Raw genomic sequence first — 53,736 nt, 5'->3', positions numbered from 1 at the left:
ACGATCTCGACTACCTGAGCTCCGCTTGTCGACTCGCAGCCGGGCAACGAAGCTTGCGAAAAGGGAAGGACGGCGTTATCTGGAGCAACGCACCTGCCATGTCGATGACTGCCATTGCAGATCGGATCGCGCCTTTGGCAGCGGATTTCCTGATATCGCGGCAGCAGCGCCGCGCGGTACGGATATGTCAGGGAAGAAATTGCGGTTGGCTATTTCTAGATCAGTCTCGCAGCGGTCATCGGCGGTGGTGTTCGGACAAGACTTGTGGCTCGGCTGCCCGAGTGCGGAAATTCCGGCAGAGCGCGTCGATTAACGAGCCACGCCATTAACTGGCAGCTGAAGCTGTTGGCCGTTGACCGATTATATTCGTTCGACCACGACGGAATCTGCGCTGCGCAAACTTGGGGCATCACAGACGGCTTCAATGTTGTTCCCATCTGGATCGAGCACGAAAGCTGCATAGTATCTGTCGTGGTATGGCCGCAGACCCGGCCTTCCATTGGAACGCCCGCCGGCTTCGAGCGCCAGCCGGTGAAACGCTTCGACGTCTTCTCGCGAGCGAGCCTGAAACGCCAGGTGGATTCGCGACACGTAATCGTCGGCAGCATCCACATAGATTTCATCGATCACAAAGTGGTCTGCCCCCTCCCCGAAAACGCCCTCAAGATGAAGCGCATCACAGACCGAGCGATAGAACCTCCGGCTGGCCTGGAGATCTGAGACCCGAAGATGAATATGATCGATTACCCGACCCAAATGATACATCGCAATTCTCCCGCGACCGCAAATCAAATACCAAGTGGTAAGCCTTAAATCCTTTGACGGTTCCCCAGAGTTGGCGGATGCCTTGGCGGCTGAGTGGCTTTGGTAAGGCATGGCGATGCTGCCACCTGGCTGCATCGCCCCCATCATAGGTGTCGCGCTAGAGCACCCAGCCGCCATCTATCGTCAAACTGGAACCGGTCATGTAGGAGGAGCCAGGGCCGGCGAGATAGGCTACGAGCTCCGCAATTTCGGACGGATGAGCAACGCGCTTCATGGGGCTACGCTCGGACAGGTACTCCAAAGCGCCAGCATTCATGTCAGTGTCGGTCGGGCCGGGCTGCACGTTGTTCACGGTGATGCGTCGCGGTGCGAGATCAAGCGCCAATCCTTTGACCATTGCCGCGACGGCCGCCTTTGTGAACTGGTACACGCTTGTTCCCTGCATACCGGTCCGCTCGGCGGTATTGGAGCCGATCGTAATAATCCGGCCACCATCCTTCATTCTCGCCGCCGCAGCCTGGATCGCGAGAAACACGCCGCGGATATTGACATCGATCATGAGATCAAGCTCCTCAAGCGAAACTTTGTGGACCGTGTTAGTGCGAAGAATGCCAGCGTTCACAACGACGGCGTCAATTGCGCCCAGCCTTTCCACGGTCGTACGTACCGCTGCTTCAATGGCCTGTGGGTTCGCACTGTCCGCCTGGATCGCGATGGCACGCTGTCCGTCGGCTTCGATCTCCGAAACGAGTTCTGAGGCGGTGTCTGGCCGCGACACATAGGTAAAGGCAACGTCAAAGCCATCCTTGGCAAGTTTGCGGGCCGAAGCAGCACCTATTCCGCGCGCGCCTCCGAAGACGAGAGCGGTTCTGGGTTCGTTGACCGTCATAAGGTTCTCCATTTTTGATACATCAGTCCATAATTATTCGAAAAGTACCCGCTCCGATCACGAAGCGGGTCTTACGGCATCAGGCGATAGGTTGCGAACCGCGCCATCGCTTTTAACTCCTTTGCAGATGCACCGCCACGCGCGGCAATCTGCAATCCCGTCATTGTCATAACAACGAAGGCGGACGTCTCGGCGGGATCGAGCTTGCGAGCAAGCTCCCCGCGCTCTTGGCCTTCGACAATCCTCTGCGCGACATGTCTCATGAGCATTTCGCCCGACGCCTTGCGACGAAGGTTGAGGTCTGGATCCGTTGTTCCGAATTCACCGACAGATCCTACGCCCATGCAGCCCAGCGCCCGTTCACGATCGTCTTCTGGCGCAAGACCTGCCAAGAGATTTTCTATTCCTTCAATCGGACTGCCGTAAGAAAGCCTGCTCAAATGAGCCGTCCCTATCCGCTGCAGGTAGGAACCGAACGCTTCAAGGTAGAGGGTCCGCTTATCACCAAACGCGCCATATAGGCTCTGCCTGCCAATGCCCATCGCTCCACATAGATCGTCGGTGGACGTTGAAGCGAACCCCTTCGCCCAAAACACCTGCATTGCTTTTTCTAATGCCGCGTCGCGGTCAAATTCTCTAGGTCTCGCCATGGCATGATAGTTAGCTATTATGGACTGATCTGTCAATAACACTCTAGAGGCTGCCGCTTGTCTTCGGTCTCCAGCGATGCCGTCCCATCAGGGGTGCAAACGGCTGGCCTGTCAGCGCACACAAGTGTTGCCCGCTTGCCATAAGGCGAAACCGCCCAAATCCATCTCACTGGAAGGCGAATTGGGAAAGCCGGCGTCGGCCGAGCAGTGAATGCCATTCGCGCTCATCATGACGTCAAAAGCTTTGAACACTGCACAACCGTAACACGATATAGCCCATTAGCGTCGGCTGATGAGCCGGGCAGCTTTATTGGTCATGCCGCCAGCCTATGCCCCTCCTGCGGCGGGACCCGTCCTCAGAAAACCATGCGGCGAAGGGCGGTTACGTCCTGCTTGAGGCTGAAGGTAGACAGCGGCAGCTGACAATTTTCGCAACAGGGTCCGAGCTTCATTTGGCGGTCGAGGCAAGGGATGTCCTGCAAAAAGACGGGATAAGGACAGCTGTCGTTTCGATGCCCTGCCGTCTCGTGTTCGAGCGACAAGATCCGAGTTATCAGCATCAAGTCCTTGGCGTGACGCGAGCGCGTGTCGCGGTCGAAGCGGCTGTCCGCGATTCCTGGGACCGCTATCTTGGCCTCGATGGCGAATTTGTCGGCATGCATCAGTTCGGCGCATCGGGCAAAATCGGCGACGTCTACAAGAAGTTCGATATCACAACAGATGCCGTCATACGCGCAGCCAGGAAAACATTGGCCCGCGTCTGACTGTCCAGGCCACAACGCCGAGGTTGAATGGCAGGCAAGACCTACTGGGACCTGCCTGCCGCCGGCCAATCGTTCGAGGGCTCGTCGATCTGACGATCGGACCTGTCGTCCACAGGATCACGAAGCTGGGTGGATTCCTTTTCGATCATGTAGATCACCGCGGATCGCTCGGCGCCCTTGGCGACGAGCTCCTCGACCAGAGCAAGAAGCTTTGGCTTGACCTCTTTTAAAATGTTTTGATTTTGGCTCATTGTTTCCTCCCACGTGCTATCGGCATTTAGCAGATACTTCTCAGCATCTTAGCCAAAGCTCTTTCCGGCATTCGCATCCTCCGCCAGGACCAGGCTCGCTGGCGGTGCACCGCTGTCGTCCCCTTGGATGATTGCCGAGACATAGACCAGCGCATTCTTCATGCCGTTCATCGTGTAAGGCTTTTCGATTGCTCCAAGGGCACCGGCAAAGTCTGGTGGGATTCGCTTGATGTTGCCGCTGACGAAGACATAGGGGATGCCGGCCGCCGCCAGCTCGCGCCCAACATCAATCCCGGTTGGCCCATCCATCAGGTGAATGTCGACGAAAGCGAAATCTGGCTTCGTCTTGCCGAGCTGGTCTCGGGCCTGGGCGCTGCTCATGGCGAGCCCCGTGACCTGGTGACCCGCCATCTCCACTTCGCTTTCGAGCTCCATGGCGAGCAACATCTCATCTTCCACGATCATGACTTTCAATGCGCACTCTCCTGTTGGTCGCCGACAAGCAGCACCACATCGACGACCGTTTTGCGGCCGTCCTGTTTCCGTTGGATCTCAGCGCCCAGCTGCAAGGCTGATGCTTCCAGCAACAGTTTTCCGAGCTGAGCGCTCTCACGATCCGGCTCGACCGGTTCCGACGTGTCTTCGACGCGGATCAGGAAATGACCGTTGAGGCGCCGGACGACAACATGAATATCTCCGCCACCGTCGCTCAAACCACGGCGAACGGCGTCCCCGACCAGCTCGTTGACGATCAGGGACAGCGGCGTCGCCTTCACAGCCGGCACGAGGAGCGGGGAGAGATCCAGAGATAGACGAATGTCGTTTCGGCCGGTTGCATCGACCAGATCGGTCACCAGCTCACGGGTGAACTCCGACATGTCGAATTTCGAGACGTCGTCGAGCGTGAATAGCTTGCGTTGGACCGTGCTTAGAGCCTCGATGCGGTTAAGGACCGACATAAGCGTTTTCCTCTGCCGATCGTCCGTCGCTATACGCGCCTGCATCTTGACGATCGAGGCCATGGTCAAGAGGTTGTTCTTCACTCGGTGGTCGACCTCGTGAACGAGCAGGGTGCGGGCCTCCAAGGCTGCGCGAAGATTGGCCGTGTGTTTTGCAACCTCCGCCTCGGCCTCGTGACGAGCCGCCGCCAAGTCCGCCTCGCGGCTCTTGACCGTTGTGAAATCCAGCTGGGAGGCGAAGAAATAGATGATTGTTCCAGCCTCATCCCGCACAGGGCTGATGAAGACGGCGTTCCAGAACGTGCTGCCATCCTTTCGATAGTTCAGAATGTCGACAGCCACATCCCGACCCGCCACGATGCTGTCGCGGATTTTGGCGACTGTCTCCCGGTCCGTTTCCGACCCTTGCAGAAAGCGACAATTCCGGCCGATGATTTCGTCGTCGCTGTAACCGGTCAGCTTCCTGAATGCATCGTTGCAGAAGATGATCGGATTATCAGGCTGGCTGGGATCCGTGACGATCATTGGCATGCGCGTAGCCTTGAACGCCGCCGCAAACGGGTCTTCGCTGACGTGCCCGGCGACCAGGCGGTCTCCGGCGCTGCGCGCATCCCGCCGATTTTGATCCTTTTCCTGCATTGTGATCCTGATTGTGTTAACCGACAACAGAAGTCGCGGCGGATGAATTCGTTCCTGCCAGTCATTTTATAGGGTGCGGTAGCAACACCGCCCCGATCTCACACACGACGCCGGCAGCGTCATAAATGATTGCCGACGTTCCGTTGAGCTCCGCCGCCAGCAAGCGCTCGACCAGGCGAGATCCAAAGCCCTTCTTGTTCGGTTGAGCGACCGTCGGCCCGCCCTTTTCCTGCCAGCGGAGGCTGAGAGCCGAGGTTTCGGGGTCATAGCTCCAGATGATCGACACCCGTCCGGTTGGAGTAGATAGGGCTCCATATTTGGCGGCATTCGTTCCGAGCTCGTGCAAGGCGAGCGACAATGTCGCAACTGCCTTTTGAGGCAGGAGAACGGATGGACCGGAAATGGTGAATCGCTCCGGCGGGTAAGGCGCAGTGGCCTGCTCGACCACCGCGACGAGGTCCGCGCTCTGCCAGTCACGTTCGGCAAGCAGATCATGAGCGTGGCCATTGCCGAGAGGCGCGCTTCGAACGCAGCGATCGCAGCTTGTATGTCAGTCGCCTGCGCGACGGTCTGACGCGCAATGGCAATCACCGTTGCAAAAACATTCTTCACGCGGTGATGCAACTCACCGATCAGAACCGCCTGAAGCCGGGCGGCTTCTATTTTTGCGGAGATATCATGGGCAATTTTCGAGGCACCAATGATCTTGCCAGCCGGGTCATAGACCGGTGAGACACTGAGCAAAATGTCAACCAGATGGCCGTCCTTGCGGCGACGCTGTGTTTCGTAGGCCTCTATCACGAAACCGGCTTTGATCTGCCGGAGCAAGCCCGGCTCTTCGTCACGCCTGTCTCTTGGTACAAGCACCAGGACAGACTGACCCACAATCTCCTCAGCAGTGTAGCCATAAAGCTGCTCGGCACCACGGTTCCAGGCCGTAATCGTCATGTCCAAGTCGATCGCAAGGATCGCGTCGTTGGAGGATGCAATGATAGAGGCCAGGCGCCGCTCGGCATCCTGAGCCTGCTTGCGTTCAGTGATATCAACCGAGACAACGGCAACCTGATGGATCTTCCCCTCGTCATCCCGCAAAGCGGAAACCGTATTGTTCACCCAGACGAGGCTACCGTCCTTACGAACATAGCGCTTCTCCATGTCGAAGCTTTGGCCGGTCTCGGCAAGCCGGTTGAACAAACGGGTTTGCTCGGGCATGTCAGCGGCAAAGGTGATGTCGACGATGTCCTTCCCGACAGGATCCTCCTCTTCATATCCGACGATCTCACAGAACCGGCGGTTGACGTGCAGGATCTTGCCTTCCAGGCTGCCCTGACCAATACCAGCTGCAGATTGGGAGACAACCGGCCGGAGCCGTTCCTCGCTTGCCTGCAACGCCTGGTCAGCGCGGACGCGATCAGTTGTTTCGTTGACGATGCAGAAGACCCCGCGAACTGTGCCGTGTTCATCGCGAATGGCCGAATAGGAGATGTCGAAATAGACCGTTTCCGGGTAGCCGTGCCGCTCGATGTAGAAGGGACGATCCTTTGCAGCCACCGTTTCTCCGGTCTCCAACACCCGGCGCAAAAGTGGCTCAAGATCATCCCAAAGTTCGGCCCAGTTCTCTCGTGCGGGCCGGCCAAACGCCTTGGGGTGCCGTTGGCCAATCGTCGGAGCGTAGGGTTCGTTGTAAAGCGCGACAAGGTCGGGTCCCCAGAACATCACGATCTGGGCCATCGCTGGCAGCATGATGTCGACGGCGGATTTGAGGCAGACAGACCATTTTGACGGCGGCCCCAGGATGGAACCGTCCCAGTTTCCGCTCTCGATAAGGCGAGAGATCTCGTCGGTCCCTTCGAAAATATTCCCCGCTTCGCTCCTCATTGGTATCCGCTCTACATTCCCATTGCGCCACCGCACCTTGTTCCCGAACTGTCAGTTGGCAGATTTATGGCGCAACCAACTCCCTGCAAGGCCTTTCCTCAATGAAATCAGCGTGAGATGCAAACTCAGGCGTAGGGTTTCTCGTCCGTTTATCAACTCTTATTGGTCTTGACCCCGCACGCCGCATTTCCCATATGGGCGCCGCAAAGAAGGGGGAAGGCTATGCGCGCGTTTCTGGAAACGGCATTCGGACCGATGGAGCTCAAGACAATTGATGAGGCTTTCCAAAATTGGCTGGACGCGCACCGAGTCCTAAAAGGCAGCCCGGAAGCCGAGCTCGCCGCAGCGATCATAATCACCCTTTATCGGGAGGGCCACGATACCCGGTCGGCTCTGGAGATGGCCATGTCTAAGCATCGCGGGCTGAGTGATCTTGCCGGCTAGCGCCAATTCTATTGAGCAACTTCAAGTTTAAGAACATTGAATGTTTCAAACGGCTTAGTGACGGCGCGACTTTCGTCATCGCTGTTTCAGGTCCATTGTTCAGCAAGACAACGGAAGCCTGCATTTTGCGAAAAAAATTCAACTGCTTGCCGCATTTGTGCTATGCGAAGCTCAAGTGCAGTCCTATCGATCGATGGGGGCAGCTTGGCAAGATCATCGGCAATTATGTCGATCTCTTGCAGGAAGAATGATGGGTCAAAGCGCCGCCGCATTTGACTGCACAAGTCAGCGACATTGCGTGAAGCGTTCAGTGTTGAAGCATAGTCCACTTACATGATCTCGCAGATGTAGCATGGTATATTAAACGAGAAGCGTCCGGCTGCGGACGCAGCCACATAAAGTTTGAAAGGCATAGTCACTCCCTCTTCATTGAGATGAAAAACGGCTCTAATTGCTCCAGGTTCCGAGGTCGGACTTCAGTCCGACATTGCTCAGACCTTAGTCTGACATAGCGTCGAACACGACTCCGAGAGCTAGCCCCCATCGGTGTTGTACCCGTTATTGTCACTTAGAACGAATGGGCGGACGCACTTCGATTCCAGCACATATTGGACCAAGGTCCGGGGTATCCTTCCAGGAACCTTCCGGGCTAATCCAATGCAGTACTTAGAAGAGGTAAATCGTGTTGGATCCGTCGCTAATCGAGCCAGAACAGCACTACTGGGCAATTAAGACAACCCCTGATGCCATTATCGAAGTCGTTTACGTCTCCACAGTATTCGGCAAGGAGCGGGAATATTGGACCGTCGCTCGTTTCGGCAACGAAGCACATTCCATGCTTGAAGAATTCGACTTTCTGGAGATGGTCTCGCGACCAACAGCGAGTGGATAATTCGTCCTGGACCCAAAAAGTCACTCGCCAAGCGGTTGCCGGAACACCAGACCTGCTGGCGAATATCGCGTTCCTCGCGCTTTTGACCTCATCGAGTAGAATGGACCGCAATAGCCTGCGGAATTTGGTCCCGCACTCCCGCAAAAGTGGGCGCACTTGGCGGAATGTGCGCCCTGAGCCAAAAGGAATAAAATTCACGATGGTCAGGCGTGACGTCAAAATCGAGTGTTTTATTCGAACGCCGATTAATACGAGGCCGTAACGAGGACATCGCGCGACGGTGCTTCACACTGCCTGCGTGGTCCTTCGAAAGGCTGATAGCTGTTGTCTTGCGCACGGTAGGACTGGTAGTGTTCGACACACCAACCTGATGCGGCTTGATTTCCTCCTGCACGACCAGCACCGGCCATTGCATTTTGTGTGACAACCTCTTCGCGGCTGCTGCCAGCCTGCTCTGCAAAGGGTGAGGTGCAACTGCGCATCTCGCCGCTGAAGGCGCGGTAGTTATTGGTGGAGGGATTGTAGGAGCGGTAGCGATGCGAGCACCAAGTGAGGTGCTCTGCCGGAATGGCCGGTTCTGCCGCAGAATCCGCGACAGGTTCTGGATCCTGCGTGCGCGCGGCCACGATGACCTTAGGCGCACCGGTCACGTAACTCGAATAAGCTGGCGCGATTCGCTGATAATTCTGTTTACCCGGATCGACGCGAACCGGACCTGTCGTCCAAAGATCGGGCGCGGAAAGATCGGCGAGCTGACGCGTTTCCGATTTCGCCATGACGATGGAGGCCAAAGATGCCGCCACGACACAAACGGCGACGGACGTCACGATACCGAATGTCAGTGATGCGACCGCGTTCATTTGCCAGGCTCCCGCTGCTCGATTGGAACGAATACCCTGCCCTGCTTTTCGTCACCGCGATCGACATTTGAAAGCAGAATGAGGATGCAGCCGGCCATTGCCATCAGTATGGCGACGATCGGAAGAACGACGCTTGCCGATTTCGTTTCCCCGTAGTTCATCTGTCTCTCCATAAGAAAAAAACGGTGGAGCGAACGCCACCAGCTTAGGTTACGGCACCGGCTTCAGGCTGCGCCCCTTGGGCGCCACTCGCGTGCGGCTGTTGCTGCGCAGAACCACCGGACTGATCGGTCTGGGCTGCACCCTTCTTTTTGATGATCGGGGCATCCTTGGCAGTGGCGGACATGAGGCCGATAGACGAAACACCGATCGACAGCGCCGTCACCAGCATGGCAAGGGACTTCTTTTTCATGACCATCTCTCTGGGTTCAGGCCGCACGCGGCCATGCCCCACAAGTGCGGCTGGATTTCGTTTCGTATTGACCAAGGAAGGACGCGGCATCAGCCGCGTCCGGGATCAGGTCAGTTGATGACCTGGATCACCTTGCGGGACGTCGGCTCTACGATGACGCGCTCATCATTCACGACCGCATAGGCATATTTCGGATTTTCGGGGACTGGGGTTACAACGACGGTCTCGGGAAGCGGCTGGCCCACTACCACCCTTTCCTTGACGACGACTGTAGCTGAAGGTGCCGGTGCTTCACGCACATAGGTTACGACCTTCTGCGGCGGCGGATCGATAACCGTTCCAACGACGGCACCGGCCACACCACCGACTGCAGCGCCGACAGGTCCGCCGACAATCGCGCCGGTTACGGCTCCGCCTGCAGCGCCATTGACGGTGGACGACTGAGCGAGTGCGACGCCCGACATGAGGGTCGCGGCCGTAGCCACGCCTACCATAACCTTAGAGAGCATTCTTATTTCTCCTTGTCGCTGAGCGGCCCTTATGACCGCGGCCCCACAATCCGCCAAAGGTATCGCTTGTTCCCGATATCGGACCTCAGTCCGGGGCACCACGGACCATAGTCGGGGGTCGGGAACCGCGGCCATTTTGCCTCGTTGCTACAGCGATGAAGGAGTGCAATTATGAGCATCATCCATAGACCCTCCGCCGGCCCGGTCGCGATCAATGCGTCCGTCATCGCCTTTGTCGCATTCCTGTGCGGCGCACTCTATTTCTTCGGCGCGGCCATGTCGGGCGATACGCAGATCACCAGGAGTGTTGCCGGCGCGGACATCCTCGATACACGCGATGTTCCGAACTAAAGGCACCCGAGATGTCACGCAGCTATCTGGAATTCTTCTAGGGTAGTACCATGTCTGTCGGACACGCAGTCGACAGGTCGCAGATGCATTGGCTCAGCCGTTGGAATGCCCGCTCGTTAGCCTCCCAGTTTTTCATCACTGGGGGCGTTGTCTCGATCATGGCGATGCTGCTGATTGGCATTCTGCTGACACGGCTGATCGAGGATGCGGTGATCCACAATTCCGGTGCAGCGACCGCGCTTTATGTCGATAGCGTCGTTGCTCCACTGCTTCCAGACATGCAAACGGAAACACTTCTCGACGAAGGAAGCGCCCAGGCACTAAACGAGACACTGTCGCAAGGCGCGCTCGGCAAGCGCCTCGTCTCATTCAAGCTCTGGAGCAGCGACGGCACTATCCTCTATTCCAACGAACCGGAGCTGATCGGCCACAAATTCCCGGTCAGCGACAAGCTTCGCCAGGCATTTTCAGGTTTGCTCGTCGCCCGATACGAGGTCGCGAGCGATCCGGAGAGCCAAAAGGAGCGGCAGCTCGGCAAGCCGCTGATGGAAATCTACAATCCGGTGCTGCAGCCATGGTCCGGTCAGCCCGTCGCAGTCGTCGAGTTCTATGAAACGGCTCAGGGACTTGCGGACAGCATCGCTCGCGCAAGACGATGGAGCTGGGCATCGGTCGCTGGGCTGACGGCAATCTTCTTTTTAACGCTTTCGGCGCTCGTTTTCCGTGGTAGCCGGCTGATTGAGGCACAGCGGACCGATCTCCGGAACAAGGTAAAGGAGCTCTCCGCGTTGCTCTCCGAGAAGCTCGCGCTACAGCGTCGCTTGCAGCGATCTTCCTTGCGGGCGGCAACCCTCAACGAAACCTACCTCCGAAGCGTCGGCGCCGACCTTCATGATGGACCCGCTCAGCATATAGCCTATGCCTCCTTGCGGCTCGACAGCGAAATGCTGGTCGACGCCACAACAGACCCTGCTATGCGAGAAAAGGAACTGGCCTGGATCCGTTCGAGCCTCGCCGAGGCCATGAGGGAGATCCGCACGATCTGTCGCGGTCTCGTCCTGCCGGAGATCGAAGGTGTCTCGTTCGAAGAAATCATCGAGCGGGTTGTCTCTGCCCACGAAACAAGAACAGCCAGCGCGGTTGCGCGCAACGTCGAGGATGATCATTCAGACTTATCGGCCGCCGTGAAGATCTGTGTCTATCGCTTCGTACAAGAAGCCCTCAACAATGCCCATCGTCACGGCGGCGGCATCGAACAATCGGTAACCGCACAAGCGCGTGGCAGCGAGGTCCGGATCGAAGTCCGCGATCAAGGGGATGGCTTCGATCCGAATGAGGTGCGGCCGACAAGTCTCGGGCTTGCGGGACTTCGCGAACGCGTCGACAGTCTGGGGGGCGATTTCGATATCAAGACGGGCAGCGCAGGCACTGTCGTGTCGATGACGCTTCGGTTGATGGAATTGGAGGCGGTAAGATGACGGCTATCACAATCGGGATCGTGGACGATCACCCACTGTTCCGCGAGGGCGTCAGCCGTAGCCTTTCGGAGGTCGCTGATTTTGTGGTGATCGGCGAAGGCGCGAGCAGCGATGACGCGATCAGGCTGGCGGCCTCGGATCGCCCCTGCGTGCTCCTACTCGACGTTTCGATGCCCGGTGGTGGCCTGCAGACAATCAGTTCGGTTTTGTCACGAAGTCCGGAAACGCGGGTGCTGATGCTAACAGCATCCGAGGAAGTCGAGACGCTTTCTGCAGCCTTGCAGCGCGGCGCGGCCGGATATGTACTGAAGGGAATTGGATCGCGCGGACTTGCCGAAGCGATACGGGTGGTGATGCGCGGGTCGAAGTTCGTCTCACCCGCAATGTCTGCCAAGGTGATAGAGCGCTCCCTTGGAGCGCATTCCTCGCCCAAGGCCTCGCTGACGCCGCGTGAGCGCGAAGTAATGGGACTCGTCGCTGAAGGTCTTTCCAACAAGCATATTGGATTGCGGCTCGATCTGCAGGAAAAAACCGTTAAGCATCACATGACGCAAATCCTGCTGAAACTCGGTGTCACAAATCGAACAGAGGCCGCCATTAAATGGCGGGATCTAGTCTAGTGAAGAAAACGCGAGAGGCGCGTAACATCTGCCTGCGTCGCGATCCTGTTGCTGATCGTCCGACCCTTCGGATCTTTCATGACATAACGGTTCGACACAATGGTCTCGATAATTCCGTTTCGGTGTCGAATCCGGATTGAGCCATCCGCGCTGCGTGTTGCCTGCACACCATTAGCCGCACTGGTCATCCCCCCGTCAGCGGGCTCAGCTGAAGTTGCCGGACCGCCATTACCCTTGCCATTCCCGCTATTGCCATTGCCATTCCCGCTGCCCGCGCTGGAATTTCCATTTCCGCCGCTGTTCCCACCGCCCTTGCCGTTACCGCCGCCATTTCCATTGTTGCCGCTCTTTGCGAAGGCATCGAGCGTGAGTAACGGCGCGCCTTCAAGCGGAAATAAAGCGCTGGCCAATCCCGCACCAGCAACGATTTTCAACATGTTTCGTCTCGAGCAACTCATAATTTGCGCCTCCTTTTCAGGATACTACGCGGGACAGGACTTATGAGATTTCTGCCTCCTCCGAAAAAAATCCAAGCCGGCCAGACAATTTCGGCGCCAAACACGGACCAGGATTGCGACGGACATCGAAAGGTCTCGACGCCGTTGACCCATCTTCGGTTTCCTCAAGCGCTAATGTTAGCCCCGGCTGACGCGTAACGAACCGGTCATGACACACTATGATCGCCGAGACACATGCACGCTCTCTTCATTCAATTGATCGCGTGAGGCTCTTGATCACGCATTGAGCAACGCGCCATTGGAATTGATGGCCCTCCGATCTTGGATCTCGCCCCAAGTGAGAAAAGAAGATCGCACGCGACGCATGACGACGACGCTGCTGTTCCCGGGTCGACCGGCAGATGATCCAGGATCGACACTAACAGGGCACCACCAACAACCGCCACTGCTTTAAGCGCCAAACTTATACCGAGCGTTTCGTACGAGACCTCGCAGCCAACCGCAACGCCTCAGCAATACCCTCGGCACCGTCCTTCTTATCGACGATATTAATATCAGGGAGCCCATCGACCAGCTCCGGGTTGCCAGTGAGAAACACGACTGCAACGTCGAACCCTGTCGCAAGGGAACGGGCAATTTTTGGGCCTGATAGACCATCCGCAAGTCGGACATCAACGATTGCCAAATCCGCCTCACGGGCCAGCTCCATAGCCTCGGTCGCTCTTGTCGCGATACCGACGACTTCAAATCCTTCAGCCAGAGCAATGTCTTCGATGACAAGAGCCACATCCGGCTCATCCTCGACAATAAGTACGCGCATACGAGACTCCAGACTGTGACCAGACTTTGGATCCTAACACCAGCCAGCAGCGTCGCACCACGGCACAAGGTCTTATGACTGAAGGATTTTCATTGCGATGCAACGAATATTGATGCCTCATTCCCTGCAAGGCTTGCCAGCATTTCGGCACCGTGCTGTGGTCTACCGAATAGATATCCCTGTCCCGTCTCGCACTGTAGTTTGCGAAGGAGTACGTGTTCGGCAGGACCCTCGACCCCCTCTGCGACAATCTCAAGATTTAGGCCATGGGCAAGCAAGACGATCGCTTTGACGATCTCAAAAACGTTCTGATCCTCGGTCATCCTTCGAACGAAGGATTGATCAATTTTGAGTTTGTCGAGCGGCAGGTCGGCCAGGTAGCTCATCGAGGAATAGCCAGTGCCGAAATCGTCTAGCGCAAGTGATACGCCGGTCGCGCTAACGGCAGCCATCTTCGATATCGACCGGCCACCATCGCTTAGGAATACAGATTCCGTAAGCTCGACGCAGAGGCGGGACGGGGGCAACCCGCTTGCAAAAAGCGCTCGACGTACGTCCGCCTCGACATCCGCTCTTTCGAACTGAATCGGCGACACATTGACCGACACGATCCCTTCCGGCCACAGCATGGCCTCCGCGCAGGCCTCCATCATAACCCATCGTCCGATATCGCAGATCATTCCCGAAGATTCTGCAATGGGAATAAATTCCGTTGGTGCGATGAGCCCAAGCTCCGAATGGCGCCAGCGCAGCAGCGCTTCTGCACCCACGAAGCGGCCAGTCACGAGATCGACCTGCGGCTGGTAAAGAAGAAAAAACTGTCCGTCTCGCAGCGCATTGCTCATGTCGGCTTCGAGTCGTCTGGAGCGCACCTGCTGCAGTGCCATCGCCGGATCGTACATCGACCATCGCTCCGACGTTTTTTTCGCACCGTCGAGCGCGGACTCGGCAGCCCGTAATGAACTCTCGGCACTTTCCAGACCAACCCTTGCGACACCGACGCGAACAGCCACCGACGCTGATATCTCGTCTAATACAACAGGCGATTCGAAGGCGGCGAGGAGCAAGCCCGCGTGAAGAGCCGGGTTGGCATCTTCCCCGGCACTGAGGACAGCGAACAGGTCACCATCTATGCGCGCAAGCAATTCACAGGGAAAAGTGGCGGAGAGCCGTGTAGCGACAGCCTTTAGAAAGGTGTCGCCGACATCGCGACCCAGTGTCGCGCAGATGTCCGAGAAGCGCTCAATGTTGAGAACGGCCACTACGCCGTTGCGCCCTTCGAGACGTGCAAGGAATTCACGCCGGTTCAGAAGCCCCGTAAGTTCATCGCGCTCTGCCATCCGCTTGAGCTTTGCCTCGTACGCCCTGCGAGACGTAACGTCGCGGATAATCATGCAGCCACCGAATGAGCCTCTACCTAGCCTCCCCTGTTCCTCGACTGGTGAAAGGGTGATGGCCACTTCGTAGGTTGTCGAATTGCAGTCATCTTTATGCCTGACGAACTCGATGACGGTGCTGTGGATCCTGCCCGGCTCGCAATTGTATAGAGCTGTAAGACCACGAACTGCGGCAGCAACGGAATGCTCTGAACTTGCCAGCAGATGTGCTCCGGCGCCCACGCGCAGAATCGATTTGGCAGATTCACTGATTTCAGCGATGACCATGTCGCTGGTGAAGGCAACAATCCCATCCGAGCTGTCGGCGATGATCCGCCGCATCAGGCGGCGGGTATTGCGTGCTTCAATATTGGCAAGGGCGGCCAGCATCTGGCCGAGATCGATCCGCTCGGTCAGCGCCAGACCGCCTGCCAGAATAAGCTGCAGCCACGGCACTACCGTCCCGGTGATGATTGCAAAATCCTTCTGGAGAATGAAAGCAGCGACTTCGCCGGCCATTCCCGCGGCAACGGCGAGAAGGCAAAGATTCGCCAGGCCTACCGAACGCGATAACAAGATGGCGACGATAAGCGCGGCCGCAAGGAGTAGCTCCAGCGGCGTCTGATTAAATTCTGTCAGAAGGCGGTCTTGGATCAGTGTCTCCGCTGCAAGCACATGAATGAGCGGACCAGCCAGTGCTGCATTCACCGGTACCGGGAAGATATCTTTAAGCTCGGTCGCAGACGCACCGACCACGACCGAACGCCCTGAAAGTTGGCCGGCCGCAACCTTCCCGGAAAATACATCCGCCATAGAATAGGTGGGCACGCTGGTGGGTTTGATGGAAAAATCAATCAGCCCTCGTCCTGAAGTCTCGGCGCTTCTGGCAAGGGCGGAAGCGGCAGACGGCGTTGCTTCGCCGTTGAATTCGCTGCCGAAGTCGAACTTGCGCACAACGCCATCGGCATCCGTGGTGACGTTGGCAAAGACTGGCCAGGCATTGGAGAGCAGACTGGGAATCGGCTTGGTGACGCTGGTGTTAACCGATGCCGCAGCGATTTGCTGGCGAAAGACCGGCAGCAACACCCCGCTGCCGGCTTGTTCGAGGGCAGATGAAAGCGCGCCATCTTCGGCCGCGTTTGATGGCGTTGAGAAATCGATATCCAAAAAGATATCTGCTGCATCCGCCGCGGTAAGCTTTGCTAGAAGCTTTGCATAGATGCCGCGTGGCCAAGGCCAGACGCCTACCTCGTCAAGCGTTTTCTTGTCGATGGCAATGAAGACGATTTCTCCGGAGGCTTCTCGTGGCGCCCACTCGAAGCGTTGGGCAATCAGGCTGTCATTAAGAGCGGTGATTGCGTTGAGCGTCGGCGCGACGACCGGAAGCGCGAGCATCGCGGCTATGAGCCCCCCACGCAAGGCGATCGGCCCGGCAATTGCGGAGCACATTCTCCGCAGGGAAGAGCCAAAGCTCGTCACTTGTTGTTGCCCTTGCCGCTATTGCCCTTGCCGCCGCCATTGCCACCCCCGTTACCATTGTTGCCTTTGCCGTTGCCCCCAGCGTTTCCGCTGTTCCCATTGCCGTTATTGCCGCTGCTTCCGGCACCGGAACTGCCTCCATTCCCGTTGCTTCCAGAGTTGCCGTTGCTGCTGCCGTTGCCACCCCCATTACCGTTGTTGCCGCCGCCGCTCTTTCCACTGTCGTTGCTTCCGGAGCTGCCCTCGCCGGACCTCCCGTTGCTTTGCGCGGCGTTCTTCGCGCTTGCATCATTGCTCGCCTTGGACGACTTGCCCTTGTCATCTGTCGTGACTTCAGCCTGACCTGCGAGCGCTGTCGTCCCCACTGCAGGCACAACTGCAACAGACGGCGCAACCGGGCTAATTGTCGGCCGCGAGTTCGCGCCAGATACCTTCATTCCCGACTTCCGGTCGACGGTGGCACTCTGGCGGGGGCCGACATTGGCCTGCTGGCCGCTCGCGAATGAGGTTACCTGTACCAGCCCACGATCAACGGACACTGAAGCGTTTGTCTTGCCGACGCTGACATGGAAAATTGTGCCCTTCACAACAGCAGCCAGATAAGGTGTCTGCACGGTTGTATGAGGCTGGCTGCGCTTTTCGATCTCAAGATCGAGTTCGCCGATCTGCTGGAGGATGTTGGTCTTGCGCGCGCTGAACAGTCCGCCCGACTTCGTTGTTATTGCAGCCAGGGTGCCTGGCTGGAAGCCGACACTTTCAACACCGCGCACAAGCTGTACCCTTCCGCGAGGGCCCGTTGCGATCCAGGCGCTGTTTGGAACGACGTCGCCTGTCTGCAAGTCCTTCCACGTTGACTGGTCTGTCGTATAGCGTACCTGGCTGCTCGCCTTGGCAACATGCCAATCATCGTCATCAGAGGCATAGGCGGTCAAAGGAAGAAGAAGAGTGACGAGAGCGAAAAGATGAAGAAGAACGCGCATTGATGCCCCATTTGGTTTGGGGTGATTAACGCATTTCTCACTTAAGAATGGTTTTAAAAAACCGGCTAGATTCTCGCGATGATCAATTATCGAAGAATTCGTCAATGCCATGTTGGCATGCTCTTGCCAATTCGGTCCAACATTGCGTTACGCCGATAGAGTTGACAGCTCTCCAAATACAACGACGTCGTCCTATTGAGGCTTTGGCCTGGCGAATAGGGTTTCAAAGCTGCGGGCACCCCGGACCAAGATCTGATCCCGGAACTCACGATGGATGAAGCGATTGGATTGTGGCTTGTCCACGGCAGTATCGTACGCTTCCCGGACGCTGCCGCGCTGTGGGGACAGCGCATTCAGTTCTTTCATGAACTTGCCAGGTCGGCCGGATCGACGTGGATGTTGCCCCGTTATGATCAACATAGGATATTCCCGAATCAGCGCTTCAACCGCCTGTTCGCGGCGCCATGAGCCTTGACTGGTCACGTGGTGATCAGGCGACGTCCAGCACGATCTTGCCCTGGATGCTCCCTTCGGAAGCCCGACGATGAGCGGCCGATGCCTCGGCAAGCGGATAGGTACTGTCGATCACGACCCGAACGGAGCCATTATCGAGCAGACGGCCAGCCTCCGCCAGTTGCGCTCCGTTCGAACGCACCTGCGTCGTCGAGACAGTGATCTTTCGCCGGGCAGCTTCATCATGGCCGGAAAAGCCCAGCGGGTTTACGAGAAACAAGGCGCCATGCTGCCCGATGCAAGAAAGAAAGCGTTCCATGTTCTCGCCGCCGACGGCATCGAGCACCAGATCAACATCCTTCGCCACGGTTTCGGCAGCCGCCTTCGTGTAGTCGAGGAAAATATCGGCACCGAGATCATTGAGAAGCGCCTCATGCTTGCTGGAAGCAACGGCAATCACCTTTGCGCCTTGCCATTTCGCGATCTGGACTGCGAGATGGCCAACGCCGCCGCCGGCGCCGTTCACCAGCACCGTCTTGCCGTCGAGCGGTTCCGGCGCATGCGCGAAGGTCTGGAACGGGTTCGGCGCATCATGTCCCAGATCGACCAAAAATTGCCAGGCGGTCAGAAGCGACATCGGCGCGCCGGCCGCTTGGATATGATCGATCCCAGGAGGCTTCAGTGCCAAATCCGATGTGGGAACGCGAACGTATTCTGCATAGGCGTTGCTTCCCGTCATCAAGTCATGCGGGAACCGGACCATCGCATAGACCTCGTCGCCGACCTTGAACTGCGTCACGTTTTCGCCGACAGCCGAGACCTCGCCGGAAACGTCGGTGCCAAGGATCAGGGGAAAGCGTGGACTGGGCTGCCATTCCGGCGGCAGCGCCCGATAACCATCGCGCAGATAGAGATCCGGCGGGTTGAGGCTCGCGGCATGGACGCGAACAAGCACGTCGTGCGTCGCGATTTCCGGTAGGGGCGCATCCTCATAGAGAAGGACATCTGGTCCTCCGAATTCGTGCAAACGCGCGGCTTTCATCATTTCAGTCATCGCTACCTCACTTGGATTTCGCTTCCATGACAGAAAATATGACCAGATGGTTGCATTGATAATGGTTCGAATAGTCGCTTTAATAGTGCCATGAAGGAACAAATAGGAATTGACAGGTTGACAGGGCTGATCGCTTTCGCTCGCGCCGGATCGCTCGGAAGCTACACCGCTGCCGCCCGTTCCTTGTCCATCTCACCATCGGCGGTCAGCAAAAGCATTCAGCGGCTGGAAAAGCAGCTTGGCGTTTCGCTGTTTGCGCGCACGACACGTTCGCTGACCCTGACGGCAGAAGGGCGCGACCTGCATGAGCGTGCGCTAAGGCTTTTGCACGACGCCGAAGACATCGACCAGGCGGCAAAAGCATCGCGCACCGAGCCCGCCGGCACATTGCGGATTGCTGCTTCGCTGCCGATCGGCCTGCATATCATCGCGCCCCTGCTTCCTCGTTTTCGCAGTCTCTATCCCAAGGTGAACATCGATCTGCGTTTGAGCGATCACATAGTGGATCTCATCGAAGGCGGCTTCGATCTGGCGGTGCGCATCGGCGATCTGTCAGACTCGCGCCTGCTCTCGCGCCGCCTCCTACCACATCGTTTGTGCTGCTATGCCTCACCCGAATATGTGGCGCGGCGCAGCCCGCCGACCCATCCGGACCAATTGGAAGAGCACCAGACGGTCAACCTGCGCTACCAGAGCAGCGGCCAGCTGTTCCGCTGGCCTTTCCGCGTCGGGGACAGGGAGGTGGAGATTGTGCCTTCCTGCGCCATCATCGTGGACGCAAGTGAAGCCGTGATTGCCGCGATTGCGGCGGGTGCCGGCATAGGAATGGCAACCAGTTTTATGGCCAGCGCCTGGGTGAGCCGTGGGGCGCTTGTTCCGGTTCTGGCCAACTATGCAGTGAACCGGCACGATATCACGGCGCTGTGGCCAGAGAGCCGAAGGTCGAACCCGGCCGTGCGCGCTTTCGTCGATACCTTAGTGGAGTCGTCGTGACACTGGCAGTGAATGACCGCTACGGGCGCTAGGGAGACCACCGGGTATTTCAAACATTCGCTTTCATCAATCGGCACAACTTCGATGACTTCCGAGACTATCCCCGCATCGCGGCAACCAAAGCCTTGATAGCATAAGGAAGCACACCCGCCTTCACCTTGTGTGCCCCTTCGATCCACGCAACTTTACGGACGCGATCTTGAAACTTCCAAAAGAAGGTACGCTCCGATTGCAGTGACAGATTCAAGCGGACGTTACTCGTCGAGCAGTTCGGCGCAGGGGCGCGGGCTTTGCAAAGCTACAACGGCAGTGCGCGATGGGACGCGAACGGATGGGCTATGCGCACGGCGAAGTATGCTGGACGCCATTCCCGTGTCCCGAAATCATCCGTAGATAAAGGCCGAAAGTTCATCCGGCGTCCCGTCGGGGAATGAGCTTTTCAAATGGTCGAGAAAGGCGGAGACGCGCGCGTTGAGCAGGCGTAGCGAACGATCCGCCTCTCATGCTGCAGCCTGCCCATGATAATTTCGGGTGCATGCCGCATTCCCCTATCGTTCCTGTTCGTCCCGATCGCGTTTTTGCTCGGCCTCGTGCTGAAGCTCTTCCAATCTCGGCACGAGCTGTTTGGCAGGGACGGTTCGATTTTCGCCGCCACTTCCATGCAGCGACGCGTCTTGTTCACCGTAACCATTTGCGCGTCCAGCTCGGTCATCGTCGGCGCGGTCCTTCGCCCGATTGCGCGAGCGCTCGGCCGCTGCGATTGCCACACGCAGTTCTTCGTCAGCCTCTGCAATCTCGCGCAGATAGCTATTGCCCGAGGCGCCGAGCTCGGCTGCCCTCGCCATCTCAAAGTTCAAGCTCGCCTGCAAGGACGCCTTATCGGCTCGAATTTCGTCATCGTCAGCCAATTCGATCCGCTCGCGATAATATTCGACCTCGACCATGATGTTGTTTCCAACCTCGACGACTTCGGGCCCGTGGCGTGCAACAGCCTCATCCCACTGACGATTGGCGTCGTCCGGTCTGGCCGACCCGCTGCTTGGCGCGCGATCCTCAACCTGCTCCGCCAGTTCCATCATCTCGCGACGAACATCGACGTGCTCCCGGGCGGCCGCGGCAATTTCCTCGAAATTGCTCCGATCATCCCGCGGCATGATCCGCTTCGCCTGGAAAAGGGCGGTCTCAACGCGTTTTTCGTACGCCTCGAATTCCGATCGTGTCATGGTGCTCATGTTTTCGATCTCCGCAACCTCAAAAATACTAACCAATTTGGTTTGGAATTGCGAGCCGTTTTCGCGCTCGCCCGATTGCTTTTCGGCGACGAACTCTCGCCTTCCAAGTGCTGTATTAACCCGGAAAATCCTGCTTTTTGCAAATTCAGACGCGCCGATATCGTCACTGTCTCGTGCGAGGTCTTCCCAGGCACAGTGAACTGTTTCAGTATAGGCTTGGCTTTTTGAGGTTCTCGTTGAGGTCACGACCTCGCGCCGTTTTCTATCGTATCGGCGCGCAGCGCTATCGGACGTTCCCACATGCTCGGTGCGGCCTTCCCGGTTGATCGGGCGAACCTGATTTTTGGTATAGGAGGCAGCATTCGCCTGATCACGGCGATCGGTCATCTCCATCCGTATACCATGCTCGCGGGCATGCTGCGCCAAACCTTCGCGCCAGCGCCGGAAAGATGCGATGGATGTATCGACACGTTCGCCGTCCTCGGATCGCATGGCAACGATTGCGTGAACATGGACGTGCGGTCGCTTACCGCCGGCCGACTCGGTTTTGGGATCCTGACCTGGATCATGAAGAGAGAAAACGTACCGGTGCTGACCAAACTCCGCTGCCAGGAACTCTCGGGCCGCCGCGCGAAAAGCCTCGACATCGGTTCCGGCCCTCGCGGACATGACAAGGTGCATTACATCGCGCGGCTTGCGGCTATGCAGTTCGCCCCTCCACTGCAGTTGCACCAGATCGCCCGCCAGTTTGGCGTCCGTTATCGTCTCCCCGCGATTGTCTCGAACGCCACCGTCAGCTCGCTCGACGAGTTTGCGCAAACGTGCGGTCCCATATTCGACGCCATTGCCATAGCCGGTAAAATGGAACTCGGCCGATCGGCCCCCGTTTTCCGACATTCGTGCCTGAACGATCTCTTGCGCCTTTTCATCAGCTGTCAGCCGCTCGCCGGCCCGGTCTCGCAAGACGGCAACACCATCGATCCGGTAATGGTCCTGACGCTCTTGCACGGCGAATGCAAACGAGCGCTCTCCCAGCGCCGTACTCACGATATCGCGGGCCCACGCGTCCAGCGCCTGCCCTTCATCGGGCCTCCGCTTGACGTCGATACGAAATGTCCCGATGTCGCGGCTCTCGGCACGGTTGCCCATCAGGTGCGCCCAGTCCTCAGAAAGGCCCGCGACCGCCCCCCGGCCGCGCAGTTCTTCGCCCGCCTGATTTTCCATCGCCACATCGCCGTTTCGAGAGATATAGCTCGCCATGGCGCCCAGGCGTCCGCCGCCGCCGAACGATGTCATCTTCACGACCGCGGGCTGACTTCCGCCGGCAAGTCCGGCAAACCGTGTTGCCATCGAACGCGGCGCCGGCCCGGGCCACGCGAGGCCTTCACGTGCGGCTCTCCCGCCGACATTGAGACGGCCGCCAACGCCGCCGCCTGAAGCAACTCCCCGCCGCCGGCGCTCTTCCTCCTCACTGGGAGAATTTCGGCCGATCAACCGCTCGTGCAGGTATGCCGCTCGGCGCTGCTCCCATTCCGCCGTAAAGGCGCCGAGAAAAATTTCCATCAGTCCCGACGTCCAATCCTACGGCCTGGCCGGCTGGCGAGACGCTGCAACTCAAGAGCAAGGCCCGCGACAAGGGGCTGCAGCTCGCGCAGGTCAGCGATGGCGTCTGCCGGAACGGAACGTTGATACGAGCGCCGAACGAGACTGTTGAGGTTCACTCCAATGGCCCGCAGGTCACGATGAAGAAGCTCAAAAACCACCCGATCGTCTTCCGACAGGAACGGTAAGATGCCGGCACCATCAAGCGTCAATGAGCGCATAAACGCCGACACCGACATCTCCGACTGCCTGGCTGCGACTTCGACAGCGGCGAGCTCTGGCGCGGAAAAACGCGCATGGACGACGCGCTCCTTACGCTCCTTGACAGCAGGCACCGCGGGTCGTGACCTTCCATTTTCGACCATGCCGTCGTCTCTTCACGTGTTCGCCGCAGGCGCCATCGGCGGCCCGTCCGCCGATCGTCAGCAAATTTGTATCACAAATTTGCGTATCCTGCCAAACCAATACAACCTATTTCAGTTCATAAAAAGCCAAACTTAACCTGGCACCGTAAAAGCCATTCATTACTCGATAACACTCATCGGAAGTTTGACCCTTCCACATCACATGACCAACCCGTGTGAAACATCGATAGCGTTGCTGGAAGGAGGAAAGTGAAGGTTATATAGTGAAAATCCGAGGATTCATGGGGTGCGGATGATCTTCCACAAGATATGAGACAATGCTTCGAAAGAGTACCATCGGACTACCTAGTGGATGATCTGGGACGTGATGTACCCAAACAAAAAGCGACTGGACGTCTGCAATTTTTGACCTAATATAGTTCATGTTTCGAGCATGGCGCCGAAACAGTTCGGTAGCGGGAGAAGGTCATGCCTCGGACCTATGCAGTCGTCAGTAACAAGGGCGGCGCCGGCAAGACAACGATGGCGACGTTGATTGCCGGCGAATACGCTCTATCGGATCAGCGCGTCCTGATGATTGACGCCGACAGCCGTCAAAATCTGGCCGGCTGGTGGAAGCTCTGCCACAGCAAGGGCAATGTACCGGATAATATCGAGGTGACGATTGCGGCGACCCAACGGGCAATCGACGATGTTCTGAAGAAGCTCGCCAGCTTTTTCGATGTCGTCCTGATCGATGCGCCCGGTGTCGATAGCGTGCTGCAGACGACGATCATTCGATCGTCGGACGTGGTCCTATCACCGGTACAGCCGGGCATCAAGGAAATCGAGGCCGCCGGCCAAACCGTCGCTGAGGTGAACGACATAAACGATCGCCTCGGTTTATCGATCGTGCATATGAACGTGCGCACCCGTATCACGCTGCCCGGCCGCAATCTTGAAGCCTATCGCTACATCCGGCCGTTCGTGGTAGGTCTTCTCGCTGCGAACTACCAGACGATGCTTCTGGAAACCGAGCTTTACGAACGCAACATCTATCGCGAGATCCAGAACGGCCTCGGGACACTGCAGATGCACGACCTGACAGACTCAGTCCGAAAGGCGCGTCTTGAGGTAAAGGCGCTGGTCGATGAGATCGACATTCGCCGAGTGGCCGGACCGGCTGAGGCGGCGGCATGAACAAAGGGACGATCGACTTCCAGCAGTTCTCTCTCGCGCCACGCCGAAAGCCTGCAGTTAAGGATACAAACGAAGGCCGGCTTGAGGTTGCCGCTGACGAGCAAGCCGCCGATTTGCACGATCAGGCTCCGGCGCCTCTCGACAATAACCGCGGCCGCCAAACGGTGCTTCCGCGCCTTCCCGAAGACGAGCGGCAACGGCGAAGCGCAAAGCGGGCTGCCGATCAGGACGATACCCGGCGGCGCCTGAAAAGCCTGAAGCGCGCCAAAGACCGCGCCATCAAATTTTACGTCAATGTGCCGCTGGAGCAGGAGATGAAGGCGCGTCTCGCGAGAGCGGCTCATGAAAACGACGTGAAGATGACGGTTATCATGCAGGCTGCCATTGAAACCTATCTCGAAGACAACGGCTATTGAACAGCAGCATCTGGACACGCCGGTCGATCCGGCGTGTCCAGATCAAGCGCGCCGTGGGCCGCCTCAGAATGGTGGCTCGACCTCGATGCGGCCGTCGAGTTCGGCCCAGATGACTTCGCGCTCGGCCAGCGCCAGGTCGAGCTCGGCTTCAAGCGCCCGGCGTTCCCAGGTGGTTTCGGCGTTACGGGCTTCACCGCGCAGTTCTTCGATATGCTGGTCGATGGTCATCTTCTTCTCCTTGACGTTTGTGGAAGATGACTGCGGCACGCAGGGTGGGGAGAGGCAGGTCCAGGCTCGCGGAACACGACCGGCGGAGCCGGCGCGCGGAGGAACCGATTTTGTCGAAGTGCAGTGAAACGGAACGGCGAGAAAATTGGAGGGGCCGCGCGGCCTTGAGCTGGCTCTTCCCGCCCGGCACAATTGCCCGGTCTGAGCAGACAGGTTTCCCTCTCGTTAGTCACCCCTTCCTGCTTGCCAACGACCGCTGCGGGCAGCCGTTGGCATGAGGCGGTTCCGGTTCGATAGTGTCGAATGTGATGAGGATCACCCGGATTTCGCGGGACTGCTGGCCCGCGCCTACCGCGCCAAAGTCCGACCGCTGTGTCTCTGCCGTGAGCAGGCGGCGCCGATGTACATCGCAGATATCGGCAATCAACTGGTCATCAAGCGCATGCCGCTTTCCGGTGAAGGCCATGACCCAGCATGTCCCTCCTATGAACCGCCCTACGAATTGTCCGGGCTCGGCCCGCTGATGGGAAGTGCAATCCAGATGGATGCCTCTGTCGGGTCAGCCTCATTGAAGCTTGATTTTTCCCTTTCCAAGCGCACCGGGAGCAATCGTCCCGGCGTACCGGAACCTGCCGGCGAAAGCGTGAAAGCGGAAGGCAGAAAGCTGTCGCTACGCGCCCTGTTGCATTTCCTGTGGCATGAGAGCGGCCTGACCGAATGGACCGCGCACTGGGCCGGAAAGCGCCACTGGTGGCAGGTCTATCATCATCTGCTGGAGGCCGCCGGCAACATGGCGGTGCGCGGCGAGAGCCTGTCGGAGCGGTTGCTCATTCCCGAGCCTTTCAGGGCCGAGGATAAGACAGCTATCGAACACAGGCGGGCGCGGAAGATGGCTGGTCTTTTCCAGCAAGGTCCGAAGCGCCTGATGTTGCTTGTCAGCGAGGTCAAGGAATTTACGGAGACGAGAGACGGCCGGCTCGTGGTGGTCAAGCATATGCCGGGCTTCCGGCTTTATCTTGAAGACACGGCCTGGAAGAGCGTGCAGCGCCGCTTCGAAGCGGAATTTGCTCTCTGGCAAAGCGGGGAAAACCTGCACCTGATGCTGATCGCGACGATCGGCAGCGGCAAAGCCGGGATCGTCACCATCGACGAGATCGCGCTGATGTGCGTCAGTGAAGAGTGGCTGCCGATCGAAAATGCTTTCGAGCAAAAACTGGTCGAGCGGTTGACGCGGTTACGCTTGAAGTCGGTCAAGGGTCTGCGTTTCAACCTTGGCCGAAACCGACCTTTGGCCAACGCGATGCTGCTGGAGACGAAACCGCGGCCGCATGCGCTCTACATCGTGCCGCCGTCGGCCGGCGCTGATTTTGAGGAAGCACTTAAGGAAATGATAGAAGCGCGGCCCGATCTTGGCGCCTGGGTCTGGCGCGTGGTCGAGGGCGATATGCCGCCAATCCCGACGTGATCGTGGCGATCACTCGGCCGGCGCGCCTTCAAGGAGACCGTCGTAGACTTCGAACAGTGCATTGGTGATCGCCTGGCCGAGTGCGGCGCCTGCCGCGCGGACGTCATCTTCGGAGCCGTCGCGGGCAGCCCGTGCCAATTCTAACCCTTCCTCACTGACGATCAGCTTTGCCACCTCGATCGCCCAGAGCCCGAAATCACCACGATTGTCGATCTTGATTGCCTCTTGCACGACGACGCTCCCCTTTCTTTGATGGTGAACGGCCTTTATCGGGAGAAAGCGCCGATAGCCAGAAATCATCACCGATGTGAATCGAACCTCAGTGATCGATTCAAAACTCTCGTTGGACGGAGGCGACCCAATTCGGCGACCTTGCCTAAATGCCGAACTATCCATTCCATCTCTACTGCCAGCGCATCGATGCCACCCGGAACATGGCGCGATACTACGCCATCTCCATTCAGCCGACATTGTTTGGCGAGGCCTCGGTCGTTCGTTCATGGGGACGCATCGGCAAGGCGGGCGGCGAGAAAATCGAAGTCTTCGGCAGCGAACGGGAAGCGGCTATCCACTTCCTGGCCATTGCAGGCAGGAAGAAGACCAAAGGCTATAAACCGGTCGGTAGTTGTGGAAATCCTCAATTTCCAGCCGCTTTTGCGGCAGCGCGTCAATGACATCAGGCGATGGCGATGGCAGGGATTTCGCATTGAACATGACGCGGAGACAAGACATGACCACTACCAATGAAATCGCCGACAAGATTTCCGGCGAGCACGGCCTGACCAAGGCCCAGGGCAAAGCTATCGTCGAGGCGGTCATCGCCTCCATCACCGAAGCTGCGGTTGCCGGCAACGAGACCTCGCTGCCGGGCTTCGGCAAGTTCAAGGTCAAGGCCACGCCTGAGCGCGAAGCGCGCAACCCGTCCACGGGTGCGACCATCAAGGTCGCAGCCGCCAAGAAGCTGAGCTTCCAGCCGGCCAAGGCGCTTAAGGATGCGCTTAACAAGTGACACACCGAAAGCCCCGCTCGGATCGAGCGGGGCTTTCGGGTCAATTCGTCAGCGGCGCGTGCTGCGCGACCAGATAAGCTGCAGGCCTTCCTGCCCCTGGACTTCCGTCAGGGTCGCGTAGATCGGGGCGGGGAAGCTCGGGTCGTCGAGCTTGACCGAGATGTAGTCGCGCTCGGTTTCACGAGCTTGCTTCTGCCAGCCGGCGCCGAACTCGACATTGCCGGCCAGAACCCTGAAGTCCGGGGCGTCGTCGGAGGAGCGTTCGACTCTGATAATCTTGGCCTTGACGTTGAGGTTGAGGGTCTTGATGGTGCCGGAAAAGCCGTTTTCGGAAGCGGTGAAAGAGCCGATAGTTGCCATTGTCTTGATCCTTTCAGTTGCTCGGGCCGCGCCCATCGCGGCCTCGATGGCTGTCGATGAGACCGGAAACGATCGGACCGCACCCCTTGGGGCCGCAACGAAGTGGAGGACGGCAATTAGCCGAGGCTTTCTTGTCTCGCGAGGAATGGCCGCAGATCCGGGGTCCCCACATGACCCGTCATATGGGGTGGGCGTGGCCAGGGGAAGAAAACGAGCAAGCCGTTGCGGGAAGACGATCGAGCCAAGCCCGCGAGGCGTTTTTTGGTCAGACAAGCCGCATCGAGACCGCAGTGGGCGAGCCGTTGCTGGGGGATGGGCCAGACGATGGCGCCGTCAATGTCCGGCGTGATTCCGGACGGCGTTGCCTAGGATATCCAGTATCGCCAACTGAAAGCACCAGAGGCCTGGCCGCGTGGCTTCGCTCCGATATGCCAAAATGGAATTCAAGACGTAGCCGACGTGATCGGCCTGATGCCGGAACTCCCGACGGTGCCACCGGCTACGATCGGTTCACCGCCGCCAGCCTGCGGCTCGCCGCTGCATCCTTCACGATGCGTGCGATGTTTTTCAGGAAGGCCGGGCTGAAGCTGCCGAGTGGCCTGCTTGTTTCGAAGTCGAAAGCCTTGTCGAGCTCGACGCGATTATATTCGTCGAGGATGATCCAGCAGGGAAAATCGAGGCCGGCGCGGCGGCATTCGATCTGGCTGATCGGCAAAAACAGGCGATCCTCATGCGGGGCCTGCGAGGTGATGGCGAAGAGGAAAACGGCGCCCGGGACATCGGGCGTCCGCACGACGACGCAGACGGGGTGGGCCTTGCGGCCGCTTTCCTCGCCGGCATCGGCCTGTCGTTTCCAGAGATAATGGAAACGGACGACGTCGCCCACATCAAACATGATCGTCCTCGAGCAGCGCGTCGAGGCCGGTCATCAGTTCTGCATAGACGGCATCCGGGGCATCGTCGAGGCCGTAGGCGAGCGTGTGCGAGCCGCCGAGGAGGCGCCGATACTGTTCCGCCGTCAGAATGACGAGTTTCTCCTTGCCGCGCTTGGTAAGCGCGACCGGCTCGATCAATGCTGCCTCGAGGATTTCACCGGAGGCCCGGTTCATATCGGAAAACGAAAACTGCTTCATGAGAACCTCTATTCACTTACGTAAAATACGTATTCTAGGTAATTCATGCAAGTCGGCTGCGACAGAAACCGACTTGCAACACGTCATGCCGCCATCTTGGCGGAACCGGGCTGCAACGCATGCAGATAAGCCACGGCCCTTTGCGCCTGCGCTGCAGCCTAGACGATGAAGTGTTTGTCGCCGCGGAGCACCTTAAGCCAGGACGCGAGATTGCTTGCGTGGTCGGGCCGCGGCTCAAGGTCCGGGACAATGCCGAGATCGGCAGCGAGAAACGCCGCGCCGAGTTCGGCGATCAGCTCCTCGCGCGCCCGCTCGGAGCGGTCTTTCGCGTAGCGGGAAAGATCGCGGTTCACGCGATGTGATGGCCCCGTCCAGTGGATTTTATGCCGATATCGGCATAAGACCCATAATGCCGACCGCCGGATTATGCCGATAAGGGTGGGAATGCGCCGACGTTTGCAACGAATTCCGGCGCATCCTGTTCGGCATAATCCCTGTTCGGCATAATCAGAGTGTTTCGAGGAATGCGAGGAGCTTGTCGCTTGGCTTATAACGCGAAGGTTTTGCGTCCGGGGCGACCATTCGAGCCAGCGCTTTTTCCTTCAGCCGCAAGTCCGCGTGAACATAGACCTGGGTTGTCTCCACGGATTCATGGCCAAGCCACAGCGCGATTACCGTCTGATCCACACCGTGATGAAGCAGCTCCATCGCGGTACTATGACGCAGAACATGCGGGCTCACCCGTTTTTCTGCCAATGATGGGCAAAATCGAGCTGCAGTCAGTGCATGCCGGCTGATTAAGCGCTCCAGCGCGTCTCTGCTCATGCGGGTCCCGCGGATCGTTGGGAACACGATGTCCGTTTCATTGCCACGGCATTCATGCAGCCACGCTTGTAAAAGCCTCGCCGTGTCGCGCCGAAGCGGCGTGCTGCGCTCCTTTCGCCCCTTGCCCTGGCACCGGATATGGGCGCCGGTTCCGAGAACAATATCTGATGTGCGCAAGGATATGAGCTCGGATGCTCGTAGACCGGTTTGAAGGGTGAGAACGAGAAGGGTATGGTCTCGCCGGCCGGCCCATGTCGATCTGTCCGGGGCAGCGATAATCGCATCGATTTCGTGTCTTTCGAGGAAGTCGATGCTTCGCTTCACATAACGCTTGTTCGGCATGTCTAAAACCTTTTGGCAATGCCGGAGCAGGTCAGGCTCCAACATCGCGACAAACCGGAAGAAGGAGCGTATGGCGGCAAGCCTGGTATTCCGACTGCGTGCGGGCAGCCTCTACGTAGTTGAGGAAGTTTCCGACCAATGCCGCATCGATATCCTCGACCGCGAGCTTGGTCGGCGGCCTGCCTAGTTGCCCACTTGCAAACATCAGGAGGAGCCGGAACGTATCCCTGTAGCCTGCGATCGTATTGGGGCTTGCGTTGACCTGCTCGGTCAGCCGCTCGGTAAAGAAACGCTGGACCAGTGTGGGAAGGCGCGAAGGCTTCATGGGCGTACCTCCCGTTCAAGGGAAAGCTCCGCCCTGCGGGATGCCAGTTCCAGGAGTTCCGGAATCGCTTCGATATACCAGTAGGTATGAGACACGCTCTCATGGCCGAGCATTGTCGTGAGCTTGATCATTTCCTGGTCGGGGTCCAGGCCCTGTCGATACCAGTCGATCATCGTCTGGACGGCGAATGTGTGGCGTAAGTCATGGATTCGCGGGCCGACCCCATGCCGCTGGAACCGTTGAAGCTGGCGCAAGCCAACGGCTTGGGAGATCGACGCAAAGTTATAGCGTGCCGCGCAGTCGCTGATCCGTCTACCGTGATCGTCGACGAAGAAGGGAACGGGCCGCCCCTCGCAGAGCCGGTCGCGCTCACGGGCGTAGCTTTGAAGCCGATGGGAGGTGCTTGGGCTGAACGGGACAATCCGTTGCTTACCGGATTTGCCGTTGCGGACGATCACGATCTCTTGCGTGAAGTCGATATCGGCTCGATCAAGCGACAAGGCCTCGCTGATGCGAAGCCCCGTGACCGCAATCAGGCCAAAGAGCGTGGGGTACGTCAGCCGCCGGATGCCATTTACCGAAGGTAGCATAGCAGCCTGATCAAGGAGCTGAGCGATCTCACCCGACGTGTAGATGAAGGGCTTTGGCCTCCGCTTGCGATGCGGGATCAGATTTGCCGGCGGGATCTTATGCCGGCTGTCATTTGCGTGCAGCCAGGCCGCGAACAGCCTGACAATGCCGAACCGGCGGGACCATGTATATTGACCGGCCACGCCGAAGTTCTTCATCCATCGCGCAAAATGATCTCGCTCAAGGAACTCGGAGCCTTCCGATAAGACAAAGTCAATAAATCTACGGAGGATGCGTTCATCTGTCCGAAGAGAGAAGCCAAGGCCGCGGCGGATTTGGAGATAGGTGTTCAGTTGTGCCGATAGCATGCTCATGCGGCGTCCTCCGCTGTCGGCCACGGCCTTGCAATCGTTCGCAGCCCTTCGACATCCAGTCGGGCATATTTGAGCGTCGTCGTTCGAGATCGATGCCGCAGCGTGTCGGCGATTTCATTCAGCGACGCACCCTGTTCCAGTAGGTTCGTCGCCAGACTATGGCGGAGGATATGCGAGCCGACGTATGGTACCGGCGGCTTCATGCCCAATCTTTCATAGGCGCCACGCAGAAGCTGGTTCAGTCGCTGCGAGTCCTTGAATGGCTTGTGAGGTGGCCGGGACGACACGAAGAGGTCGCGGGTCTGACCTTGACGCTCTGACTGGAGGTAGTCTGCGATCGCCGCCCCGACGTCGGGCAGAAGCGGAAGCCTGTCGTGCAACTGTCCTTTGCCGCGGACAATAATCTCCGCAGCCCGCCAATCAATATCGTCGAGTTGGATTGCAATGACTTCGGGGGCCCGCAATCCGTATCGTGCCATCAGCAGAAGCATCGCATAATCGCGCTTTGGCGAGTTTTTCACCTTGCCGACGTCTTGAAGCACGGCTTCGACGTCATCCTGCTTTAAATGTCGAGGCAGTCTCGTGCCGTGCCGGATGGCAACCCGCGGGACCACCTTTGCGAGGTTTGTCTGCGTTTTCCCAGTCTGAAAGAGAAAGCCGAAGAAGGAACGCAGGTGCGTGGAGAGGGTTTTGTCGCGGAAGGCCGATTTGCGATCCAGAACATCGGCAAGAAAGTCCGAGATATCTTTAACGGCGATTTCGCCGGGTTGGTCTCGGGCCTCGCCAAATCGGAACGCGAGGAAGCGCCTCGCCATATAGGAGGCATGTCGGATCGTGCGCTCGCTCATGGCCCGTTGAGTCCGCAAATATTCCTCGAACTCGGCACGGAGCGAGTTGCGGGCAAGTTCGGCTTCGCTGGGTTCTGGAAGTGGCGCAGCAAAGCCCTTCTCACCAAGGAAACGGACAAACGCCTTTAGGCGATAGCAAGCATTTCTCGACTTTGGCTTCACCAGGGCAACGGCGTCATCCGGGGTCAGCGTTTGCCATTCGAGGCCGTTTTCTGCGACTGTCGTGCTGAGGTGTTGGACTGCGTGGCGATATCCGCCGATCGTATTTTGAGAGTATCTTTCGCTGCGAAGACGATCAAAAAACTCCTCAACGAGTGAGGAGGGCAATTTCTGAGCGGCAGTATTTTTGAGTTCGGACTTCATATGGTGCTCCTTTGTTGAAGGCGCCCCCACATGATCTCATCGTCTCCGCATTTTTGATTGCAGATCAGCTTCGCGGTTTAATGATCGCTCTGATTATGCCGCGCAGGATGCGCCGGAATCGTTGCGAACGTCGGCGCATTCCCACCCTTATCGGCATAATCCGGCGGTCGGCATTATGGATTTCCTCATGGGCGAGCGTCGCATAATAGCTCTCGACATCGCGAAACGCCTCTATCGGCGGCATCTGGATCACATCCCGCTCGGGCGCATAGAAGGCTGCCGCACCACCATGGCGGATCGTTGCCCCCGTTGCCCGGAAAAAGGCGTCGGCATGCTCGAGACGCTCGACAGGCTTGAAGGCCGGCGTCTGCGGCGATGCGCCAAAACCCGCAGGCAGGCCTTCGATCTGCTCGAGATTGAAAACGGTATAGGCTTTCAGGAACGGGATTTCGTGCTCGACGTCGTCGCCGTTGGCGTCGGTCTCGGTCTTCCTGATGCGGTTGGCATAAACGACCATCGTCCCGGTCTCGCCTTTGCGCACGTTGCCTCCAAGTTCCAACGCCTGGCGAAACGTCATCCAGGTGCTGGCACCAAAGCAGCGGCTTACGGCCTCAGACCAGAGGAGCAGGACATTGATGCCGGAATAGGGTTCGCCGTTGAAGCGAAGCGGGCGCGACACGCATCCTGCAAGCCGGGCGGCACTCCACGGCTGGACCCAGGGGCGCACGCCCTCTTCCAACTGAGCGAGCATGATATCGGTGATCCGTGTGTAGACGTCCGGGCGCACAGCACCGGTCTCGCCAGATAATTTCATTGACGTTTTCTTTGGCTTTCTCATCGTCTTTTCCTTCATCTTCGACACCGCGCCGATCGCGGCTCGTCACGGCGGTCGACCAGCGCGCGGGCGGCAGCGGCGCACCCGGCTCGTCAAGATCGTGCTGGAGATAGAAGGACCGCTGGGCCGAAACGACAGTGGAGGACGGCTTGTCCGTTGCGCCGCTTTCATGTCGCCCTCGGGCTAGACCGCAAACCGGGATGAGCCGCACTCGGCGCCTGGGCCGCCTTGAGTGACACGAGAAAAGGCCGGACGAGGCCGGCCTTTCGAGATGGATCAGTGAGCGTGCGCCTTCAGTCGAAAGCCGATATCTGTAGTGACGCGGCGCGCTGGTCGATGGAGGTCGCGGGATTCGGCGAGCCGCTGCGCTCATAGGGCTTCCAGGTCTCGCCGGTAATGTCTTCGTAAGCGACAACGGCGCCCTCGGCCGCCATGCGCAGGACATGGGCCTGAAGCCCCATGACGGCGGCGAATTCGCGTTTTCTCTGGGCGCGGCTGTCGAAACCGACCGGACCCTCGAGATCTTCGTCGCGCAGATCGTTGCTAAGCCTGGCGGTCAGATCGCGTGCCTCGGTGACGGAGCGGCTATAAAACAGCCCGGCTCCATGAGCCGATCCGACGAAGGAGCCGACGATGCGCTGCATATGGATCTGCATCGCCTTCTCGCCGAGGCCGTCCTTCATCGCCTCGGCGCCATCGATAAGCTGCTGGCGGTGCAGGTCGCGGATTCCCTCGCTGTCGACAACGGATAGGCCAAAGCTTTCCGAGATGCGCAGCGCCTGGGCGGTGTCCGGGCAGGCATGCCGGACCATTTCGAGGGTCGTCGCGCGGGGTGTAGTTGAGCGATTCGTCGCAGCAGAACGGTTGAGCGGTGCCATGGTCGGTGTCCTTTCGGTCTGGTTGAGCAAAACCCGAGGTCCGGTTTTGGGTGCTGTCCCTCGGGTGCGGTCAATACGAACCGGCGAAGCGGCCTGGCCCAAGGTCAGGACGATGCAAGAGAGCGAGGTGCGGTTGCGGAGGTTGCGGGCCCAGGCCTGCAGAAAACGCGGCCGCGCTTTGGCGAACCGCGCATCGAGACTGCCGCAATGCGGCGCGGCACGCGGCCTTTGACCGGGCGCCGTCCGGTTCAGACCGCAACGAAGCCGAGGGTCAGAGCGTATGAACCTGTGGCCGATACGCCGCCAGCAGACCGGCGCGTCACCACTACCGTCGCGCCCGAGCCGCGCTTCAGCGGTATTGCCTACCCACAAACCGATCGCGTGGCCGCAAGGAGTCTGGCTGCAGCGGCAGCGCAACCTCAGGCACCGACCTGCCTAGATGATAGTGACAAGACACCGCCGGCGAGAACCGGCGGCGCTGGGCAGGCGCTAACCCGTCGTTACGCTCCGGCTATTCGGTCGCCTCGTTGAACCTGCTGTCCAACTCGTCGCCGACATGATCGAGACCAGCCGCGGCCGGGTTGGCCGCCGTTTCAGGATCGTCTTCTCCGGCCTCCACCGCGCTTGCAAGTTGCGTCATCGCCCAGGCTTCGGCCTCCCGGCGGCAAATACGATTAGCGACGCCGGATGGAAGCCTCGAAAAGTCAGCAAAGAACCTGGCAGTTTGCTTTTCTGACACATTGCAAAAGCTTGCCGGTGTCGAGCGTTGGCGGGACGTTGACGGCCCCATTCATCTCGCGCAGGTCATCGGAAACAACCAGCGCGCGCGTAGTCTCGAAAAGCGTCGAGGCGCTAATGCGGTTAGCGCCGCGTTCGTACGGCCTTCCCAATTCGCATTTCGTTTACCCCTTGCCATTCCCTCTATTTCCGCATCAGGTTCAGCAGACACCCCTGCCGACCACCGGAAGATGAACGCCATTCGTCAAGAAATCACACGCAGGACCATTCTTATACGAATGCTCGCGTAGGCGACCGCGGTACCGGGATCACTGCGATCAAATTGGCGCGCGAGGTTGCGATGGCTCCGTGCAGCCGCGGGCCGCGTTGGGATAACCGCGCAAACTGTTGCCCACGGTCTTGTGTTGACTGGCGCGGCAGGTTTTCGCAATTCGCGCCCGCTCTCGACAATGGGCGAAGGTGCTTGCCGAGCCGTATTGAGGGCCGCGTCAATCCTGCGTTGTCGTCCCCTGACCGCATCAGGCCGTCTTGATCACAGAGAAGGCAAAACCGGACAGCTCAGTTTATATACACCCCTTAAATGGGTTGAATAACCAAGAATATGAAATATATTGGTCCACCAAAGGGGTCAATTAATGTTTCTCACTCTTCAAACCCATTTCGAAGATGAATGGCATCAAGCCGCAGCACTTGAACTCAAGAACGACGCAGCCGGTTTTCAGGGTGCGTCGATAGTCGATTACGATCTCGATTACTTTATACGGTTCGCATCGGTGGATTTTGCAGAAGGAAACGCGGCAAGTGACAATCGCGCACTTTCAATCCGATATCCCGTTGACCTCGAGGATCGATATACCCCAACGTGGCCACCATTCCTGCTTGATCTGATGCCGCAAGGACATGCAAGGCGCAAGCTGGCAGACCATTTAGGCCTCAGCGAGGGAGCACGCAGCTCGGATCTTCCTCTGCTTCTGCGCTCTGCTGCAGGGGGAATAGGTAATGTCCGGATAAAAGAAGCCGCTGAGGCAGAGAAGCAGCGGCTACACGGTGTGCAGCGCCAAGGAGTAACAGAGGCTGAGATCCTTGAACGATCAGATCGTTTCATGGAAGTAGCCGATCGTTTCGGTATGCTTGCTTCGGGCTCAAGTGGCCTGCAAGGCGAATGGCCAAAGGTCTCCATGACCAAGGCTATAGATGGCCTTTATTATCCCGACAGCTTCGTGTCCGACGATGAGGCCGTGCGGCATGTGATCGTCAAGCTGGTCCGCAGCAATGAGCCCGTAGACCGGCTCATTCTTGAAGGCGAAGCCCTCTATTCGCAGATCGCTCAAGAGATCGGCCTCAATGTCAGTGAACCGTCGGCCTATGCCGAAGGCGTCCTGATCATTCCCCGTTTTGATCGAAAGAAGAGAGAAGGAGGTGGAACCGTCCGGCTGGGTCAAGAAAGCCTTGTTTCGGCCATTGGCGTTGCCGACTTCGGATATGTTGGCACGCATGAGGCCTATATCGACATTCTGCGCCAATATTCCGCCGATCCCCTCGCGGACGTCGTAGAGTACCTCAAACGGGACATCGCCAACCTGGCTCTCGGCAATCCCGACAATCATGGTCGAAATACCGCGCTCACCAAGTTCCAAGACGGAACTGTCCGTCTGTCTCCGCTCTTTGATTTCGCTCCAATGCGGCTCGCCAAGGAGGGGATCGTTCGCTCCACCAGATGGGCCACGATGCGAGATGCCGGCCGGGATCATTTCCCTGATTGGAAGAAAATTTGCGCCGAACTGTTTCCCGATCTCACTGAGCAAAAGATACTCGCGTCCGCACTTCTGACGTTTGCAGAACGACTCCGTGAGGCGCCGAGCATTGCGAAAAACCTGGCGGCAGCTCCAGAAATTTTAGAACGCGCAATGGCACGCTGCACTGAAATCGCCGATAGCGTTTTGCAGGCGAAGTTATGATGCCGGAGAAAAGCTGAATGGCTCGCTGGAAAAAGCCTACAAAAGAACAGGTTCTTGAGAACCGGCGCACGCTTGCTGAGCGAGCTCGAACCGGTGATTTAAGGCTGCCCGGCGCAGTAGCGGCAATCCGGAAGAGTTTCGGCATGACCCAGGAAGAGTTTGCCAAAACGCTGGCACTTACGCGGCGTCAAGTTGCTGAGATCGAAACCGGCAAAGCAAACCCGACACTGGAAACACTGGAAAGAATTGGGCGCCTGTTCGGATTTTCGGTAGGTTTTGTGCCGAGGGCAGAGAGCCGTGCGAATACTCAAAACTAAAAGGCGAACAACCCCGTAGGAACGTTTAAACTTTTCGCGGAACTGATCGCCTACCATCTTGACGCCAGAGACAGGCTGACGCCGCACAGATTGATCTCGACCACGCAAGAAAGCGGTCCGAGGTTCGGGAACAATTCATCGCCGTACTTGGCCACAATCTTCGTAATCTGATCCCCGGCGTGGACGCCGGGTATCAATCGGCTTCTACGTGATGGCTTAAACGACAAGTCGCCACAACTCTTACGCATGATGAAGGCGAGCCTGGTGCGCATGGCGAGCCTGTAGACAACGTCATGGGACCTGGCGCGCGCGAGGCTCGGCGGCGGGATCAATCTTGACTTCGATCCCGGCCGAACCGTTGAGGACACGATCGAGCACGTCGTTCAGGAGTTCAAAATCGCCCATCCCGAAAGAGAGATCGAGGTATCCGTGGAGATCGGAGCTCCGCTGCGGATCGACCATGCGCGGATAGGACAGATGTTCTCCAATCTCCTTGGAAACGCCCTAATGCACGGTGCGCCAGACCATCCCGTGCGGGTGAAGGCAATCACTACGGATAATCAATTCGAGTTAAGCGTCGATGACAGTGGCGAGCCAATCCCGGTGCAATCTCTCAACAAGCTTTTCAACCTTTTGACCGAGCGGAGGGTTCGAAAAGCCGGGGGTTGGGGTTAGGGCTCTACATTTCATAGATATCGCTCGCGCCCACGGAGGAACGTTAGCGGTTTTGTTCGACGAGAAAATGCATCGCTTCACTTTCTCCATGCCCATCGAGACCAAGCACCCGGAACGATTGGCCTGACACCAAGGCTTTATTGGCAACCGTTAACGGTTTCCGGCCCTGCCGGACGGACGTAGCGGCCACTGTTTTTTGGTTGAACGCAGAACAAAGCTGAATTATTTTTCGCCTGGCAGACAGAACTGGACTCACTGCTCTGCGTCTTTTTTGGCCGATTTCAATGCGGGACTTACTGAACTGTTTCATCGACCTGAATTCGCAGCGTCCGGATGTCGCGAAGACGTCTGACATGATACTAGCTCATGCGAAGTTCCTCGGCCTTCAAGCCGCATTTATCGGCGACGACAGAAGCCTTCTTCGGATCAGCGGGAAGCCCAATCAAGCCGAACTGATCGACGAATTTTTGTTCTTCATGGACCCCACGCAATACAGCCATCGGATTGCAGGCCTTCAATGAAACAAGGGATTTCGATGTTTGAGACAAAAGAGGCGTCGATCCTATCGCCTCGCGACCTAGCGATCTGCCAGCGCGTTTTTGACCACGTTTCTGTGACGAAGCAGATCGCATTGGACATGCATCGGGAAGAGCTTGCCAAACGTATTGTGCTCGCATTCCGCAGTGGTCTGAGAGACGAGGGAACGCTCATTAAGGTACTGCTTGATGGCGATGGCGCCGCCTAGGAAAGGTCGGGCGAGCGCTCGTCAGCTGGCTTCACTCCCCTCCGCATGACGGATCGGAGCCACAATCCTGCGAGCATCCCTCCGTCCCCCGAGTTCGCAGATGGCTCCATAGCCAATCTGAAGGAACTGTTCAGGGATTTCGGCGGTGCACTGGGGCCAGTCGTCGCCGGGTTGCGCAGTGATGTGCAGGTCCATCGCGCGGCCCTCCAGGAGGTGCAAGCACGACGCTGGATAGCAGACCGCCTCGTCTTGATCGGAGACGCCGCACATGCCACGTCTCCAAGCGTGGCGCAGGGAGCGGCGATGGCGCTCGAGGACGGGGTCGTACTTGCGAACATCCTCACCTCCGATGAACCTATCGAAAGCAACACCGGAGAATACCATGTGCCCATGAGCACGCTCGAGTGACGGGTGCTTGTCCCGCGTAAGTCGCTGAGGCTCAGCGCGGGTTCCGCGGAAGCCGTACACTTGGTTGCAGCATTCAAGAAATCGCTCACTCCGATCGGGCGGATCGTAGGCAACTGCGGTCGGCCTCTATCGTCAAGCCAAGGTGTCAGAAATACGCTGTTTGACTACTTGCGTTGTAGGACAAGTTCGGATCGCATGTGAACAGCACGATACCCTTGGAGAAGAAGATGCCCCGTTTTTTGACCCGCGCCGCCTTCGTTCTGACCACGTTCCTGATACCCGCCGTCGCATCCGCGCATACCGGGATAGGGCCGACATCGGGCTTCGTCCATGGCTTCGCCCATCCGATCTCCGGCATAGACCATACGCTTGCCATGGTTTTGGCGGGCCTACTCGCATTCCAACTCGGCGGCCGGGCGATATTCCTCGTGCCAGCAGCTTTCGTAGGCATCATGACGGTTGGCGGCGCGCTTGGTGTCGCGGGCGTCGATCTCCCGATGGTCGAAATTGGGATCGCATTGTCGGTTGTTGTCCTGGGAGCCGCGGTCGCGCTCAGAATTAAGGCGCCGACAACTGTTGCAATGGCGGTCGTCGGTCTTTTCGCTCTCTTCCACGGGCACGCGCATGGATCGGAAATGCCGGCGAACGCGACCGCCTTCACCTATGCTACGGGCTTTGTCGCGGCAACTGCACTGCTGCACGGACTCGGCCTTGTCGCAGGTTTCATAACCGCACGCGTGGGTGACAGCAGGGGCGAAATCATTGCCCGCACCGCTGGAGGTTTGGCAGCTCTAGCGGGATTGGGACTCGCAATTGGCTTGGTGGCGTGACGCGCACATCATCATGTCAGGCGCGCCCGCATCGACTGTGGGAGGTTCTCGAACTGGGATACCGCAGAAGCCGAAATTGTCATCTCCAGGTCGCCTTAATACACCAGACTGAGGAACTGAGCTTGGGGTTTGGCGTTCATGAGCTTCGACCAGGGAGCGATGTGTCAGGTGGTCAAGATAGGAATCGCTGGCGTCTTTCATCGAGATCAGGCCTCCCGTCTTTTTCAAAATGCTGAGTCGTCGCCGACCCCGATACCTATCGGGCCGACCTGCTCGATCCTCGTGTTTTGCAAGAATCCTCACCGGGTGCTCCGCAGCACTCGTGGTCGGGATGCGAACATTCGCGACTTCATCAATTTTACTGAAGGATTCGCGTCTGACGGCTCGGTGGCAGGACATCGATGTCCCCTAAAGCGGTCCGAGGGCGCTCAACCTCAAGGAAGGGAGCGGCCCTCTCACCCCACGCGCAAGCCGTCACGCATGCGCCGGCGGACGCGGCTGCGGAGGTTCACGTGGTGTGGGGTGGCGATGCCTTAGGTGGGGAACAGAGCATCACTTCGCAAGGTCGCCGAGCCGCCCGGAAAACCAGCCGTCGCTCGGGACTGAGGTCTTGAAGATTATAATCGAGCCGTTCCGCGCTCGGTCCTTGTCGGTCCGTTGCCCAATACCAAGCGCCTAAGGCGCCTCTATCGTCGCGGCAGGTAGTGCTCCTGCCAAGAGCGACGCATGCCCGGCAAGTTTGCGTGACACGAACTCGGTAAAAACCCTTACGCGTTTCGTCTTGCGTGTCTCGCCTTGTGTAAGAATCCAGAGTGTGCCGTACATATGAAGTTCGGTCCCGGGCACTCTGACCAAAGTTGGGTGAGCATCGCCAACCAAACATGGAAGTGTTGTCATCCCCAAGCCCTGCCGTACTGCGACGACCTGAGCCTCCGCGTCTGTGACCCTAAACGGTACGCCATCAGCTCGGGCGCCGCTCCGCCGAACCCATTCGGGAACGCCATGAGCACTGATTACGATCCACCGGACAGAGCTTGGGCCGCCCTCACCCCACACCGGGAGCAAGTCGCGAGACATGTAGATCCCGCCGTAGACATCCGGCCCCTTTAAACCATGCAGGTTCGGCGGGAGCGTCTTGCGGTCATAAACGACGCGGATGGCGACGTCGGCCTCCCGGTTCGTCAGGTTTGCGAGATCCCCGGACGAAATGATGTCCATCTCGATATCCGGGTGCGAGCGGGTGAACTCAGCAAAATCCGGCATAAGCAGATGCGTTGCGAGCGTCGGAGCAAGTGTAACTCTTAAAAGTCCTCGGACACCCTGGTCCCGGCCGAAGACACGTGTCTCCAGCTGAAGTGACGAAGCTTCCATCTGTTCGGCGAGTTCACGCACCTCCTCCCCTGCGCTCGTCACTTGATATCCGGAAGGTAACTTGTCGAACATCTGCGCGCCCAGTTTCTCTTCGAGATGAGCGATACGGCGAAGGACTGTTGAATGGGTCACGCCCAGGCTCAACGCGGCCGCACGCACAGACCCCGCCCGCGCGACGGCAAGAAAGTGGCGGATGTCATCCCAGTCGATCATGGTGCAGTCTCGCACCGCACTGGTGCCCTTACGAGTTGAACGCCCCCAATCTACGCTCAAGACGGTATCTTTCAACACCGGAGGCTGAACTCACGCGGATCTTTTTTGCACCACCCTTGTGCGGGCATTGGCACTGAATGGCGGCCATCGGCGCTCCTATGTTGTGATCAACGGATCAGGGACACGCTTCCTCACATCTGTGGAACACAACGAAGGATGCATGCCATGAACAGACTAAACGGGAAAACTGCCGTGATAACTGGCGGCGCGACAGGCATCGGTCTCGCGGCCGCAAAGCGCTTCATCGATGAAGGCGCCTTCGTCTTCATCTTCGGTCGTAGACAAGAGGCACTTGATGTAGCCATTGCGGAATTAGGATCCAGCGCCCGCAGCGTGAAGGGATCAGTCTCCGACGAAGGCGACCTCGATCGTCTATACGAGGCAGTCAAGGCCGAGCGCGGGCGCCTCGACATAGTTTTCGCCAACGCAGGAGTTGGACGCCCCGTCGCTCTCGGCAAGATCACCGCGGCACATATCGACGAGACCTTCGACACCAACGTCAAGGGCACGATCTTCACGGTCCAGAAGGCGCTCCCACTCATGAGCCCCACTGGATCAATCATCCTGACCGGGTCTAGCGCCGGCACAACCGGGGCTCCGGCGTTCACTGCCTACAGCGCCAGCAAGGCGGCCGTCCGCAACCTGGCCAAAACATGGGCCGAAGATCTGAAGGGCACAGGCATCCGCGTCAATGTCCTCTCGCCTGGCGCCACCGCGACTGAACTCGCGAAGGAGGCTCTCGGAGAGGAAGGCCAGAAGGCATACGGCGCGATGACACCTCTGCAGCGCATGGCCGACCCGACAGAGATCGCGGCGGTGGCCGCTTTCCTCGCATCATCAGACAGCAGCTTCATGACAGCGAGCGAAGTCGCCGTCGACGGCGGCCTCGCCCAGCTCTGAACGAGTAGCCCCCGCGGCTCTAAAACGAGCGAGCCGTTCGGCACCTTTATCGACCAAGGAGAAAGATTATGACCTACTCAATCATTGGCTTCGGCAAAATCGGCCAGGCCCTCGCCAAGGCGTTTGCTCGCCGCGGCATCGACGTATCTGTTGCGACCACCCGTGATCCGGAAAGCTTTGCGTCGGAGGCCGCCGCAGTCGGCCCATCGATCAAGCCAGCGACGCTTTCGGCTGCCATCAAGGCGGACGTCATTTTTCTGGCTGTGCGTTTCGAGGCCCATACGGAGGTCGCGAAGGCGCTGCCCGACTGGCAGGGGAAGATCATCGTCGACGTTACCAACGCCTACGGCGTGCCGCTCGAGAAGCTGGGTGACGAGGCGTCCGCGAAGGTCGTTGCAAACGCGTTCGCGGGCGCCAGTGTGGTCAAGGGCTTCAACCATCTGGGCGCGGGCGTGCTCGGGCAGGACCCGGCCGTACTCGGCGGAAGACGGGTTGTTTTCCTGGCGAGCGACGTTGAAGCTGCGGCAGCGCAGGTCGGGAAGCTCGCCGAAGACCTTGGCTTCGCGCCTATCAACGTGGGCGGTCTCGCCGAAGGCGGACTGCTGGTCCAAGGTCGCGGTAACACGTGGGGTCACCTCATCTTCAAAGACCTCGTCAGTTTCGGCTGATTGCAGTTTCACAGCTCCGCAAAAAGAAAGTAAGGTTTCCATGAGCATCGAAGACAACATTCAGATGGTGAAGGATTTCTTCGGCGCGATCGGCAACGGAGACAGGCAGAGAACGTTGGCGATGGCTGCCGGGGACATCGATTTGTGGATCACTGGGTTTTCGACATCACTGTCGAGAATGCAAAGCTGACAGCCATCAGAGAATGACCTCCTCGAAAGGGCCCTGCAAGCGGCCCGGGCGTCCTATAAAGCGCGGGGCCTGGTCTGCTTGTTGCGGACGGCCTGGTATTGGATGCAGGGGCAAGCGAGCCATAGTTGGCGGCGCTGATGGCCGCCGCCAGATTGCTGCCGAGATCCCGGCGGACTCGCCTTCACCCTTGAAGCGTTGTTGAGCGCATGCGCAATCCTTACTGTGCTTTCAACTCTTCGTTCCAATCTTGAGCAAGGGGTCTGAGGCGCACGAAGTCACACCCGAGGTGATCGGCAATATTGCGCAGCCTGTCAGCATAGACCTCACCTTGCGGGTCGGCGTCTGTCGCTGCAACCAGCATCCGGCCCGCGGTGATCGCCTCTATATGCTGCGCAACCGCCGGCGCCCAACCTCCTCCGGTGCTGGCATAGAGCGTATCGCCCCGTGCTCCTTCGAGAGCGGCCAGGCTCAAGGCATCGATCGCCGCCTCCGTTATGCAGACGCGGGGAGCATTGCGGGCACCGAAGCAGAATAGCGTCTTGGCGCCACCCGTCGAAAAGCCACGCCAGTCCGGACCGCGTTCCTCCCAACCTGAGAGATTGCCGGCATAGTCGTCGTGGCGAAACCATGCACTGGCAAATGGTCCCTGCCGGATACGGTCGGCCCTGATCGCGCGTCTCAGGATGGGCGCCGGCAATGCTCTCGCCTCAGTCAGGTACCGGAAGCCGGGCGACAGCGGTGTCATGAGCGGCCGGTTTTGCCACCGTTCGAGCACCGGCGCCGTGGCAACGGGTCTGTCTGGTGGATGACGCGGTCCAAATAACGGCGTGTTGCTCCCGGCCAGTTCGCAGATACGCTCGACGGCGGCGGGGAACGAAATACCTTCAAGAAAACCTGCGAGCGCAAAAACGTCTCCCTTGTGATCCGAGAGCGGATCGAACCAGCCGGCGCCCTCGTGGGTAACGATCAGAATTTCGGGACTGCGCCGGAATTTACGGGCACGCCGGCTGCTCTCCTTCTCGTCAAGGACAAAACCTGCCTGCAGCAATACCGCCTCGCATGACACGAGGCCGCGTAATCTCTCGAGCTTGATCCGATCCATGTTTGTCTCCTTTCTCCCCTCCTTTGACTGGGGCTATACCCCTCCCCCGCGCGAAGGCCGTGGCTGCAAGGGCGCGATGACAGGACGTGCGAGAAGGAACATATCGGCGCGGCGCAGCTTCCCTTGCGGCCAGTAAGCCGCAAGCGCTACGCATGTCTCGCCTGCGAGACCCTACGGCGGCAGCGCCGCCAACAAAGATGAAGAGTATCGGAGAAATCAGCATAGCGCCGCCCGCAGGGCGGGATTTCGGTAATTCTCGCCGCGCGGGATCGGGCGAAGGGCAGCCGCAGGAGCCTCAACATAGTGGCCCATAGGGGAGGCGGGACCGCCTGCCCCCGATCTGAGCGCTCCTTGCCTACTGAGGCAACGCGATCCTCAAGCAGCGTGTCGAGTTAGCGAGGCTTGAGATCAAAATTTTTGGCAGAGTTGGCTACGGTCGCGATATCTGACCGAAGCAGAAAATCGCGACATCCCTTTTTGAAACTGCCGGTCTAGTGAAGGCGATCGTCTCTCAGTCCGACGGAAAGCTGAACCCCGTCCCGAAGGCGGTATCCAGGAGTGGACAATTGTGCTATCTACCCAACGTGTGTCGCGAGGGATCGTCTGCCGTCCCGGAAAACCGAGGCGGCGGCCTATAAAGTTCGAAATGCTTCGCGAGTGGGCAACCTGGGCCACTTAGATGCGCGATCTAGGGCTCTGATCAGCCTGTATATCTCCTGTTAACCAGAAGCGAAGTCGGGGTTTATTTCCGTCATAGCTATTCATTCTTAAAACGGACATCCATCTGATCGCAAAGTCATGCGCCTGAATTGGCGCCTGACATCGGCAAAAGGGGTCAACTGCCTGTATCTCGCGACCGCAACAGTGCGTGAAGCATGGGAGCTGGAGTGAAGGAATGGTGTCGCGCTTTGAGGGTCAGGCTGCGAAGATATCCGCCAGGCGACGTGATGCGCTCGGCGTTTTCGAGAATGCAGGCAGTAACGATCGACGCGCTTTCTGTTCCCATTGCCGCGACTGCATCGTGGAAGGCGGAGTTGCTGATGCCGAGCATTGTGCGGACGATGCTTGATGCAGCTGCGAGATCCGGCCAGTTTCGAATACTGCCCCCGGGTCCGTAGGCACCGACCTGTGGGCATGCTTGGAGGACGGCTGCCAGGCTCAGCGGCCTGACTAGCGTGTCTTCCCCGCTTTTTCGGTCTTCAACATCTACCTTTGGCGCTGGCCGATTATGGTTGCGGCAGCGTTCAATTTCAAAATGGGATTCTGGATCTGAATCCTGTATGTGGCGCTCACTCTGCGATTCATTGGCGCGCAGATCCTTTGCTTTTACGTGATTTTCCAATTGGTTGACGATTGCGGTGCGGATGTCTTCAAGCTGTCGCAAGGCGGTCTCGACTTGCATCAGCGTGGCCTGACGCGGCAAGCTGTCAATGACGCTGCGGAACTGCACGTAAAGGGGTGCCCAGTCACCTGGCGCATCTTCGAGCTCGGCTGCCGAGATGAGTTTTGCGATATCGCGGCGGCAAATCGACACGCGCTCCTTGGCGATACGGAGCCGTTCGCGATCCAGTTGAATGCGAGCGGCTAACCTCTCGATCTCTTCAGCGCGGGCCAGCAATGGAGCGAGATTGAAGCCGAAAGCCTCGTCGATCTCCCCTCCCCTACCCCGCCGGGCGTAGCGCTTGCCATTGGGGCTGTCCTTCCTGGCGATCAGACCGGCATCGACGAGCATGGCGAGATGCCGCCGCAGGGTTGCCGGGGTCATGCCGCGGGCCCGAATGGAGAGCTGGACATTTGAGGGGAACACCACGAGGGAAGTACCGGTGGACATCTCATCCTCAGGGAGAAACGTCAGGAGCGCATCGAGCACCGTTAGGGCACGATCGGTGACTTCAAGCTCGCGGCGTGCTTCGCAGACCGATCTGAAAAGCTTCCATTTGTTGCGGCGCTCGCCTTTCGGCAAAGCACTTGCCTTGCGCTGTGCCAGCATCATGGCAAGCGTCATCGGCCGCCGCCCGACAGGCGTCGTCACATATGTCGTATCCATCTTTCTTTCACCTGCGTTGAGGCAAAAGAAATCCGCTCACCAAAATGGCGCCTAGACTCTTGACTGTGATTCGGGGAAATGCGATTCTTGATTTGCTTAAGATCGAGAAGGGCTTCCACGACGGCGACGTTTGGGGGCCTTTTTCTTTTGCGCGGTTCGACCTCTATTGTTTGGGTTGAGTGCTTCGCACGAATTCGCTGTGCAGCGCTTCCATGCGAGTATTCAGGAAATCGACGAACTCTGCAGGGACAGCTTTGGTAAAGCTGATCCGTGGGCCGGAACTCGGATACGACACTGTCGCGAGCACGAAGCCATTCGCCTTGATTTCGCTCGGCGCGGCCTCAGTCTCATTTGCCACCGGTGCCTTATCCTGCAGGGCCATAGAGGCCATTTGGAAGCGCAGATTGGTGTCTGGCTGGCTGTGATCGGCCAGGCGAACGGAAACGCGCTCTGCAGCGTCCTGGCGAATAGCGAAAGTCTCCGCGAATGCCAGCCAGCGCCGGCGCCCAACTTCGGGTGCGGGGCCGATTGCGAAAAGGACAGCTCGCGGAATGGCAGAGGCGATCTTCAGCATTTCTGAAAGGTGGGACTTCTTCGTCGACAACGATGCGCAGATCGTATCGCGGCGATAGCCTGCCTCTTCCTGGGCAAGAGCGAAAACGCATTTCTCGATGAAGCTGAGGTCGTTGCGGTTGGTATTTTCCTCGCCCTGATGGACAATTGCTTCCTCGTCGGGCAACTCACGAAGGATCGCCCTGAACTTGATGCCCAGCGCGGCGGCTGCCGCCAGGCGCCTGCGGCCGAAAACGATCTGGTAGGGCTTGCTGCCATCCTTGAGGGGACGCACGAGGCCTGGAACGATCTGCCCGCGCTCCTGGATCGATTCCTTGATGGCTTCGATCGCAGATCCTTCATAGGCGCCGTCGAAGCGGTCCGGGATTGCCGATGGCGCTACGTCGGACGGATCGACCTCGATAATATGGTCGCCGTCCTTCAGGAGTTGATCGAGCGCCTCGCCCTTTTCCTGGATCTGGCGAACGCCGGCTGCAACCTTCATCAGATGTGGAGACGGGGTTCGGCCCGCAACCGGCGCTACGCTCGGTGCAGGCTGGTCGAGGCCGCCAAGGACGTTGGCGAACATACCACGGGAATCTTTGCGGCTCATTCACGCCCCCATGCTGCCCAGAGCAGCTTTTCGATCTCGCTATTGGCAGCGTTGATCGATTCCATCGCGCGGTCGTAGGTCTTCGGCGCCGAGAACCTGGAACGCTGCACTTCGTAGAGGCTCTGCTTCCAGGTCAGAGCGTCGGCGACGGCTGTGGATTTGGACACCATGTTGAGAAGGAGGTCATCACCGAATACCTGGCGCATGAGTGCCGTCATGTTGGCCTGCGGGTGATCGTTCGCCTCGAATTTGGTGACGAGGAACTTTGCGAAGTCCCACTGTGCCGGAGCACCCATTTCGCTGAGGATCTGCATGTAGGTGGCAGCCAGCTCCAGGAACTTGCCGGTTGAATCGACATCGAGCATGTGAGCCGGAACCGGAATGATGACGCCGGTGGCTGCCGTCAGTGAAGACAGCGTCAGGAAGTTGAGAGACGGTGCTGAATCCATCAGGATAACGTCGTAGTCGTCGGCAACCTGTTCGAGCGCCTGGGAGACCCGCAAGAGGAAACTTGTCCCCCCTGCCCTGCGCATCTCCAGGGCCACGGCGGTTTCGAACTCTGTGAGGTCGAGACCGGCGCAGATGACATCGAAGCCGGTGATGTGGGTCTTGTGAATCAGGTCTTTCGTCGGGCGCTGCTCGGAAAAGCGGATCGCCGCATAAAGCGTGTCGTCTTCGCGCGGATCAAAATCGGGAAGATTGCCGTGCAGGCTTGTCAGCGAGGCCTGCGGATCGAGATCGACCGCAAGCACGCGGTAGCCGCGAAGCGCTAGATAATGGCCGAGATGGATCGTCGTCGAGGTCTTGCTCGACCCGCCCTTGAAATTGGTGACGGCGATGATCTGGCATTCCTCGCCTTCAACGCGGCGCGGGTTCATGTATTTCTTGCGACCCTTCTCGGCAAGCGTCATGCGCAGCTCGAGAACCTGGTCCAGCGAGTACATACGCCGTCCGTTCGGGGTGACCTCGGGGGTCGGGCCCTTGTCCTTGAGGACGATCTGGCGAATGTAGGCTTCCGACACTTCGAGAAGGGCGGCAGCCTCCGATGAGGAGAACTTGCGCATTTCGCGGCGCGCGTCGGGCGGATATTGCGCCATGCTCAGGTTTTGAAGAGCAAAGTCGAGCTTGCTCGAGAAGCTCTGCATAAAATCGAGACTGCTTAGATGCCGATTCACTGGATTTCCCTCGGTTCGTTCCGGACAATTTAGCGCCGCTTGTGGTTAACGAAGCGTTACACCGGCCGTTGTTTCGCGAAAGAACGATAATTCGCATATTTTCCGTAGTTAGAGAGGTATCGCGATTCGCATGCACCGGCAAATGGCCTCAAGCGGCAATTCATTGATATGATTTTGCTGTCCGACAGAAAGTTCCCCGCGGGGAGCTTTTGGTCGGGTAACGATCAACAGAGATCGCGATGAGGTAGTCTGTCCCAATGCGGCAACGCAGGGGTAACTTGGATACTCTATCTTTGGCCAGCGCCCGTCTGACGACAACCGTTTTGCGGCGGCCGGCCAAAAGTTCCCCGCGGGGAACTTTTCGATCGGACAGCGGGCGCCACATTATCATTGCCCATTGCTGGATCGCAGGCCGGGTTCGGCGCCACACCGGCCATCCCGAGGTAGGCGCTCCCGCCGGAATGGCAACCACGCGGTTTTGGTCAGGCGATGGGAGACGATGGTTGGAGTGCTTCGCGTATCAGCCCCCTCCCCTGCTTGGGGGCATTTGCGCGACCCGTCAGCCTTTCGACGGCTTTGGTTTAGTCAAGTCTGAAAAGTTCCCCGCGGGGAACTTATTGAGAGTGCGGGCACCAAGCACGGGGCTTGAGTGCAATCTCTGTCCGGGGGGAGGCTTAATCGATGGCAGTCTTGAGCATCGCGAACGCCGCCGCGGCTCCTCTGATTGAGACTGGTAAATTTGACTCCCTCGGTCGATAGGCACAAAAGTTCCCCGCGGGGAACTTTCAGGATTCCGAATGGCGGCAAAGCGCTGGATAATACTAGAGTAGGCGTTTGGCCGAAGTGAGAGGCGCGGATCCGGAGAGGGCGGACACCGTGGTGTCGCTTGATGTTCCGGCAGCTTCATTGTTTGGCGCGGCCGCTCTCTGGAACCCTTTTCTCAAAATGCGAGGGCGGATGGACGGAGCCCAAAAGTTCCCCGCGGGGAACTTTTCCAATGCGCTTCAAATTGTGGCATTCGGAATGACGGCGATGCGATCGCCGGCAGGGAACGGATTGCACCGCTTCTTGCGCTCGGTTCACCGGCAGCCTGGGCCGGACAGAGAGGGTAAAGCGTCCAGTTAGAGAATTCGGCAGACGGGTTTTTCTGCTGGGAGCGAGACGCCCTCAAGGCAGGCCGTAAGCTGCAGCCTCGAAGGGTTCGGCACCCACTTTGAAAAGTTCCCCGCGGGGAACTTTTGACACTGACCCTTCCGGCCAGGCCAATCCCAACGGCGATCATAGTAACCGTGCGGCAGTCCGGTCTTGCGACGTGCATCATTATAGTAGCTGCCTGCCTGCTGCATCGAACGATGACGGGACTGGTCCATCGCCTCGAGAAGAGAGACATTGCGCAGCGCAGCCTCCGTGAGGAAGCCCGAGCGCAGGCCGTGAGCGGAAAGTCGCTGGGTTCCAAACCGGCGCTCTCGGCCCGCTGCTTGACGATGGCATTGATCGACTGTGCATCGATTGCCCGCCGGGAGATGTTGCCCCATTGGTCGATTGCGCGGAAGACGCTGCCCTTCTGAATTTTGGCTGCCGCCAACCAGGCATCGAGCGTATCGACTGGCGCTCCGGTGAGAAAGACCATCTCTTCGCGGCTGCCGTCGCTTGTATTGGTGCGGCCAAGATCGATCGAGACCGACGGGAGCTTGGTCCCGTCTTCGAGCTCGACGGGATCCAGCCTGGCAATCTGGTCATAGCGCAATGAAGTGATCTCGCTACGCCGGCGGCCACCCGATCCGAAGGCAACCTTGAGCACGGCGCGGTCACGAGGCTCGCGCAGACTTCCGCCGCCACAGGTGGCGATCAGGCGGGCGACAACATCGCCCGTCAACGCCTTCCTGCTTTTACGCTGACGCGGCCGTCCGGCTGCACGCACTGCAAGCCGAATCGCCGACTTCAGGGCAGGGGAGGCGAAGGCGCCCTCAAGGCCTCGCCACTTCGTCAGCGTCGACCAATGCGCCAGACGGCGCCGAACGGTCGAAGGCGAGTGTGGGCCTGTCACGCGCAGGAAGCCTCCGTCACGCAAATTCAATTCGACATCTGCAGGCATGCCGTGGTTGGGATCTGACTCGCGCTTCTCCGGCAACCAAAGATGATGGGCAACGAACTTGAGAAGCAGCGCTTCGGGTGCCGGCCAGGGCAGGGCGCTTCCCGTCGCAGCCAGCGCCCAGGCCTGCAGACAGGATAGATCCGATGTGAGAGCCCGCAGGGAATTCGCGCCCATGCCCTCATTGACTAGATGACGAAGGGTTTCGACGTCCTGGTCGATCAGAAGCTCTGCTAGCTCACCCCGTCGCTCGATCGGCAGGACCGCGGCGAGTGTGTCGAGTTCGATCGCCCGGCGGCTAACGACATCGGAGGCTCTACGGTCAGTCACTATGTGAGAACGGGCCGAGAACCGCTACCCCTTCCTTGCGCGCAGCAGCTGACAGCTTGCGGTCCAGCGTTGCGAGGGAAATGCCTCGGTTAAGGGCAAGCGCCAATACGCAGCATCGTAAGCGCTCAGCGTATAGCTGGCTGCCAACAGAAGAACCGAACTGTCGCCGCCAATCCCGGCGTCGTCGAGCGGCAACCGGCGGACACGCTCCATATTAACAAGCGCACCACCCGGCCCGATCCGACCGCGTCTCTCGGACATAGTCAAAATGTTGCGAATCTCGAACCAGAACAGTGACGGCACCGGGCAGGGCTCCGAAATCGAGGCAATGGCTGTCTCGGCTGCTTCAGAATACTCTTCCGGCAAAAGCCAGGCGGCGGCGAGCGAGGCGTCAACGACGAAATGCCATCAGCGGCGTCCTTCGTCGCGCCACGACAAGATTTCCTCGTGGGTGGAGACGGCAGCTTTCAGACGCGATGCCCGGAGTTCAGCGAGCAGCAATTGTGAGTCGGTAGGCTTGCGTGCACGCGTGACATGCGCGACTGGATCGTTGCCGCGTGTGATGATGAGATCTTCGCCAGCTTCAACACGAACTAGCAGCTCGGAAAGATGGGTCTTAACCTCAGAGATCGTAACTGTCGTCGTCACCTTGTAACGGAGCCTATTGAGGTTGGTTTCGAGCACTTAAAGTATGCTCGCGTTGCGTGTTGGTCAACAATATGGTCTCATAGCCATCGATAAGCATTACTTATCGATGGTTAGAGCAACAACCGGCAATCATACCATGTGAAGAACCGCAATATTTAGATAGAGTTCTTTTAGCAAATCATTTACCATGATTTCAATGGCTTACGATCTCGCGAAAATCGGCATGGCAGCCTTGATGCGACCGGCTTTCGACGCCGGTGTCGCGCTCGCGCGCCTGGACGAGCGTTTGGCCCGCTCACCTGTCGGAGCAGGGTGGATCGAACGATCCCAATTCACCGACGCCTGCGCCTCGCTGTGGATCGACGGCGAACTCGTCCATCTCGAAGACCTCGTCCTCCACGACGCCACGAAGGATATTCGTACACCCACCCATGAGCTGACAATCGCCCGCGACGTCCTGCGCACTCGCCGGGGAATCGCCGCCCAACTTCCCGGCTGGGCATTGTCGGCAGACGGCGTCCGCACTCTCAGAAAAACCGCAGAGATTACGTTGGCCGACACTGAAGAGGTGCAGGCGGTCGGTGCCATCCGGCGCGCCGTCGCGGACGATCCGGAAGCGGAGGGGGATAACGCCGACGACGTCGAAAACCTTCCCGGCGTCGACTATGCCGCCATCGATGCGGTGCTGGCCCGATCGGAGGCGGCGATCGAGAACGCAACTCGGCCCGGCCGGAGTGGCGCGGCGGATAGAGACTCACTGGTCTATGATCTCGACTGGGACCAGGATGCCCGGCTGGAGGAATGGCGCAGCGTGTTGCGCCAGGCCGAAAACTTGCCGGCGGTGCTGCGGGCGATCGTCGCCCTCGATGCCTGGAACGAGCTCTCCGTGCTGCAGCACGCCCCCTGGCTGGGCCGACTGCTGGCCGCGTCCATCCTGCGCGAGGCCAGTGTCACCACCGGCGCGCATCTTGCCGCAATCAATCTCGGCCTCAAAACCATTCCGGTCGATCGGCGACGGCATCGCGACCGGGAAACACGGCTGCTCGCCATCGCCCAAGGGCTTTTGGCGGCCGCCGAGATCGGCATGAAAGAGCATGACCGGCTGACGCTGGCGAAAACGATGTTCGAGCGAAAACTGGCGGGGCGGCGGACCTCGTCAAAGCTGCCGGAACTGGTCGAGCTGGTGATGGCGAAGCCGTTGGTGTCGGCCGGGATGGTGGCGAAGACGCTCGAGGTGACGCCGCAGGCGGCGCGGCGGATCGTGGCGGAGCTGGGCTTGCGGGAGATGACGGGGAGGGGGAGGTTTCGGGCATGGGGAATTATTTAGCCGCGAAGCGCGATCGGCCGACGATACATGGCCGGGTCGGATGTCGCCAGCCGCCCCAGGCATCAACTCCCAGGATGTCGATGTAATTGCTAGAATTATAAGGCCGGAACACTGTTATCTGATGCCAATTTTGGTTAAGAGCGACCCGAGCGAACAGAGAAGAGGGCTTTGAAATGGCGCTGCACAAAGACGAAATTCTGAACGCGCTTGCGGCAACGGCGAACGTGGCTCAGTTCGTCGGGTTCCGACCAAATGGAAAAGGCGCTCTTACACAAAGTTACAGTCGAGTTTCCGGCTTCGATGCTAACCATCAATTTTCGAGTGCTCGAGACGCGGTGGACGCGCTTTTGGCGCATAGCTCTGATAAGATGGTCAACGTACGGAGTTATGAACCGAGTAGTCCCCGAAGCAAAGAGTTTGTCTACGGTCTAAAAGACGTGGGTGAGGTTTTGGC

General features: G+C 58.6%; 60 protein-coding genes and 4 pseudogenes (2 of these 64 only partly in view). 25 read left to right on the top strand and 39 right to left on the bottom strand.

What is annotated here, in order from left to right; genetic code table 11:
* On the top strand, nucleotides 1-329 hold the 3' portion of the coding sequence (locus tag AC1DV9_RS26790) for a CGNR zinc finger domain-containing protein (protein ID WP_477950755.1). 304 nt of this gene lie to the left of the window's left edge; the window shows 329 of its 633 coding nt (coding positions 305-633); the start codon falls outside the window, past its left edge; it ends in the stop codon at nucleotides 327-329.
* 31 nt (nucleotides 330-360) lie between these two features.
* On the opposite strand, the gene AC1DV9_RS26785 is transcribed toward AC1DV9_RS26790, so the two are convergent.
* The 3 genes from AC1DV9_RS26785 to AC1DV9_RS26775 form a co-directional block, all read right to left on the bottom strand.
* Nucleotides 361-765, bottom strand: coding sequence for a VOC family protein (locus tag AC1DV9_RS26785; RefSeq protein WP_477950753.1), 405 nt, complete (start codon nucleotides 763-765; stop codon nucleotides 361-363).
* A gap of 157 nt (nucleotides 766-922) precedes the next feature.
* Nucleotides 923-1,654, bottom strand: a complete 732-nt coding sequence (locus tag AC1DV9_RS26780; RefSeq protein WP_477950752.1) for an SDR family NAD(P)-dependent oxidoreductase — start codon at nucleotides 1,652-1,654, stop codon at nucleotides 923-925.
* Between the two features lie 71 nt (nucleotides 1,655-1,725).
* Complete coding sequence (locus AC1DV9_RS26775; protein ID WP_477950750.1) at nucleotides 1,726-2,340, bottom strand: TetR/AcrR family transcriptional regulator; 615 nt, start codon at nucleotides 2,338-2,340, stop codon at nucleotides 1,726-1,728.
* 293 nt (nucleotides 2,341-2,633) lie between these two features.
* Between AC1DV9_RS26775 and AC1DV9_RS26770 the strand changes: the two genes are divergently transcribed.
* A complete protein-coding gene (locus tag AC1DV9_RS26770) occupies nucleotides 2,634-3,068 on the top strand; it encodes a transketolase-like TK C-terminal-containing protein (RefSeq protein WP_477950748.1) in 435 nt (144 codons plus the stop codon).
* Nucleotides 3,069-3,109: 41 nt separating this feature from the next.
* Here the strand turns inward: AC1DV9_RS26770 and AC1DV9_RS26765 are convergent, their stop codons facing one another.
* From AC1DV9_RS26765 to AC1DV9_RS26750, 4 genes and pseudogenes are all read right to left on the bottom strand, one after another.
* Entirely contained in the window at nucleotides 3,110-3,319 is a 210-nt protein-coding gene (locus tag AC1DV9_RS26765) for a hypothetical protein (RefSeq protein WP_112515356.1), read from the bottom strand.
* Nucleotides 3,320-3,367: 48 nt separating this feature from the next.
* Nucleotides 3,368-3,793 (bottom strand): response regulator, encoded by a 426-nt coding sequence (locus tag AC1DV9_RS26760; protein ID WP_477950746.1) that lies wholly within the window; start codon nucleotides 3,791-3,793, stop codon nucleotides 3,368-3,370.
* A complete protein-coding gene (locus AC1DV9_RS26755) occupies nucleotides 3,790-4,917 on the bottom strand; it encodes a PAS domain-containing protein (RefSeq protein ID WP_477950744.1) in 1,128 nt (375 codons plus the stop codon). Before AC1DV9_RS26755 ends, AC1DV9_RS26760 begins: the two co-directional genes overlap by 4 nt.
* A 61-nt stretch (nucleotides 4,918-4,978) precedes the next feature.
* A pseudogene (locus AC1DV9_RS26750) lies at nucleotides 4,979-6,633 on the bottom strand (PAS domain S-box protein).
* 384 nt (nucleotides 6,634-7,017) lie between these two features.
* Here AC1DV9_RS26750 and AC1DV9_RS26745 point away from each other — a divergent pair.
* Complete coding sequence (locus AC1DV9_RS26745) at nucleotides 7,018-7,239, top strand: hypothetical protein (protein WP_477944216.1); 222 nt, start codon at nucleotides 7,018-7,020, stop codon at nucleotides 7,237-7,239.
* A gap of 86 nt (nucleotides 7,240-7,325) precedes the next feature.
* On the opposite strand, the gene AC1DV9_RS26740 is transcribed toward AC1DV9_RS26745, so the two are convergent.
* A complete protein-coding gene (locus AC1DV9_RS26740; protein WP_477944217.1) occupies nucleotides 7,326-7,568 on the bottom strand; it encodes a hypothetical protein in 243 nt (80 codons plus the stop codon).
* Between the two features lie 353 nt (nucleotides 7,569-7,921).
* Between AC1DV9_RS26740 and AC1DV9_RS26735 the strand changes: the two genes are divergently transcribed.
* Complete coding sequence (locus tag AC1DV9_RS26735; RefSeq protein WP_477944218.1) at nucleotides 7,922-8,131, top strand: hypothetical protein; 210 nt, start codon at nucleotides 7,922-7,924, stop codon at nucleotides 8,129-8,131.
* 245 nt (nucleotides 8,132-8,376) lie between these two features.
* Here the strand turns inward: AC1DV9_RS26735 and AC1DV9_RS26730 are convergent, their stop codons facing one another.
* From AC1DV9_RS26730 to AC1DV9_RS26715, 4 genes are all read right to left on the bottom strand, one after another.
* Nucleotides 8,377-8,991, bottom strand: a complete 615-nt coding sequence (locus tag AC1DV9_RS26730; protein ID WP_477944219.1) for a BA14K family protein — start codon at nucleotides 8,989-8,991, stop codon at nucleotides 8,377-8,379.
* A complete protein-coding gene (locus AC1DV9_RS26725) occupies nucleotides 8,988-9,152 on the bottom strand; it encodes a hypothetical protein (protein ID WP_477944220.1) in 165 nt (54 codons plus the stop codon). Before AC1DV9_RS26725 ends, AC1DV9_RS26730 begins: the two co-directional genes overlap by 4 nt.
* Before the next feature lie 44 nt (nucleotides 9,153-9,196).
* Entirely contained in the window at nucleotides 9,197-9,403 is a 207-nt protein-coding gene (locus AC1DV9_RS26720) for a hypothetical protein (RefSeq protein WP_477944221.1), read from the bottom strand.
* Nucleotides 9,404-9,513: 110 nt separating this feature from the next.
* Nucleotides 9,514-9,912, bottom strand: coding sequence for a DUF1236 domain-containing protein (locus tag AC1DV9_RS26715; protein WP_112390657.1), 399 nt, complete (start codon nucleotides 9,910-9,912; stop codon nucleotides 9,514-9,516).
* A 171-nt stretch (nucleotides 9,913-10,083) separates the two neighbouring features.
* Here AC1DV9_RS26715 and AC1DV9_RS26710 point away from each other — a divergent pair, with 171 nt between their 5' ends.
* The 3 genes from AC1DV9_RS26710 to AC1DV9_RS26700 all read left to right on the top strand — a co-directional run bounded on the left by AC1DV9_RS26710 (nucleotide 10,084) and on the right by AC1DV9_RS26700 (nucleotide 12,361).
* Nucleotides 10,084-10,263, top strand: coding sequence for a hypothetical protein (locus AC1DV9_RS26710; RefSeq protein WP_477950743.1), 180 nt, complete (start codon nucleotides 10,084-10,086; stop codon nucleotides 10,261-10,263).
* An 83-nt stretch (nucleotides 10,264-10,346) separates the two neighbouring features.
* Nucleotides 10,347-11,741: a sensor histidine kinase gene (locus AC1DV9_RS26705; RefSeq protein WP_477950741.1), complete on the top strand. Its 1,395-nt coding sequence runs from the start codon at nucleotides 10,347-10,349 to the stop codon at nucleotides 11,739-11,741.
* Nucleotides 11,738-12,361 (top strand): response regulator transcription factor, encoded by a 624-nt coding sequence (locus tag AC1DV9_RS26700; RefSeq protein ID WP_112515344.1) that lies wholly within the window; start codon nucleotides 11,738-11,740, stop codon nucleotides 12,359-12,361. Before AC1DV9_RS26705 ends, AC1DV9_RS26700 begins: the two co-directional genes overlap by 4 nt.
* Here AC1DV9_RS26700 and AC1DV9_RS26695 read toward each other — a convergent pair.
* The 4 genes from AC1DV9_RS26695 to AC1DV9_RS26680 form a co-directional block, all read right to left on the bottom strand.
* Entirely contained in the window at nucleotides 12,358-12,798 is a 441-nt protein-coding gene (locus tag AC1DV9_RS26695; RefSeq protein WP_477950740.1) for a hypothetical protein, read from the bottom strand. The genes AC1DV9_RS26700 and AC1DV9_RS26695 overlap by 4 nt on opposite strands.
* A 484-nt stretch (nucleotides 12,799-13,282) precedes the next feature.
* On the bottom strand, nucleotides 13,283-13,639 hold the full coding sequence (locus tag AC1DV9_RS26690; RefSeq protein WP_477944223.1) for a response regulator: 357 nt from the start codon (nucleotides 13,637-13,639) through the stop codon (nucleotides 13,283-13,285).
* Between the two features lie 89 nt (nucleotides 13,640-13,728).
* Nucleotides 13,729-16,410, bottom strand: coding sequence for an EAL domain-containing protein (locus AC1DV9_RS26685; protein ID WP_477944224.1), 2,682 nt, complete (start codon nucleotides 16,408-16,410; stop codon nucleotides 13,729-13,731).
* 80 nt (nucleotides 16,411-16,490) lie between these two features.
* A complete protein-coding gene (locus AC1DV9_RS26680) occupies nucleotides 16,491-17,474 on the bottom strand; it encodes a FecR family protein (RefSeq protein ID WP_477950770.1) in 984 nt (327 codons plus the stop codon).
* A gap of 270 nt (nucleotides 17,475-17,744) precedes the next feature.
* On the opposite strand from AC1DV9_RS26680, the gene AC1DV9_RS26675 reads away from it, so the two are divergent.
* The gene (locus AC1DV9_RS26675) at nucleotides 17,745-17,942 is read left to right on the top strand and encodes a hypothetical protein (protein ID WP_477950739.1); all 198 of its coding nucleotides are present in this window, start codon (nucleotides 17,745-17,747) and stop codon (nucleotides 17,940-17,942) included.
* Nucleotides 17,943-17,964: 22 nt separating this feature from the next.
* On the opposite strand, the gene AC1DV9_RS26670 is transcribed toward AC1DV9_RS26675, so the two are convergent.
* Nucleotides 17,965-18,981: an NADP-dependent oxidoreductase gene (locus AC1DV9_RS26670; RefSeq protein ID WP_477950738.1), complete on the bottom strand. Its 1,017-nt coding sequence runs from the start codon at nucleotides 18,979-18,981 to the stop codon at nucleotides 17,965-17,967.
* 90 nt (nucleotides 18,982-19,071) lie between these two features.
* On the opposite strand from AC1DV9_RS26670, the gene AC1DV9_RS26665 reads away from it, so the two are divergent.
* Complete coding sequence (locus AC1DV9_RS26665) at nucleotides 19,072-19,974, top strand: LysR family transcriptional regulator (protein ID WP_477950730.1); 903 nt, start codon at nucleotides 19,072-19,074, stop codon at nucleotides 19,972-19,974.
* 548 nt (nucleotides 19,975-20,522) lie between these two features.
* Here the strand turns inward: AC1DV9_RS26665 and AC1DV9_RS26660 are convergent.
* Nucleotides 20,523-22,769, bottom strand: a complete 2,247-nt coding sequence (locus AC1DV9_RS26660) for a relaxase/mobilization nuclease domain-containing protein (RefSeq protein WP_477950728.1) — start codon at nucleotides 22,767-22,769, stop codon at nucleotides 20,523-20,525.
* Nucleotides 22,769-23,173, bottom strand: coding sequence for a plasmid mobilization protein (locus tag AC1DV9_RS26655; RefSeq protein WP_442210524.1), 405 nt, complete (start codon nucleotides 23,171-23,173; stop codon nucleotides 22,769-22,771). Before AC1DV9_RS26655 ends, AC1DV9_RS26660 begins: the two co-directional genes overlap by 1 nt.
* 468 nt (nucleotides 23,174-23,641) lie before the next feature.
* Here AC1DV9_RS26655 and AC1DV9_RS26650 point away from each other — a divergent pair, with 468 nt between their 5' ends.
* Nucleotides 23,642-24,352 carry a ParA family protein gene (locus AC1DV9_RS26650; protein WP_477950725.1) on the top strand — a complete coding sequence of 237 codons (711 nt, stop codon included), beginning with the start codon at nucleotides 23,642-23,644 and terminating at the stop codon, nucleotides 24,350-24,352.
* The gene (locus AC1DV9_RS26645) at nucleotides 24,349-24,768 is read left to right on the top strand and encodes a hypothetical protein (protein WP_477950723.1); all 420 of its coding nucleotides are present in this window, start codon (nucleotides 24,349-24,351) and stop codon (nucleotides 24,766-24,768) included. The genes AC1DV9_RS26650 and AC1DV9_RS26645 overlap by 4 nt, the downstream gene beginning before the upstream one ends.
* Nucleotides 24,769-24,831: 63 nt before the next feature.
* On the opposite strand, the gene AC1DV9_RS26640 is transcribed toward AC1DV9_RS26645, so the two are convergent.
* Nucleotides 24,832-24,996 (bottom strand): hypothetical protein, encoded by a 165-nt coding sequence (locus tag AC1DV9_RS26640; RefSeq protein ID WP_477950722.1) that lies wholly within the window; start codon nucleotides 24,994-24,996, stop codon nucleotides 24,832-24,834.
* A 274-nt stretch (nucleotides 24,997-25,270) separates the two neighbouring features.
* Between AC1DV9_RS26640 and AC1DV9_RS26635 the strand changes: the two genes are divergently transcribed.
* Nucleotides 25,271-26,461, top strand: a complete 1,191-nt coding sequence (locus AC1DV9_RS26635) for a DUF1173 domain-containing protein (protein WP_477950720.1) — start codon at nucleotides 25,271-25,273, stop codon at nucleotides 26,459-26,461.
* A 9-nt stretch (nucleotides 26,462-26,470) separates the two neighbouring features.
* On the opposite strand, the gene AC1DV9_RS26630 is transcribed toward AC1DV9_RS26635, so the two are convergent.
* Entirely contained in the window at nucleotides 26,471-26,692 is a 222-nt protein-coding gene (locus AC1DV9_RS26630; protein WP_477950718.1) for a hypothetical protein, read from the bottom strand.
* A gap of 149 nt (nucleotides 26,693-26,841) precedes the next feature.
* Here AC1DV9_RS26630 and AC1DV9_RS26625 point away from each other — a divergent pair, with 149 nt between their 5' ends.
* Nucleotides 26,842-27,135, top strand: coding sequence for a WGR domain-containing protein (locus tag AC1DV9_RS26625; protein WP_477950716.1), 294 nt, complete (start codon nucleotides 26,842-26,844; stop codon nucleotides 27,133-27,135).
* Complete coding sequence (locus tag AC1DV9_RS26620; RefSeq protein ID WP_477950714.1) at nucleotides 27,132-27,470, top strand: HU family DNA-binding protein; 339 nt, start codon at nucleotides 27,132-27,134, stop codon at nucleotides 27,468-27,470. Before AC1DV9_RS26625 ends, AC1DV9_RS26620 begins: the two co-directional genes overlap by 4 nt.
* Before the next feature lie 48 nt (nucleotides 27,471-27,518).
* Here the strand turns inward: AC1DV9_RS26620 and AC1DV9_RS26615 are convergent, their stop codons facing one another.
* From AC1DV9_RS26615 to AC1DV9_RS26570, 10 genes and pseudogenes are all read right to left on the bottom strand, one after another.
* Nucleotides 27,519-27,830 (bottom strand): DUF736 domain-containing protein, encoded by a 312-nt coding sequence (locus tag AC1DV9_RS26615; RefSeq protein WP_112390678.1) that lies wholly within the window; start codon nucleotides 27,828-27,830, stop codon nucleotides 27,519-27,521.
* Between the two features lie 499 nt (nucleotides 27,831-28,329).
* Nucleotides 28,330-28,725, bottom strand: a complete 396-nt coding sequence (locus tag AC1DV9_RS26610; RefSeq protein ID WP_477950713.1) for a hypothetical protein — start codon at nucleotides 28,723-28,725, stop codon at nucleotides 28,330-28,332.
* The gene (locus tag AC1DV9_RS26605) at nucleotides 28,718-28,963 is read right to left on the bottom strand and encodes a type II toxin-antitoxin system prevent-host-death family antitoxin (protein WP_477950711.1); all 246 of its coding nucleotides are present in this window, start codon (nucleotides 28,961-28,963) and stop codon (nucleotides 28,718-28,720) included. The genes AC1DV9_RS26610 and AC1DV9_RS26605 overlap by 8 nt, the downstream gene beginning before the upstream one ends.
* Before the next feature lie 83 nt (nucleotides 28,964-29,046).
* Nucleotides 29,047-29,343: pseudogene (locus AC1DV9_RS26600) on the bottom strand (zincin-like metallopeptidase domain-containing protein); the annotation flags it as partial.
* A gap of 127 nt (nucleotides 29,344-29,470) precedes the next feature.
* Nucleotides 29,471-30,455: pseudogene (locus AC1DV9_RS26595) on the bottom strand (tyrosine-type recombinase/integrase).
* Nucleotides 30,452-31,399 (bottom strand): tyrosine-type recombinase/integrase, encoded by a 948-nt coding sequence (locus tag AC1DV9_RS26590; RefSeq protein ID WP_112518764.1) that lies wholly within the window; start codon nucleotides 31,397-31,399, stop codon nucleotides 30,452-30,454. The pseudogene AC1DV9_RS26595 and the gene AC1DV9_RS26590 overlap by 4 nt, the downstream one beginning before the upstream one ends.
* Entirely contained in the window at nucleotides 31,396-32,610 is a 1,215-nt protein-coding gene (locus AC1DV9_RS26585; RefSeq protein ID WP_142843300.1) for a tyrosine-type recombinase/integrase, read from the bottom strand. Before AC1DV9_RS26585 ends, AC1DV9_RS26590 begins: the two co-directional genes overlap by 4 nt.
* Nucleotides 32,611-32,674: 64 nt before the next feature.
* On the bottom strand, nucleotides 32,675-33,424 hold the full coding sequence (locus AC1DV9_RS26580; RefSeq protein ID WP_477950709.1) for an ArdC family protein: 750 nt from the start codon (nucleotides 33,422-33,424) through the stop codon (nucleotides 32,675-32,677).
* A gap of 314 nt (nucleotides 33,425-33,738) precedes the next feature.
* Nucleotides 33,739-34,323, bottom strand: a complete 585-nt coding sequence (locus AC1DV9_RS26575; RefSeq protein ID WP_477950707.1) for a hypothetical protein — start codon at nucleotides 34,321-34,323, stop codon at nucleotides 33,739-33,741.
* Nucleotides 34,324-34,834: 511 nt separating this feature from the next.
* The gene (locus AC1DV9_RS26570; RefSeq protein ID WP_310301160.1) at nucleotides 34,835-34,963 is read right to left on the bottom strand and encodes a hypothetical protein; all 129 of its coding nucleotides are present in this window, start codon (nucleotides 34,961-34,963) and stop codon (nucleotides 34,835-34,837) included.
* A gap of 733 nt (nucleotides 34,964-35,696) precedes the next feature.
* On the opposite strand from AC1DV9_RS26570, the gene AC1DV9_RS26565 reads away from it, so the two are divergent.
* From AC1DV9_RS26565 to AC1DV9_RS26555, 3 genes are all read left to right on the top strand, one after another.
* Nucleotides 35,697-37,019, top strand: a complete 1,323-nt coding sequence (locus AC1DV9_RS26565; RefSeq protein WP_477950705.1) for a type II toxin-antitoxin system HipA family toxin — start codon at nucleotides 35,697-35,699, stop codon at nucleotides 37,017-37,019.
* 17 nt (nucleotides 37,020-37,036) lie between these two features.
* Nucleotides 37,037-37,336 carry a helix-turn-helix transcriptional regulator gene (locus AC1DV9_RS26560; protein ID WP_112390684.1) on the top strand — a complete coding sequence of 100 codons (300 nt, stop codon included), beginning with the start codon at nucleotides 37,037-37,039 and terminating at the stop codon, nucleotides 37,334-37,336.
* Between the two features lie 429 nt (nucleotides 37,337-37,765).
* A complete protein-coding gene (locus AC1DV9_RS26555) occupies nucleotides 37,766-38,011 on the top strand; it encodes an ATP-binding protein (protein WP_477950703.1) in 246 nt (81 codons plus the stop codon).
* Between the two features lie 359 nt (nucleotides 38,012-38,370).
* Here AC1DV9_RS26555 and AC1DV9_RS26550 read toward each other — a convergent pair whose 3' ends face one another.
* Nucleotides 38,371-38,511: a hypothetical protein gene (locus AC1DV9_RS26550; protein ID WP_477950702.1), complete on the bottom strand. Its 141-nt coding sequence runs from the start codon at nucleotides 38,509-38,511 to the stop codon at nucleotides 38,371-38,373.
* 35 nt (nucleotides 38,512-38,546) lie between these two features.
* Between AC1DV9_RS26550 and AC1DV9_RS26545 the strand changes: the two genes are divergently transcribed.
* From AC1DV9_RS26545 to AC1DV9_RS26535, 3 genes are all read left to right on the top strand, one after another.
* Nucleotides 38,547-38,756, top strand: a complete 210-nt coding sequence (locus AC1DV9_RS26545) for a hypothetical protein (RefSeq protein ID WP_477950701.1) — start codon at nucleotides 38,547-38,549, stop codon at nucleotides 38,754-38,756.
* A 45-nt stretch (nucleotides 38,757-38,801) separates the two neighbouring features.
* Nucleotides 38,802-39,164, top strand: a complete 363-nt coding sequence (locus tag AC1DV9_RS26540) for an FAD-dependent oxidoreductase (RefSeq protein WP_477950700.1) — start codon at nucleotides 38,802-38,804, stop codon at nucleotides 39,162-39,164.
* Nucleotides 39,165-39,391: 227 nt separating this feature from the next.
* Nucleotides 39,392-39,994: a HupE/UreJ family protein gene (locus tag AC1DV9_RS26535; protein WP_477950769.1), complete on the top strand. Its 603-nt coding sequence runs from the start codon at nucleotides 39,392-39,394 to the stop codon at nucleotides 39,992-39,994.
* A gap of 675 nt (nucleotides 39,995-40,669) precedes the next feature.
* Here the strand turns inward: AC1DV9_RS26535 and AC1DV9_RS26530 are convergent.
* The gene (locus AC1DV9_RS26530; protein WP_477950699.1) at nucleotides 40,670-41,578 is read right to left on the bottom strand and encodes a LysR family transcriptional regulator; all 909 of its coding nucleotides are present in this window, start codon (nucleotides 41,576-41,578) and stop codon (nucleotides 40,670-40,672) included.
* A gap of 225 nt (nucleotides 41,579-41,803) precedes the next feature.
* Between AC1DV9_RS26530 and AC1DV9_RS26525 the strand changes: the two genes are divergently transcribed.
* From AC1DV9_RS26525 to AC1DV9_RS26515, 3 genes are all read left to right on the top strand, one after another.
* Entirely contained in the window at nucleotides 41,804-42,538 is a 735-nt protein-coding gene (locus tag AC1DV9_RS26525; RefSeq protein ID WP_477950698.1) for an SDR family NAD(P)-dependent oxidoreductase, read from the top strand.
* Between the two features lie 68 nt (nucleotides 42,539-42,606).
* Nucleotides 42,607-43,206, top strand: a complete 600-nt coding sequence (locus AC1DV9_RS26520; protein ID WP_477950696.1) for an NADPH-dependent F420 reductase — start codon at nucleotides 42,607-42,609, stop codon at nucleotides 43,204-43,206.
* A 40-nt stretch (nucleotides 43,207-43,246) separates the two neighbouring features.
* On the top strand, nucleotides 43,247-43,396 hold the full coding sequence (locus AC1DV9_RS26515) for a hypothetical protein (protein ID WP_477943949.1): 150 nt from the start codon (nucleotides 43,247-43,249) through the stop codon (nucleotides 43,394-43,396).
* A gap of 217 nt (nucleotides 43,397-43,613) precedes the next feature.
* Here AC1DV9_RS26515 and AC1DV9_RS26510 read toward each other — a convergent pair whose 3' ends face one another.
* From AC1DV9_RS26510 to AC1DV9_RS26485, 6 genes and pseudogenes are all read right to left on the bottom strand, one after another.
* Complete coding sequence (locus AC1DV9_RS26510) at nucleotides 43,614-44,498, bottom strand: DUF3991 and toprim domain-containing protein (RefSeq protein ID WP_477950695.1); 885 nt, start codon at nucleotides 44,496-44,498, stop codon at nucleotides 43,614-43,616.
* Nucleotides 44,499-45,333: 835 nt separating this feature from the next.
* The gene (gene repC, locus AC1DV9_RS26505) at nucleotides 45,334-46,545 is read right to left on the bottom strand and encodes a plasmid replication protein RepC (protein ID WP_477950693.1); all 1,212 of its coding nucleotides are present in this window, start codon (nucleotides 46,543-46,545) and stop codon (nucleotides 45,334-45,336) included.
* 163 nt (nucleotides 46,546-46,708) lie between these two features.
* Nucleotides 46,709-47,710 (bottom strand): plasmid partitioning protein RepB, encoded by a 1,002-nt coding sequence (gene repB / locus AC1DV9_RS26500; RefSeq protein WP_477950692.1) that lies wholly within the window; start codon nucleotides 47,708-47,710, stop codon nucleotides 46,709-46,711.
* Nucleotides 47,707-48,885 (bottom strand): plasmid partitioning protein RepA, encoded by a 1,179-nt coding sequence (repA, locus tag AC1DV9_RS26495; protein ID WP_477950690.1) that lies wholly within the window; start codon nucleotides 48,883-48,885, stop codon nucleotides 47,707-47,709. Before repA ends, repB begins: the two co-directional genes overlap by 4 nt.
* 1,278 nt (nucleotides 48,886-50,163) lie before the next feature.
* A pseudogene (locus tag AC1DV9_RS26490) lies at nucleotides 50,164-51,310 on the bottom strand (tyrosine-type recombinase/integrase).
* Between the two features lie 405 nt (nucleotides 51,311-51,715).
* Nucleotides 51,716-51,991, bottom strand: coding sequence for a type II toxin-antitoxin system Phd/YefM family antitoxin (locus tag AC1DV9_RS26485; RefSeq protein WP_477950689.1), 276 nt, complete (start codon nucleotides 51,989-51,991; stop codon nucleotides 51,716-51,718).
* 151 nt (nucleotides 51,992-52,142) lie between these two features.
* Between AC1DV9_RS26485 and AC1DV9_RS26480 the strand changes: the two genes are divergently transcribed.
* A complete protein-coding gene (locus tag AC1DV9_RS26480) occupies nucleotides 52,143-53,282 on the top strand; it encodes an RHE_PE00001 family protein (protein ID WP_477950687.1) in 1,140 nt (379 codons plus the stop codon).
* Between the two features lie 173 nt (nucleotides 53,283-53,455).
* Nucleotides 53,456-53,736 carry the beginning of a hypothetical protein gene (locus tag AC1DV9_RS26475; RefSeq protein ID WP_477950686.1) on the top strand. It continues 1,096 nt past the right edge of the window, so the window shows 281 of its 1,377 coding nt (coding positions 1-281); the start codon lies at nucleotides 53,456-53,458; its stop codon lies beyond the right edge, outside the window.

The sequence above is a fragment of the Rhizobium sp. 01L410 genome (genome assembly GCF_056400165.1).
The sequence above is the reverse complement of the archived record's forward strand: the minus strand, read 5'-3'. Positions and strand labels throughout refer to the sequence as shown.

What these genes read in the sequence shown, in the direction of transcription:
- AC1DV9_RS26785 (WP_477950753.1), bottom strand. Translation starts at nt 765, where the DNA reads ATGTATCATTTGGGTCGGGTAATCGATCATATTCATCTTCGGGTCTCA.
- AC1DV9_RS26780 (WP_477950752.1), bottom strand. Translation starts at nt 1,654, where the DNA reads ATGACGGTCAACGAACCCAGAACCGCTCTCGTCTTCGGAGGCGCGCGC.
- AC1DV9_RS26770 (WP_477950748.1), top strand. Translation starts at nt 2,634, where the DNA reads ATGCCCCTCCTGCGGCGGGACCCGTCCTCAGAAAACCATGCGGCGAAG.
- AC1DV9_RS26765 (WP_112515356.1), bottom strand. Translation starts at nt 3,319, where the DNA reads ATGAGCCAAAATCAAAACATTTTAAAAGAGGTCAAGCCAAAGCTTCTT.
- AC1DV9_RS26755 (WP_477950744.1), bottom strand. Translation starts at nt 4,917, where the DNA reads ATGCAGGAAAAGGATCAAAATCGGCGGGATGCGCGCAGCGCCGGAGAC.
- AC1DV9_RS26745 (WP_477944216.1), top strand. Translation starts at nt 7,018, where the DNA reads ATGCGCGCGTTTCTGGAAACGGCATTCGGACCGATGGAGCTCAAGACA.
- AC1DV9_RS26730 (WP_477944219.1), bottom strand. Translation starts at nt 8,991, where the DNA reads ATGAACGCGGTCGCATCACTGACATTCGGTATCGTGACGTCCGTCGCC.
- AC1DV9_RS26725 (WP_477944220.1), bottom strand. Translation starts at nt 9,152, where the DNA reads ATGAACTACGGGGAAACGAAATCGGCAAGCGTCGTTCTTCCGATCGTC.
- AC1DV9_RS26720 (WP_477944221.1), bottom strand. Translation starts at nt 9,403, where the DNA reads ATGAAAAAGAAGTCCCTTGCCATGCTGGTGACGGCGCTGTCGATCGGT.
- AC1DV9_RS26715 (WP_112390657.1), bottom strand. Translation starts at nt 9,912, where the DNA reads ATGCTCTCTAAGGTTATGGTAGGCGTGGCTACGGCCGCGACCCTCATG.
- AC1DV9_RS26710 (WP_477950743.1), top strand. Translation starts at nt 10,084, where the DNA reads ATGAGCATCATCCATAGACCCTCCGCCGGCCCGGTCGCGATCAATGCG.
- AC1DV9_RS26705 (WP_477950741.1), top strand. Translation starts at nt 10,347, where the DNA reads ATGCATTGGCTCAGCCGTTGGAATGCCCGCTCGTTAGCCTCCCAGTTT.
- AC1DV9_RS26700 (WP_112515344.1), top strand. Translation starts at nt 11,738, where the DNA reads ATGACGGCTATCACAATCGGGATCGTGGACGATCACCCACTGTTCCGC.
- AC1DV9_RS26695 (WP_477950740.1), bottom strand. Translation starts at nt 12,798, where the DNA reads ATGTTGAAAATCGTTGCTGGTGCGGGATTGGCCAGCGCTTTATTTCCG.
- AC1DV9_RS26690 (WP_477944223.1), bottom strand. Translation starts at nt 13,639, where the DNA reads ATGCGCGTACTTATTGTCGAGGATGAGCCGGATGTGGCTCTTGTCATC.
- AC1DV9_RS26685 (WP_477944224.1), bottom strand. Translation starts at nt 16,410, where the DNA reads ATGCTCGCGCTTCCGGTCGTCGCGCCGACGCTCAACGCAATCACCGCT.
- AC1DV9_RS26680 (WP_477950770.1), bottom strand. Translation starts at nt 17,474, where the DNA reads ATGCGCGTTCTTCTTCATCTTTTCGCTCTCGTCACTCTTCTTCTTCCT.
- AC1DV9_RS26675 (WP_477950739.1), top strand. Translation starts at nt 17,745, where the DNA reads ATGGATGAAGCGATTGGATTGTGGCTTGTCCACGGCAGTATCGTACGC.
- AC1DV9_RS26670 (WP_477950738.1), bottom strand. Translation starts at nt 18,981, where the DNA reads ATGACTGAAATGATGAAAGCCGCGCGTTTGCACGAATTCGGAGGACCA.
- AC1DV9_RS26665 (WP_477950730.1), top strand. Translation starts at nt 19,072, where the DNA reads ATGAAGGAACAAATAGGAATTGACAGGTTGACAGGGCTGATCGCTTTC.
- AC1DV9_RS26660 (WP_477950728.1), bottom strand. Translation starts at nt 22,769, where the DNA reads ATGGAAATTTTTCTCGGCGCCTTTACGGCGGAATGGGAGCAGCGCCGA.
- AC1DV9_RS26655 (WP_442210524.1), bottom strand. Translation starts at nt 23,173, where the DNA reads ATGGTCGAAAATGGAAGGTCACGACCCGCGGTGCCTGCTGTCAAGGAG.
- AC1DV9_RS26650 (WP_477950725.1), top strand. Translation starts at nt 23,642, where the DNA reads ATGCCTCGGACCTATGCAGTCGTCAGTAACAAGGGCGGCGCCGGCAAG.
- AC1DV9_RS26645 (WP_477950723.1), top strand. Translation starts at nt 24,349, where the DNA reads ATGAACAAAGGGACGATCGACTTCCAGCAGTTCTCTCTCGCGCCACGC.
- AC1DV9_RS26640 (WP_477950722.1), bottom strand. Translation starts at nt 24,996, where the DNA reads ATGACCATCGACCAGCATATCGAAGAACTGCGCGGTGAAGCCCGTAAC.
- AC1DV9_RS26635 (WP_477950720.1), top strand. Translation starts at nt 25,271, where the DNA reads ATGAGGCGGTTCCGGTTCGATAGTGTCGAATGTGATGAGGATCACCCG.
- AC1DV9_RS26625 (WP_477950716.1), top strand. Translation starts at nt 26,842, where the DNA reads ATGCCGAACTATCCATTCCATCTCTACTGCCAGCGCATCGATGCCACC.
- AC1DV9_RS26620 (WP_477950714.1), top strand. Translation starts at nt 27,132, where the DNA reads ATGACATCAGGCGATGGCGATGGCAGGGATTTCGCATTGAACATGACG.
- AC1DV9_RS26615 (WP_112390678.1), bottom strand. Translation starts at nt 27,830, where the DNA reads ATGGCAACTATCGGCTCTTTCACCGCTTCCGAAAACGGCTTTTCCGGC.
- AC1DV9_RS26610 (WP_477950713.1), bottom strand. Translation starts at nt 28,725, where the DNA reads ATGTTTGATGTGGGCGACGTCGTCCGTTTCCATTATCTCTGGAAACGA.
- AC1DV9_RS26605 (WP_477950711.1), bottom strand. Translation starts at nt 28,963, where the DNA reads ATGAAGCAGTTTTCGTTTTCCGATATGAACCGGGCCTCCGGTGAAATC.
- AC1DV9_RS26590 (WP_112518764.1), bottom strand. Translation starts at nt 31,399, where the DNA reads ATGAGCATGCTATCGGCACAACTGAACACCTATCTCCAAATCCGCCGC.
- AC1DV9_RS26585 (WP_142843300.1), bottom strand. Translation starts at nt 32,610, where the DNA reads ATGAAGTCCGAACTCAAAAATACTGCCGCTCAGAAATTGCCCTCCTCA.
- AC1DV9_RS26580 (WP_477950709.1), bottom strand. Translation starts at nt 33,424, where the DNA reads ATGAAATTATCTGGCGAGACCGGTGCTGTGCGCCCGGACGTCTACACA.
- AC1DV9_RS26575 (WP_477950707.1), bottom strand. Translation starts at nt 34,323, where the DNA reads ATGGCACCGCTCAACCGTTCTGCTGCGACGAATCGCTCAACTACACCC.
- AC1DV9_RS26570 (WP_310301160.1), bottom strand. Translation starts at nt 34,963, where the DNA reads ATGACGCAACTTGCAAGCGCGGTGGAGGCCGGAGAAGACGATCCTGAA.
- AC1DV9_RS26565 (WP_477950705.1), top strand. Translation starts at nt 35,697, where the DNA reads ATGTTTCTCACTCTTCAAACCCATTTCGAAGATGAATGGCATCAAGCC.
- AC1DV9_RS26560 (WP_112390684.1), top strand. Translation starts at nt 37,037, where the DNA reads ATGGCTCGCTGGAAAAAGCCTACAAAAGAACAGGTTCTTGAGAACCGG.
- AC1DV9_RS26550 (WP_477950702.1), bottom strand. Translation starts at nt 38,511, where the DNA reads ATGGCTGTATTGCGTGGGGTCCATGAAGAACAAAAATTCGTCGATCAG.
- AC1DV9_RS26545 (WP_477950701.1), top strand. Translation starts at nt 38,547, where the DNA reads ATGTTTGAGACAAAAGAGGCGTCGATCCTATCGCCTCGCGACCTAGCG.
- AC1DV9_RS26540 (WP_477950700.1), top strand. Translation starts at nt 38,802, where the DNA reads ATGACGGATCGGAGCCACAATCCTGCGAGCATCCCTCCGTCCCCCGAG.
- AC1DV9_RS26535 (WP_477950769.1), top strand. Translation starts at nt 39,392, where the DNA reads ATGCCCCGTTTTTTGACCCGCGCCGCCTTCGTTCTGACCACGTTCCTG.
- AC1DV9_RS26530 (WP_477950699.1), bottom strand. Translation starts at nt 41,578, where the DNA reads ATGATCGACTGGGATGACATCCGCCACTTTCTTGCCGTCGCGCGGGCG.
- AC1DV9_RS26525 (WP_477950698.1), top strand. Translation starts at nt 41,804, where the DNA reads ATGAACAGACTAAACGGGAAAACTGCCGTGATAACTGGCGGCGCGACA.
- AC1DV9_RS26520 (WP_477950696.1), top strand. Translation starts at nt 42,607, where the DNA reads ATGACCTACTCAATCATTGGCTTCGGCAAAATCGGCCAGGCCCTCGCC.
- AC1DV9_RS26515 (WP_477943949.1), top strand. Translation starts at nt 43,247, where the DNA reads ATGAGCATCGAAGACAACATTCAGATGGTGAAGGATTTCTTCGGCGCG.
- AC1DV9_RS26510 (WP_477950695.1), bottom strand. Translation starts at nt 44,498, where the DNA reads ATGGATCGGATCAAGCTCGAGAGATTACGCGGCCTCGTGTCATGCGAG.
- repC (WP_477950693.1), bottom strand. Translation starts at nt 46,545, where the DNA reads ATGGATACGACATATGTGACGACGCCTGTCGGGCGGCGGCCGATGACG.
- repB (WP_477950692.1), bottom strand. Translation starts at nt 47,710, where the DNA reads ATGAGCCGCAAAGATTCCCGTGGTATGTTCGCCAACGTCCTTGGCGGC.
- AC1DV9_RS26480 (WP_477950687.1), top strand. Translation starts at nt 52,143, where the DNA reads ATGATTTCAATGGCTTACGATCTCGCGAAAATCGGCATGGCAGCCTTG.